Below are 56,642 nucleotides of genomic sequence, written 5' to 3'. Positions count from 1 at the left end.
ACATCCGGCGGATGGCCGGGGTGTTGCGACCGCGCAGCAGGTGCCAGGCCGCCGAGGCGCCGACGAAGAACGCCGTGGCCACGAACGCGGCAATGGACATGTGCACCAGGCGATACGGGAACGAGGGGTTGAAGATGACTGCGAACCAGTCGACCGGGATCACCCGGCCGTCGATGATCGCATGGCCCTGGGGGGTCTGCATCCAGCTGTTGGACGCAAGAATCCAGAACGTGGAAATCAGCGTGCCGATTGCCACCATTATCGTCGAGAAGAAGTGCAGGCCACGGCCCACGCGGTTCCAGCCGAACAGCATGACACCCAGGAAGCCCGCTTCCAGGAAGAACGCAGTGAGCACTTCGTAGGTCAGTAACGGCCCGGTGACGGCACCGGCGAAGTCGGAGAAGCGGCTCCAGTTGGTGCCGAATTGGTAGGCCATCACCAGACCGGACACGACGCCCATGCCGAAGTTGACTGCGAATATCTTCGACCAGAAGTGATACAGATCGCGGTAGGTGTCGTCACGGGTTTTCAGCCACATGCCTTCGAGCACAGCCAGGTAGCTGGCCAGACCGATGGTGATGGCGGGAAACAGAATGTGGAACGAGACCGTAAACGCAAACTGCATTCGGGCGAGATCGATTGCCTCTAAACCGAACATGGGGCTTCCTCTATCAGGTGAACCGGCGCAGGCGGGCGGCCCATGCCAGCGGCCCCTGCGAGGGGAGCGCGGTCTGATGACTTCGTTCTAGTGGAGTCCACGTCGCAGGGATTGTGGCCGTTTGGCCGCCATGCCGCGCCAGACGAGGCGTTGACATGGATGAAGACACCTTCAAAGAGTAGCCTTGTTTGCAGCCTTGGCCTGTGTGGTTTAGTGCCGCACGACCAGATGTCGCACCCGGTTTACTTTCCTCTGGTATGGGGTTTGGAAAGGCTATCTGTACGGCTTTGGTGGATCTGATACCTAGGCGCAAGGTAGTCGTACGGCATCATTGCACTGGGGTTCGTTGCATTGTCCGAACAGTTTCCCGCTCGGATGCAATCAAGCGACGCGATGGCAGCCTTAACCCATGCTCCGATGGCAGTCCGAAATGGTCTCGGCCCAGTGCAAGCGTTTCACCCTGCCATTGTTCGAACAGTTCAAACAGGGGCATACGGATATGTCCCCGTGCGGGATCTGCCACCAAAGCACTACCATTGCTTATACCTTTGAGCACGACAAAATGATTCAGCGTTTTTTGCCTGAGCAGGATGATCACCGGACCTTTCAGCAAGGCCAATGCCTGACGAGGCAACATCACACCTTCGGCCAGATAGCCTAAACGCTGGGCGGTGGTTTTGAGGTCAAGCAAGGAAAATCCTTGAGTGGTTCGCTCCATAGCCTTCTCATTGGTAAGCCTGGCAACCATGTCGGCGAGTACGTCCTGCTCACTCAGGGTCTCGCCGAAATACAAGTTGAGCAGAATGGTCAATGACGCAGCACCACAGGAGTAATCCAGCGTTTGGCGATCGATGTTAGCCATGCGCAATGCGACAAAGGATCTGGGAGCCTGGAATGGCGAAGCGTTCGCCATGATGGTCAACCCAAACATGAACGCCAGGCCAACCGCTAGATGACGCATCAATTGAACTGGCGCTTGAGGTTCAATGACATGGAAGCCGGCCCTGCATCGTCATTTAGCCCAAGCATGATTTGAGGAGAGACCACCCAATCGTCACGAAGCCGGTAGGACAGGTTGAAGGCAAGGTCCGCCGGATCGATATCAGTACCTTTGATGATTTGTCTATCTGCCTTCAAGTTGGCGCTGTAGCTATATGAGAATCTCGCCCCTATGGACAGCTTCTCATTCAGTGCAAAACCTGCACCCAAGTAACTCCGCAACGCCCAGCCCGGCTTCACGGCATAGCCGTCTATGGTGCTCTTAAAGAAGTGCTGATAGCTGAGACCGCCAAACAAAATGGCAGGGTCTGTGCTGCGCACCCACGCAATGCCTGGCGCTACGTTCCAGTGTCCCGAGCCGTTGTTCAACGGGTCCTTCCATCTGTTGGCTGCGTCGTTGTAGCGTTTTCGGCCGGTGGGGGCGCCGATGTCGAACGTGAACGAGAGAGCTGGATGTGCGGAGGTTTCGTCCAGCCACTGATACTGGACTCCAAAGCCTATGTCCGCGAGGTCCCACGCGCCGGTGGTACTTACATACTCATTGGAAGAGACATCTTCGACGCTCGTATAAGTGAAGGGCACTGCAAGATGCCCTTCCAACCGGTCGAAAAGCCCTGCGCGAAGCGTAGGTTCGAACTGGATGACGCGTGCACTGTAGGAGGATTTCTGGAAATAGCCAACGTCAAACAGATTGTGTTGCCGGCGGCTTTGCTTGTAAACAAGCCCCATATCGAACTCATACTCACCCGGCCCGAGCAATACCGTAGAGCCCACCAGGAAATCCAGCGGCGGTTGTTCGGTACGTTCGCCGTATTCGGCGGGAACATCCTCGGCTTCGGGATTCCGCTCTTCGACGAAGCTGCGAGTCAGTGCTTGTATTTCGGTCATCCTGACCTCGACCTCACCGAAGGTCGTGGATGTGAGCAAGGTCAACGTTGCGCCATTACTCATCAAGCGCCCCGAGGCTAGTTCGCCATTCTTGAATCGCACTTCATAATCATGGTCGGTTTGCAATGACGCAATGTCCGGACCCGGAATATTCAACCCCGTGCCGTAGGAAGCGCTGAAAACGCAGACGTCGCCCTCATAGCTGATCAACCTGCCTGAGAGGCTGTCGCCATTCTTCAGGTGGACAGTATCAGCCATTGCAACAGGAGCGGTAGATAACAGAATGCTGACACTCGCGGCAAAGTGCGTGAGTGAAGACGGGATAGACATTGGCGTCCTTGCGGTTATCGAAAAAAGTAGGCGCAGCACGTATCAAGGCTGCGCTTATGGGTCACCAGCGGAATGTGGAGATGGGCCGTGACCATTGACTGGCGCGGAAGCCATAGTTGCGCGGCGCCTTGGTCTCGCGATCCAGAGCCTGGTAGTGATGCTCGATTTCGCGGGCATTGGCACGATTCCAGGCGTTCATACGGCTAGTTGAATCGGCCAGCCAGACATCGCCTGCAACAAGCTCCAGCGTCCCGCCATCTCGATACCACTTATATTCATGCGGGCTATAAGCGAATCCTTGATATTGATAGGCTCGATAATCAGACTGACTACCGCGCTTTTTCCATGTGACCTGATGAGTTTTGATACCTTGGGTGACACTGGGTCGGGCGTATCCAGTGATGCGGGCCGTACCTTTTATTAGCGCCATTTGTCCATCGTCAAGTGTGCGCACTTCCATACCCGCGCCGCGCAGTGCTTCAACCATGGGAACCGCAGCATAACTGCCCACTGACGCCGCGACCAACATTACGCCTATCGAAAGGGCTTTCCATTGCATGGACAAATTTCTGTACTCCTTTATTAAAAAATCGGGACTTATACGTCAGGCGATTCAATGTCCGTCATGTAAAAGCCTATTTCAGCGATAAGTGCCACAAGTCGGGCGTCCGAACGGATTGCCTCGTTCATCTCTCGATGCAGGGTAGCTTCAATGCCCGGCGTGGTATTCATGATCACGTAATGTTCCAAATCATCGACCCCCCACAAACCATGACCCTCCGATACCGTTTGCTGTACGGCCTGCAGGCGCTCGCGGAACTCTTGCATCTGACCGTCTGAAACGTTGTGGGTCAGACGGGTTTCGATAGTTTGTGAACCCACGACTTCAACAATGGAATTGGCAAAGCCAATCATCCAACTCGGCACTTGGCATATCGCCAACTCTGCGCGACTCACCCCGCACTCACTCAATTCCCGCCCCTGCGCCCGCACTCGCTCGATTTCCCGTTCTTTGTCAGCCAGACTCACGGCAGCTGGAGAAAGCGTTACGTTATCGTGCCGAGAAGGTGGCGTTTCCGATGATAGGTTCAGTATCTGCTTGAAACTTTCCGTTGTGTCCGATGCTGGCTTTGACTCTTTAACCAACGGATTTACAACTCGAGTAAAATCGACTTTCGATACATTCATCGGTTGCCTCCTGGCAAGTAATGTCCGTTGCGCATCTTGCAGAAATTGAGCGTTAACAATGATGCGCCTGACTGCAGCGCGACGGTACTGTAGTCGACTTAACCCTACCGACGTCAAGGCGCGCCATAATCTGGAAAGTTAAAAAACATTGCAAGATAGCAGCCCGACCAAAGACTATTCGCAACAAGCTGTAAGAACATTCTGAAAAAAACCGCGTCGATACATACTTAGCGCGCAAAATCCGCTGGAGAGATAGTGAAATATTCCTTCTTCCTGCGGGTTTGCTCAGATAGCTGATGCCCATGATTATGGGTAGGCGGGCGACGGAGCCTGCACTGATCAACGCGGATACGCAGTCGCGATCGAAAGATTCTTCTGGTTTGCGTACTTGGCTTGCACCTGCAAGAACACTCCCCAAAAAACCTAAACGGCTCTTGAGGAGTGCACTGTCCTACCAAGACACCAGATGCGTTACATCACCTTGTCCAGCGTGATCGGAAACTCGCGAACACGCTTGCCGGTAGCGTGGTAGATGGCGTTGGCCACTGCAGCGGCAACCCCGACGATACCGATTTCGCCGACGCCTTTGGAACCCAGGGCGTTGACGATGTCGTCGGGCTCGTCGACGAAGATCACCTCGATATCGTTGATGTCCGCGTTCACTGGAATGTGATACTCGGCCAGGCTGTGGTTCATGAACCGGCCCAGGTTATGGTCGGTCTGGGTTTCTTCCTGCAGCGCCATGCCCAGGCCCCAGACCACGCCACCGAGAATCTGGCTGCGGGCCATCTTCGGATTGACCACGCGCCCAGCGGCCACGGCGCTGACCACACGGGTCACGCGGATGGTGCCCAGGTCTTCGTCGACCTCCACTTCAACGAACACCGCCGAATGGGTGGCCGTGGCATAGCCTTCGCGCTTCTTGTCCGGCTTGGCGTCGACCTGCGCTTCGAAAGTGTCCGAGCCGTCGATGCTGGCCAGGTTTGCCAGCGACAAATGGTGGCCAGGGCAACGCAGTTCGCCGCCCTCGACGAACACCTGCGCAGGATCGGCGTCGGCAAACGCCGGCTGCACCTGGCTGGCGGCATGGATGAGCTTGGCCTTGAGCGCTTCGCAGGCCTGCTGCACGGCCGTACCCACCGAAGACACGGTGAACGAGCCGCCCTGCAGCGGCGCCGTAGGCAGCGACGAGTCGCCCAGCTTGAACTCCACGTCCTGCGCGGCGACGCCGGCCGCCGCAGCGGCAATCTGGGTCATCACGGTATAGGTACCAGTGCCGATGTCAGTGGTCGCACTGCTCACCACCAGCTTGCCTTGCTTGTCCAGCCTGGCCTTGGCGCTGGCCGGCATCTGCATGGCTTCCCAGACCCCACCGGCCATGCCCATGCCTACCAGTTGGTTATCGCGGCGCATGCTGCGCGGCTCGACCTTGCGCTGGCTCCAGCCGAAGCGTTCGGCACCCTGCTGATAGCAGGCCTTGAGCTCTTTGCTGGAATACGGCTTGCCTTCGTTCTGGTTGGTGTCGGAGAAGTTGACCAGGCGCAGCTGGACCGGGTCGATCCTGGCCGCCACTGCCAGCTCGTCCATCGCGCACTCCAGGCCGATCATGCCCAGGGCTGCACCCGGTGCCCGCATGTCCAGCGGCGTGAACACGTCCAACGGCACCAGGTTGTAGGTCAACTTGACGTTGTCACAGTGGTAGAGCATGCCGCTCCATTCCACGACGTGCTCCGAGAAGTCTTCGAAGCGTGAGGTCTGCCCGGTCGCAGTGTGACCGACCGCCTGCAGCTTGCCGTCGGCGCTACAGGCCAGCTGCAGTTGCTGCACGGTGCGTGGGCGGTAACCGAAGGTGAACATCTGCTGGCGGGTCAGGGTCACGCGCACCGAACGCTTGAGGTGCAGGGCCGCCATGACGGCCAAGGGCAGCTGATACTGCGGACGCAGGCCGGAACCAAAGGCGCCGCCGACGAAGGCGGCCATGACGCGGATCTTTTTCTTGTCCAGGCCGAACACGTTGGACAGGTAGGTCTGACAGTTCTGCGTGCTCTGGGTCTTGTCGTGGATGACCAGGCTGCCATCGGCCTGGTAGAGCGCGGTGCTGGCGTGCGGCTCCATCGGGTTGTGGTGCTCGACCGGTGTGTCGTAGGTCGCGTCGACGGTGATCGGCGCAGCTGCGAATTGCCCGGCGAAATCGCCACGTGGCTCGGGCAGCTCGGCGGGTGCCGGCTTGGCGGCGGACAGCTGGGCGCGCAGGTCGGTCTGGTGGGATTCCTGGGCGTACTTGATGTGCACCAGCGAGCCTGCATGGCGGGCAAGCTCCAGGTTTTCAGCGACGACCAGGGCCAGTGGCTGGCCGCTGTACAACACATTGTCGTTGTACAGCGGGCGAAACGGCGAGCCATCGGCGGAGTCGTCGTCTTCGTATTTTTCGTCGTAGCTGGCCAGCTTCGGCCGGTTGCTGTGGTCGATCACGGCCACCACACCGGGCAGCGCCAGCGCCCTGGAAGCGTCGATGGAAACCACGCGGCCGTTGGCGATGGTGCTGGAGACAACGCTGCCGAACAGCAGGCCGTCTTCCGGGAACTCGCCGGCATAGCGCGCTTGACCCGTTACTTTGAGCAGACCGTCGACGCGGTCCATGGGTTGGCCGAGTGTGCTCATGGCTGCATCTCCCCTTTTGCGGCATCGCTCAGGGCACGGACTATCGCGCGGCGGGCCAGCTTGATCTTGAAGGTGTTGTGTTGCAGGCCGCGAGCGTCCTGCAGCAACAGGTCGGCGGCTTTGCCGAAGGTTTCGGCAGTGGCGGGCTGGCCGATCAGCAGGCGTTCCACCGCCTCATCGCGCCATGGCTTGTGAGCCACCCCGCCCAGCGCCAGGCGGGCGTCGCGGATGGTCTCGCCGTCGAGTTCCAAAGCGGCCGCAACCGAAACCAGTGCGAAGGCATAGGACGCCCGATCGCGAATCTTCAGGTACTGGCTGTGGGCGGTGAAGCCGGCGGCAGGCAGTTCCACTGCGGTGATCAGCTCATCATCGGCCAATTGGTTGTCGCGCTCGGGGGCGTCGGCAGGCAGGCGATGAAAGTCGGCGAACTCGATGGTGCGTGCGCCGTTCGGGCCTTGCACATGAACCACGGCAGCCAGGGCCGCCAAGGCCACACACATATCCGAAGGATGGGTGGCCACGCATTGCTCGCTGGCGCCAAGAATGGCGTGAATGCGATTCAGGCCGTCCTTGGCCGGGCAGCCGGTGCCAGGCTCGCGCTTGTTGCACGGCATCTTCGAATCATAGAAGTAGTAGCAACGCGTGCGTTGCAGCAGGTTGCCACCGGTGCTGGCCATGTTGCGCAGCTGCGGCGATGCGCCCGCCAGAATCGCCTGGCTGAGCAATGGGTAACGCTGTTCGATCAACGGATGCCAGGCCAGGTCGGCATTGCTCACCATTGCGCCGATGCGCACGCCGCCGTCGGCGGTCTCCTCGACTTCGCGCAGAGGCAGACCGGTGATGTCGATGAGCTGCTCGGGCTGCAGGACGTTTTCTTTCATCAGGTCGAGCAGGTTGGTGCCGCCGGCGATGAAGCGCGAGTGCGGGCCGGCCAGGCGTACGGCTTCATCGACGCCTGCAGGCTTGGCGTAGGTAAACGGATTCATGAGCGCTCACCCCCCTGCACTTCGACCACTTCTTCGATGGCCGCGCGAATGTTGCTGTAGGCACCGCAGCGGCACAGGTTGCCGCTCATCAATTCCTTGATGTCGGCGCTGGATTCGGCGCGACCTTCGTTGATCAGGCCGACGGCGGAGCAGATCTGCCCCGGCGTGCAGTAACCGCACTGGAAAGCGTCGTGCTTGATGAACGCCGCCTGGACCGGATGCAGTTGGTCACCCTGCGCCAGCCCTTCGATGGTGGTCAATTCGGCGCCATCGCACATCACGGCCAGGGTCAGGCAGGCATTGACGCGTTTGCCATTGAGCAGCACGGTGCAGGCACCGCACTGGCCGTGGTCGCAGCCTTTCTTGCTGCCGACCAGGTCGAGTTGTTCGCGCAACAGGTCCAGCAGCGTGGTCCAGGGCAGCACGTCGAGTTGACGTGATTGGCCATTGAGTTGCAGGGAAATGCTGTGGCTGGCGTACGGCTGCGCACCAGCGCTTGTAGAAAGCGTGTTCATCGGGTCGACCTCACGGTAATTCAGCTTGCTGCGCGACATTTTTCTTGTCGCGTCGTTTGCAGGTACGACTTTGAGCGGTCGCCATTCGTTCAGACGAGCTGATGAGTGTTTCCATGCGGTGCTGCTGGTATGATGCGCGGCTTTTTTTACCGCCCGGATGTGCTTTGCTATCAGGGTCGACACTACAACACTCGACAACAACGGCAACGGCGCAAAAAGCGCCACAGGGAGCAGGCATGCTGGAAAGGCTGTTTCAACTCAAGGCGCACAACACCAACGTGCGCACGGAAATACTCGCCGGGGTGACGACCTTCCTGGCGATGGCCTACATCCTGTTCGTCAACCCCAGCATCCTGGGTGAAACCGGCATGGACAAGGGCGCGGTCTTCGTCGCGACCTGCCTGGCTGCCGCCATCGGCTCGACGATCATGGGCCTGATCGCCAACTACCCGATCGCCCTGGCGCCCGGCATGGGCCTGAACGCCTTCTTCACCTACACCGTGGTCCTGCACATGGGCCACACCTGGCAAGTGGCGCTGGGTGCGGTGTTCATCTCGGCCGTGTGCTTTTTCCTGCTGTCGATCTTTCGCATCCGCGAATGGATCGTCAACAGCATTCCCCTGCCGCTGCGCTCGGCCATCGCCGCCGGCATTGGCCTGTTCCTGGCGCTGATCGCCCTGCAGGGCGCTGGCATCGTGGTCGGCAATCCGGCCACGGTGGTGGGCATGGGCGACCTGACCAAGCCTGGCGCGGTGCTGGCGATCCTCGGCTTCTTCCTGATCGTCGCCCTGGAGGCGCGCAAGGTTCGCGGGGCGGTGCTGATCGGCATTCTGGTGGTGACCACCGCCTCTATTCTGCTGGGCTTCAGCCCGTTCAACGGGCTGGTGTCGATGCCGCCTTCGCTGGCGCCGACGTTCATGCAGCTGGACATCGCCGGGGCCCTGGACATCGGCCTGCTGAGCGTGATCTTCGCCTTCCTTTTCGTGGACCTGTTCGACAACTCCGGGACCTTGATCGGCGTCGCCAAGCGCGCCGGCCTGATGGGCAAGGACGGCCACATGCCGAAGATGGGCCGCGCGTTGATCGCCGACAGCACGGCGGCCATGGCCGGCTCGCTGCTGGGCACCTCCACCACGACCAGCTACATCGAGTCGGCCGCAGGTGTGAGTGCCGGTGGCCGCACCGGGCTGACCGCCATCGTGGTTGCGGTGCTGTTTTTGCTGGCGCTGTTCTTCGCTCCGCTGGCCGGCAGCGTACCGGCCTATGCAACGGCACCGGCGCTGTTCTTCGTGGCGGTATTGATGGCCTCGGGGCTGGCTGAGATCGACTGGGACGACATCACCGAAGCCGCACCGGTGGTGGTCACCGCTTTGGCCATGCCACTGACCTATTCGATCGCCAACGGCATCGCCTTCGGCTTCATCGCCTGGACCTTGATCAAGCTGCTGGCGGGCCGTACCCGCGACTTGAATTCGGCCCTGGTGATCCTTTCCATTCTGTTCGTTGTGAAACTGGGCTGGTATCCATGAGTGCTGTTCTCGACCCCTCCTCCTACACCCAGCAACTGGATGAAAAAGTGGCGCGCCTGCGCGCGCTGCTGGCGCCATTCGACGCCCCGGAACCGGCTGTCTTCGATTCGCCGCGCGAGCACTACCGGCTGCGTGCGGAATTTCGCCTGTGGCGCGAGGATGGCCAGCGGCACTATGCGATGTTCGCTCCCGGCGAGAAGCATGTACCGATCCTGATCGACAGCTTCCCGATTGCCAGCATCCGCATCAACGAGCTGATGCCGCGCCTCAAAGCTGCCTGGCAGAACGATGCAGCGCTGAGCTACAAGCTGTTCCAGGTGGAGTTCCTGACCACCCTGGACGGCGACGCCATGGTCACCCTGTGTTACCACCGCCCGCTGGACGAGCACTGGCAGCGCGCGGCCGAGCAGTTGGCGAGCGATCTGGGCGTGAGCCTCATCGGTCGTTCCAAGGGCAAGCGTGTGGTCATCGGCCGCGACTATGCAGTCGAGGCGCTCGAAGTCGCTGGTCGTACCTTCCGCTATCGCCAGCCCGAGGGCGCGTTCACCCAGCCCAACGGCACGGTCAACCAGAAGATGCTCAACTGGGCGTACGAGGCGTTGGGCCCGCGTGACGATGATCTGCTGGAGCTGTATTGCGGCAACGGCAATTTCACCCTGCCGCTGGCCACACGAGTACGCAAGGTCCTGGCCACGGAGATCAGCAAGACGTCGGTTGCCGCTGCCCTGCACAACCTCGACGACAACGGGGTCGATAACGTGACGCTGGTGCGTCTGTCGGCCGAAGAGCTGACCGAGGCGCTGAACGAGGTGCGGCCGTTCCGCCGCTTGCAGGGCATCGATCTCAAGGCCTATGACTTCGGCAGCGTATTCGTCGACCCACCACGGGCCGGCATGGATGCGGACACCTGCGAGCTGACCCGGCGCTTCGACAACATCCTGTACATCTCCTGCAATCCGGAAACCCTGGCGGCCAACATCCAGCAGCTGCATGACACCCACAAAGTGGCCAAGTGCGCGCTGTTCGACCAGTTTCCGTATACCCACCACATGGAATCGGGGGTCCTGTTGGTGCGCCGTTGAGGCGCGCCGTGCGCCATCGGCGAAAACCATTTGACGTAAGTAACTAGTTCGTACAATTTATCTCCATTAAACAAACAATAACAATGGAGTCACCCGATGAGCGGCAATAACGTCCTGGCAGGCCTGATCGGCGCCGGTATCCAGCAGTCCCGTACCCCGGCCATGCACGAGCGCGAAGGCGCCGCGCAAGGCTTGGGTTATGTCTACCGATTGATCGATCTGGATGCGCTGAAGCTCGACAACGGCGCCCTCGAAGAACTGCTCACTGCCGCTCAGCGCATGAGCTTTACCGGTTTGAACATCACCTTCCCTGCCAAGCAGGCGATCATTCCCCTGCTCGATGAGCTGTCGCCGGAAGCGGCCGGGATCGGCGCGGTGAATACCGTGGTGCTCAAGGATGGCAAACGGGTGGGCCACAACACCGACTGCCTGGGTTTCGCCGAAGGTTTTCGCCGCGGCATGCAGGGTGCCAAGCGCGACCGCGTGGTGCAGATGGGCGCCGGTGGCGCCGGTGCGGCGGTGGCCCATGCGTTGCTACTCGAGGGTGTGGGGCAACTGAGCATTTTCGATGTCGAGCCGGCACGGGCGCAGGCTTTGGCGGACAACCTCAATCAGCATTTCCCGGGGCAGCCGGCGCGGGTGGGCAGTGACCTGCTGGCGGCCTTGTCCGAGGCCGACGGCCTGGTCAATACCACGCCGATGGGCATGGCCAAGCTGCCGGGAATGCCTGTGCCCAAGGCGGCCTTGCACCCGGGGCTGTGGGTGGCCGAAATCGTCTATTTTCCGCTCGAGACCGAACTGCTGCGTGAAGCTCGCGCGCTGGGTTGCCGTACGCTGGACGGTGGCACCATGGCGGTGTTCCAGGCAGTGAAGGCCTTCGAGCTGTTCAGCGGCCGGCAAGCCGATGCCGAACGCATGATGGCGCATTTCGCCGAAATGAACGGATAAGCCAGGACCCCGATCACGACCCGTGTCGGCGGCCAAGGTGGTGGGTCAGGCACAACGCGGCTTGCGCCGCTGCTGCAGGGGATCGCGGTGTCTGTAGCAGCGGCGCGAGCCGCGTCGGCGGTGGGTGCGGTGTGTCAGGCGCAACGCGGTGCGGCCGGACGCGGCTTGCGCCGCTGCTACAGGGGAGCGTGGTCTGTAGCAGCGGCGCGAGCCGCGTCGGCGGCCAAGGTGGTGTGTCAGGCGGAATGCGGCTACGGGGCCTGGATGAAGCGCAGGAGCGATTCGCAGAGCATTTCGCGGTGGTGCAGCTTCAACGTGGCTTCGTTGAAATCGACCTGGAACAACTCGCCGAAGGTGTGCTTGTTGGACACTCGGTAGAAGCAGAACGAGCTGATCAGCAAATGCACGTCCATGGCATCCAGGCCCGGACGAAACACGCCCTGCTCGGTACCGCGCCGCAGCAGGTCGGCCAACGCCAGCAGCACGGTCTTGTTCAACTCGCGAATGCTCGTGGACTTCTTGACGTACTCGCCCTTATGCATGTTTTCGTTGCACACGATACGCACGAAATCCTCGTTGCGATCATGGTGATCGAAGCTGAACTCCACCAACCGCCGGATGCCTTCCACCGGCGTCAGCTCGTCCAGATGCAGCTTGGCTTCGGTACCGCGAATATCGCCGTAGAGCTTTTCCAGCACCTCCAGATACAGCTGCTCCTTGCTGCTGAAATAGTAATAGATCATGCGCTTGGAGGTGTGCGTACGCTCGGCGATGGCATCCACGCGCGCGCCCGCCAGGCCCTGCTCGACGAATTCGGTGATAGCGGCCTGCAGGATGTTCTCGCGGGTCTTCTCGGGGTTGTTCTTGCGGGGCTTGCGAGGAACGTCGGTCGATTGCGCGTCCGCCTCTGAGATCGTAGTCATGCTGGGCTCACGGCCGTCGTTGGTCAGGGGCCATTATGCGGCGCGCCGCGCGCCCATGGAAAGCCCGCAGCACACCTGCGCTGCGGGCAGGCCTTCACAGCTTGGCGTGACGGATGCCACCGGCGCGCGCCTTGGCCATGGCCGACAGCCGCACGGCGACGTTGGCCGCGCCATAGCCGGCATAACCACCACGACGCTGCAGCACCTCGAAGAAGAAACGCTCCTCGAACGGCTCCGTGTACACGTGGAACAGCTCGCCACCGTTGGCGTCACGGTCGTACAGCACGTTGTAGTACGCCAGCTCGCTGAGGAATTCGTCGTCGAAATCGAACCGCGCGCCCAGATCGTCGTAATAGTTGAGCGGGATGTCCAGCAGTGCCACCCCCGCCTCCTTGGCCTTGCTCACGGCCGCGAATATGTCGTCGCAATCGAAGGCGATGTGATGCACGCCCGAGCCGCGATAAGTCGACAGCGCATGGGAGATCGCCGTGTTGCGGTTCTCCGAGATGTTCAGCGGCAGGCGGATCGAGCTGCACTGGCTGCGCACCGCACGGCTTTTCACCAGGCCGTAGGGGTCGGGCAGCACCACCTCGTCGTCGGCCTTGAAGTCCAGCACGGTCTTGTAGAACAGCACCCAGCTGTCGAGGGTGTCCGGCGGTATGGCCATGGCCATGTGGTCGATGGACTTGAGCATGCCGGGTGTCGCCGCGGGTGCACTGAGGCTGAAATCGGACTCGTAGATGGTCGGCCCGTCGCTGGCGTCGTCCACCAGGTAGATCAGGCTGCCATCCAGGGCCCGCACGGCGGCCAGCTGGCGCTCGTTGGGGCCGACCAGACCGCGGAAAGGCTGGGCCTTGTAGGCCACGGCGCGCTCCAGCGCCTTGGCGCTGTCCTTGACCCGCAACGCCGTGGCACACAGTGAGGGGCCGTGGGATTCGAAGAAGTTGTGGGCGAAGGAGTACGGTTCGGCGTTGAGGATCAGGTTGATATCGCCTTGGCGCAGCAGGCTGACGTTCTTGGAACGGTGTTGACCGGCCTTGGCGAAGCCCAGTTGCTGCAGCCAGTGGCTGAGCTTGGCGCCCAGGCTTTCGTCCACGGCGAACTCGAGAAACTCGATGCCCTGGTATTCATCCGCAGCCGGGGGCGCGAAGAGAATATCCAGGTTGGGCACCGGCGTAGCCTCCTGTTCCAGCAGCTTGCGGGTCTTTTCCTCGAGGTACAGCAGCGAGCGCAAACCGTCGGCCGCGTTGGCCCGAGGCGGTGCGGCACGGAAACCGTCGTTGAAGATTTCCAGGGACAACGGCCCGGTGTAGCCGGTCTTGATGATCGGCGCGAGAAAGCCCGGCAGGTCGAACTCGCCCTGCCCGGGGAAGCAGCGGAAATGTCGGCTCCACTCCAGCACGTCCATGGCCAGAATGGGCGCATCGGCCATCTGCACGAAGAAGATCTTGTCACCGGGAATGTCGGCGATCGCTCGCGGATCGCCCTTGAGCGACAGCGTGTGAAAGCTGTCGAGCAACACGCCCAGTGCCTTGTGGTCGGCCTGGCGAACGATGTCCCAGACCTGCTGGTAGGTGTTGACGTGGCGGCCCCAGGCCAGGGCTTCGTAGCCGATGCGCAGGCCACGCTTGTCGGCGCGTTCGGCCAATTGGCGCAGGTCGTCGACGAGAATCTGCTGTTCGCCTAGGGAGTCGGCAGCGGTATTGCTGCATACCAGCACCAGGTCGGTACCCAGTTCCTGCATCAAGTCGAACTTGTGCTCGGCGCGGTCGAAGTTGCGCGCCATGCGCGAACGGTTGCCACCTTCGAAGTCACGGAACGGCTGGAACAGGGTGATGGCGATGCCCAGGTCGGCGCACATCTGCCGAACTTCCCGGGGGCTGCCGTCGTAGTACAGCAGGTCGTTTTCGAAGATTTCCACACCATCGAAACCGGCGGCGGCAATGGCTTCGAGTTTTTCCGGCAGGGTACCGCTCAGGGACACAGTGGCGATCGAACGCTGCATGGCACGCTCCAATGACTGCTCGAGGGCTTACGGGGAGGCCTCGAAACGAGCCTTTTTCTGCAGTTCTGCCGTGCCCTTGCAAGCAGGCAAAACCGTGATGAAAGAAGTGGTTGTATCAGCCTGCTACTCTACCCGAGCACGTACCAACCAGTTAGTTTTGCGTGCGATTATCGACCAATTACCGCATGGGTCGATTGATTCGCCGGGGCCGTGTGCCCACCATCGTTCCCGACAGTGAAGCTGGTCGATGCACATTTTGCCAATCGACCGAGCGCGGACCGTCAGCACCGCCGGTCAACACCCCATAAGAATTTCAAGAACCCAGGTAATCGCTCATGCACACCCCTATCTGCTCCTGCGCCGTGTCCGTACCCGCCCCCGGTTGCGTCGAAGACTACCAGGACGCACCTGTCTGACCCCACCGAGCGCACCCCTGACGGCGACGTCTCTGATACCGTGCACGCCGCTGTATCGGACTGCGCCGCGCTCAGTCGAAGTTCGGCGGTGGCTCCTGCCCACCGCGCCTGTACGGAAGGCCCCAACCATGACACAACCCCACAGCTCCGCCCTGCCCCGCGCCCAACAGGCGCCCGATGCCAAAGTCGGTTTCCGGGACATGGTCAAAGCCGGCGCCGCGGTCGGCAAGACTCGCTGGGGCATGCTCGCCCTGGTGTTCTTCGCGACCACCCTGAACTACATCGACCGCGCCGCGCTGGGCGTGATGCAGCCGATCCTGGCCAAGGAAATGAACTGGACGGCGATGGACTACGCCAACATCAATTTCTGGTTTCAGGTGGGCTACGCCATCGGCTTCCTGCTGCAGGGCCGGTTGATCGACAGGATCGGCGTCAAGCGCGTGTTCTTCTGCGCGGTGCTGCTCTGGAGCCTGGCCACCGGCGCCCATGGCCTGGCGACTTCGGCGGTGGGCTTCATGGTCTGCCGGTTCGTTCTCGGGCTCACCGAGGCGGCCAACTATCCGGCCTGCGTGAAGACCACCCGGCTGTGGTTCCCGGCCAGGGAGCGCGCGGTGGCCACGGGCATCTTCAATGCCGGCACCAACGTGGGCGCCCTGCTGACGCCGATGATGCTGCCGCTGATCCTCAGCGTCTGGGGCTGGCAGGCGGCGTTTCTCACCATCGCCCTGCTGGGTCTGGCCTGGGCGGTGTTCTGGGGCCTGAAGTACTTCGACCCGGACCAGCACCCCCGGGTCAAGGCCAGCGAACTGGAATACATCCAGGATCAGGAAGCGCCCGAACAAGCGGGCGTGCCGTTCTGGAAGATCATGACCATGCGCGGCACCTGGGCCTTCGCCGGGGCGTTCATGATGACGGCCCCGGTGTTCTGGTTCTACCTGTACTGGCTGCCGCCGTTCCTCAATCAGCAATACCAGTTGGGCATCAACGTCACCCAGATGGGCATTCCGCTGATCATCATCTACCTGAGTGCCGACGTCGGCAGCGTGGGCGGCGGCGTGCTGTCGTCGTTCCTGATCGGCCGCGGCATGCAGCCGGTGAAAGCGCGGCTCTTGTCGATGCTGGTGTTTGCTCTAGCGATCATCAGCGTGGTGTTCGCCGCTGGCGCGGCCAACCTGTGGGTGGCGGTGGCGGCGATTTCGCTGGCCATTGCCGCGCACCAGGCGTGGACGGCCAACATCTGGAGCGTGGTGATGGACTACACGCCCAAGCACATGATGAGCACGGTGTTCGGCTTCGGCGGCATGTGCGCGGCGGTGGGCGGGATGTTCATGACCCAGGTGGTGGGCTACATCCTGACGGTGACCAACAACAACTACACGGTGTTGTTCACGATCATTCCGGCGATGTATTTCATTGCCCTGGTGTGGCTGTACCTGATGGCACCGCGCAAGGTGCCGCAGGGGGGTTGAGCCAGGCGCGGATTTGCGGTGGAGCTCTTCGCGGGCAGAGCCCGCTCCCACAGAGGCCGGTGACCCCACCCTAGATCCCAGCCAATAACACCTGGGTTTTCTCGAGGGCCGTCCGCGCTCTTTCATAAGCGCTCACACCCTGTTCCAGCAAGCGCGCCGTGGGTATCTCCAGGCTCAATGGCACATCGTCAGGCAGTGCCCGCAGCAGGCCGACCAGGTCGCAATCTCCGTCTCCGGGAAAACGTCGTTCCTGGCGCGCCTGGCGCAGTATCTCCGCCATGTCATCGGGACGCGGGCCCGCCACGTCGCACAGCTGGGCATAACGCAAGCGGTGCGCTGGCAGGCTGCGCAGGTCTTCGAGTCGCGAGTTGGAGCGGTCGAAATGAAAGGCATCGACCAGGATGCAGGCATTGTCGCGACCGGCCTTGTCGAGCATGACCATCGCGCTGGCCAGGTCCGGGCAGTCGGTCCAAGGCATGAATTCCAGGTGCGGATGGATGCCATAGGGCCGCGCCAGGTCGCACAGCTGGGCCAAGTTGTCGCTGGCTCTTTGCACGTCTGGATCATTACCCGCCACCAGCAATTCGCTCGCGCCGAACTCGGCGCCCAAGGCCAGGTGAGCTTCGAACTCCGCCACGCGGGTAAACGGCTTGAGCCGCAGGATTTCGATGTCCAGCACCTTGATGCCGGTGTCACGCAACCGTGCGGCAGTCTGGCGTTGCAATGCCTTGTCGCGCAGCAAAGGATAATGGTGCTCTTCGGCGGTAGCCGGCTCGGTACGCAGGCCGACGTGGCTGTATCCGGCGCGGGCAGCGACTTCGACCATCTCGGGGGGCGACAGCTCGAGCACCGTCAATGCGGCCAGGGACAGGATGCGGTGAGTCATGGGCGGCTCCTTGGGGCGTGAAAGGGATGACGGTGGCCAGGGCACGAGGATGTCAGCCAAGCAACCGAGCTAGCCCAAGGCGCGTGGCGCACAGGCGCATCCGCTACGCATCGCTTCGCCGATGGCGTCGACCAACGCCAGGGTGCGCGCGGCATCCGCTGCGCTCACCAGTGGCTCGGCGCGCCCATGCGCGACCTCGACGAAATGCTCCAGCTGCACGCGCAGCGCCTCTGCGGAATCAAAGGTTTCCTGCACCTGCAGCAACGGCTCATGCCAACCCGCACCCGGTTCAGCGTAATGCCAGCGCCTGAGTTGCGGCACGCTCAGCGCACCGGCAGTGCCAGCCAGCAGGTAGCACGGCTGATCGGCCTGGCGTGGATAGACCGGGTTCTCGCCCGAGCCGAGCTCCCAGCTCCAGGGCGCAGCCACACCGTCGGACCCGGTCAAGGTGCCCAGCGCGCCGTTTTCGAACTGCAGCAACACCGCCAGACTGTCGTGGTTGCCGAAGCCGCGAATGCCATTGCTGCCGAAGGCCTGCACCTGGCGGACTTCGCCGCACAGGTAGCGCAGCAGATCGAGGTCATGAATCAGGTTGGTCAGCAGCATTCCGGCCCCTGGTTCGCGGCGCCAGGCAATGTCGAAATAACTGTCGGGTTTCTGCAGCTGCCACAACGCCGTCACCGTGGTCAGGCGGCCGAGCACGCCGCTTTGCACGACTTGCCGGGCCCGGCTGATCATCGGGTTGTGCCGCCGGTGATGACCGACCAGGACCGGTACGCCGCTGGCGGCGCTGGCAGCCACCAGCGCGGCCACTTCGTCCAGATCGACCCCCACCGGTTTTTCCAGCAGCACGGGCACACCGGCTGCCAGGCAATCGAGTGCCGTGCGCACATGCTGAGCATTCGGGTTGGCAACGATGACAGCTGCAGGCGCTACCTGCGCCAGCATCTGTCGATGATCGGTGAAATGCGGCACCGCACATTGCGCGGCAAAGGCCTCAGCGTGAGGGCCGGGGTCGGCGATGGCGCAAAGTTGTGCTGAGTCTATTTCTCGCAGGTGCTGGTAATGCTGTCGGCCCATGGTGCCGGCACCGATCAGGGCAATTCGCAGAGGGACGGTCACGATGAAATCCTTTGTTTTTATTCTCTGCGCTTATTTAGAACCGAGTTCCGGAATATTTCAAGTCATGGATAACGGATTGGCGAGGAATCGGTGGACCAAGACCACACCGCTGGTTCCAGCGCTCAGCTGAACAGCTCCGACGCCAGGCTGACCTGAGACAGCTCCTGTACCGCAGCCAACAGCCCATTGGCCAATTCGTGCATGCGTGTCTCGGACAGTCGCGCGCTGGGCCCGGCCACACTCAGTACGCCCACCACATGGCCGTCCCGCGGATGCCGTATCACCGCCGCCAGCGCCGAGGTGCCCAATGCCGAACTCTCGACGACCCAGGCATAGCCGGCCTCGCGGGCCAGGCGCAGACGTTCCAGCAGATCGGCATTGGAACGCGGCGCATTGGGCCCGAAGTCTTCACCAGCGGTAATCCCCTGCTGCTCCACCAACGCCAGTGCCTTGGCATCACTGAGCGAAGCCAGCCAGGCATGCCCTGAAGCGGTATAGAACAAAGGCGCATCACGCCCCATTTCCGGGTCGTAGCGCAGGCCGGAACGAGCGCCCTGGGATTTGGCGATCCACGTCTGACGGTCGCCCTCGACCACGCCCAGCCGGACCAGCTCACCGGTTGCCTGGGCCAGGCGATCGAGAATCGGCTGGACGATATCGGCGCCACTGCCGGACAGGTATTGAAAACCCAGCGCCACCAACTTGGTCGACAAGTGATAGCGCAGGGTTTCCGCGCTCTGCCGTACATAGCCCAGTCGGGCCAACTCGGTGAGCATGCGGTGAGCCGCGCTTTTGGGCATTCCCAGCTGTTCGGCAAGGGCTTGCAAGGCTTGGCCGCGTGGTTCGTTGGCAAGGCTTTCAAGCACGCTGAACGCCCGTTCGATCTGACTGCCGGCCATGGTGAGGCTCTCGTGAAGTTGGAACGCGATGAAAAATTCCGCTGATTCTACACTTGGCGATTCGGGCGGCAATCCATAGAATGTGGAACTCGATTCCATAAAATTACAATTCATCGGACGTGTATATCTCGGAGATTCATCCAATGCAGGGGCCTGACAGCGAAACGAAGAGCGTGGACTGCGACGTGCTGGTCATCGGCTCCGGCGCTGCTGGCCTGGCCACCGCAGTGACCGCCGCCTACCACGGGCTGCGTGTGATCGTGGTCGAAAAGGACAGCACCTTTGGCGGCGCAACTGCCTGGTCCGGCGGCTGGATGTGGGTACCACGCAATCCGCTGGCGCGCCGCGCCGGCATTGACGAAGATCCGGCGTTGCCGCGCACCTACCTGCAACATGAGTTGGGTGAGCACTTCGATCCGGCACGCATCGATGCCTTTCTCGAGGCGGCCCCGCACATGGTGGCGTTTTTCGAGAAACACACCAGCCTGCAGTTCGCCGATGGCAATGCCATCGCCGATATCCACGGCGATACACCGGGTGCCGGCACCGGTGGCCGTTCGGTGATCGCGGCCCCCTATGACGCACGCCAGCTCGACAAGAAGCTGCTCAAGCGACTGCGCAGAACGATGCGCGAAACCTCCTTCCTAGGCATGCCGATCATGGCCGGCGCCGACCTGACCGCCTTTCTGACCCTGACCCGCTCGTGGCGCTCGCTGCTGCACGTGAGCCGGCGCGTGGCTCGACATATGCTGGACCTGGCCCGACACGGCCGCGCCATGCAGCTGTGCAACGGGGTGGCACTGGTCGCTCGCCTGGCCAAATCGGCCGATGACCTGGGCGTGCTGCTGTGGGAGTCCGCGCCTGTCCGGCGCCTGTCGAAGGAAGGCTCACGCGTCTGCGGCGCCGTGATCGAGACTGCCGAGGGCGAAGTGGTGATCAAGGCGCGCAAGGCCGTGATGCTGGCCACCGGTGGCTTCGCTCATGATATCGACCGACGCCGGGCACTGTTCCCGCGAACGCCCAGCGGCCACGAACACCTGGCTCTGCCGCCGCTGGGCGTAAACGGCGATGGCCTGCGCCTGGGCGAGACCGCCGGTGGCGAGGTGGCCACCGGATTGGCCTCGGCCGCAGCCTGGTGCCCGGTGTCCCGAGTGCCCTACGCCGACGGCAGCATCGGCCACTTCCCGCACATCATCGAGCGCGCGAAGCCGGGCATCATTGCCGTGCTGGCCAACGGCAAGCGTTTCGTCAACGAAGCCGACGGCTACTATGACTACGTGAAAGCCATGATAGCCCATGCCCCCGGCGAGGAAGTTGCCTCATGGCTGATCTGCAGTCACACCTTCCAGCGCCGCTACGGGCTGGGCATCTCACGGCCGTTTCCGCTACCGCTCAAGCCGCACATCGACAGCGGCTATCTCAAGGTAGGCGACACGCTGGAGGCGCTGGCCGCTCTATGCGGCATCGACCCGAACGGGCTGCGATCTACCGTAGACCACTTCAACGAGCACGCGCACCTAGGCCGAGATCCGCAGTTCGGCCGCGGCGGCAGCGCCTACAATCGCAAGCAGGGCGATGCCCTGCACCGGCCCAACCCGTGCGTGGCGCCGATCGAACAGGGGCCTTTCTATGCGGTCAAGGTTGAAGCGGGCAGCTTCGGCACCTTCGCCGGGCTCAAGACCAACGCACAGGCGCAGGTGCTCGACAAGCAAGGCCTGCCGATTGCCGGGCTGTACGCCGCGGGCAGCGACATGGCCAGCATCATGGGCGGCCACTACCCGGCCGGGGGCATCAACCTGGGCCCTGCCGCCACCTTCGGCTATATCGCCGCCCGGCACATGGCCGGGGCCACCCATCACGAATGACCGCCAGCGGAACAGGAGACCGACATGCAACTCATCACCAACGCGCAGCACCTGAAGATGCCGAAACTGGGCCTTGGCACGTGGCCAATGCTCGGCGACGAATGCACCACAGCCGTGATTCAAGCCCTGGACCTGGGTTACCGCCATATCGACACGGCTGCTGGCTACAACAACGAGGCCGCGGTGGGCCGTGCCTTGACCGAGTCCGGCGTGCCACGCGGCGACATTCATGTCACCAGCAAGGTCTGGTGGGACAAGCTGGCGCCCGACGCCATGCGCGAATCGTTCCAGAACACCCTGAACGCCCTGCAAAGCGACTACATCGACCTGTTCCTGATCCACTGGCCTGGCCAGGAGGGCTGGGATGTGAAAGCGGCCATCGACACCCTGGTGTCGTTCAAGCAGGACGGCCGTGCGCTGAACATCGGCGTGGCGAACTTTCCCCTGCCGCTGCTGCGCCATGTCATGGAGGATTTGAACGCACCGTTGGCGGCGATCCAGGTTGAATACCATGTGACCCTGGGCCAGAACGCCCTGCTCGACTACGCCCGCAAACATGACATGGCGCTGACCGCCTACAGCCCGTTGGTGCGCAACCAGGTGTCGCAGATTCCCGAGCTGCAGGCGATTGCCGAAAAGCATGGCGTGCTACCGACTCAGGTGGCACTCAAGTGGCTGCTGGATCAGGACAATGTCGCCGCGATCCCGAAAGCGGCCAGCAAGGCCAACCAGCAAAGCAACCTGGATGCGTTGAAGGTGCAGTTGGACGATGAAGATCGTCGGATCATTGCGGCGTTGCCCAAGGATCAGCGGTTGGTCAGCCCGGATTTTGCGCCGAAGTGGGATTGAGGCAGGGCTTTGAATCGCGGTGCTCCCATTCGCGGGCAGAGCCCGCTCCCACAGATTGCCCAGTGGTCACATGGGAGACCTGTGGGAGCGGGCTCTGCCCGCGAATCAAGGCACCGCAATATCTGATCAGAAATCGAAAAACACCGTCTCCCCTTCCCCTTGGATACGCATGTCGAAGCGGTAGGCCAGCTTGCCGTCCACCTCGCAGCGCGTTGCAATCAGGGTTTCCCGACGCGCGGGTTGTTCGATCAGATTCAACACCGGATCCTTGCCATTGGCCTCGGCCTCATCGCTGAAATACAGCCGCGTGTGCAGGTGAATGTTCACCCCGCGGGCGAACAGACTGATGTTGATGTGCGGCGCCATGGGTACGCCCGCGGCGTTGTTCACCACGCCCGGCTTGATCGTCTGCACGGTCCATTCGCCGGCATCGAACGTGGTGGCGGTACGGCCAAAGCTGTTGAAGGGTTGTTCCTGGTCGAAATCGATGTGGTAGTGGCCCTGATCATCGGCCTGCCACAGTTCCAGGAACGAGTCGCGCACCAGATGGCCATTGCCGTCGTAGACATTGCCCAGCAGCAGGATGTGCTCACCCGGCGCTTCGGGCTTGGCCATCTGGTTCCAGATTTCATGCTCGCGCGGCTCGATGCCGGCGGCCGCCAGGGCCAGGCCGATGTGAACGTAGGGGCCAGCCGTTTGTGACGGGGTTTCTTTAAGCAGTTCGATAGGCATGTCGATTCCCCTCAACGGTTTTCGAAGTGAGTCTTGCGCTGACCGCGCAGCACGATGTCGAAACGGTAGGCCAGGCAATCCATGGGATTGGCGTTGGCCATGTCCAGCCTGGCGATCAGGCTCTGCACCGCCTCGGGGTCGTTGATCGACTTGACGATGGGGCACATCGGGATCAACGGGTCGCCTTCGAAATACAGCTGGGTGATCAACTTGGTGGCGATCGACGGGCCGCTCACCGAGAAATGCACGTGGGCCGGGCGCCAGTCGTTCGGCCCGTTGCGCCATGGGTACGGGCCCGGCTTGATGGTACGGAAACTGTAGTAGCCCTCGCTGTCGGTCAACGTGCGGCCGACACCGCCGAAGTTGGGGTCCAGGGGCGCCAGGTAGCGGTCGTTCTTGTGCCGGTAGCGGCCACCGGCGTTGGCCTGCCACATTTCCACCAGGGTGTTGGCCACAGGCTGACCGAACTGGTCGCAGACGCGCCCGGCCAGAATGATCCGCTCACCGATCGGCAAGCCACCATGGTTGTAGTTGAGCAGCAGGTCGTTGTCGAACTCGCCGAACTTGAGGTGGGCGAAATTGGGGCCGGTGCTTTCACTGGCCGACTGCGGAATGCTCACCAAGGCCTGGCGCGGCGAGCGCATGGTCGAGGTCTTGTAGTCCGGCGTCAGCGCCTTGGGGTGCCAGTTGCGATCACGGATGATGAAGCGACTGCTGTCTTGGGAAGACATGCCGTTCTCCTGTTATTCGATTTATAGAGGACCTGTTTTCAGGCTTCGTACTAGTCTCAAGGAAATGGCCGACAACGAATATTGAAAAACACGGTCACAGGCATACCCGAATGGTTATGCATGAATCGAGTGAGGATTTGCCATGTTATGGAAGAAAGGCCGACGCAGCGATAACGTCGTGGATGCCCGCGGTGATGGTGGCGGCAGTGGCGGCGGCGGGATGCGCATGGGCGGCAAGGGCTTGAGCCTGACCGCCGTGGTGCTGATCGTCGGCTTCGGCCTGCTGACCGGGCAGGACCCCATGCAGATCCTCGGTGAACTGACCGGCCAGGGTCAGCAGGCCGCGCCGGTCGACACCAGCCAGCGCAAGGCGCCACCGGCCAACGACGAGCAGGCCGAATTCGTCAGCACGGTACTGGGCGATACCGAGGACACCTGGAAGCAGATCTTCCAGCAAGGCGGCCAGACCTACAAGGAACCCAAGCTGGTGCTGTTCAGCGGCCAGGTGCAGTCGGCCTGTGGCCACGCGACGGCAGCCAGCGGACCGTTCTATTGCCCGGCCGACCAGCAGGTGTATCTGGACATGGCGTTCTTCCGCGAAATGTCCCAGCGTTTCGGCGCCGCCGGTGATTTCGCCCAGGCCTACGTGATCGCTCACGAGGTGGGTCACCACGTGCAGACCTTGCTGGGTGTGTCGGATCAGGTGCAGAAAGCGCGTCAGGGTGGCCAGCGCATGGAAGGTGCCAATGGCTTGCTGGTGCGTCAGGAACTGCAGGCCGATTGCTTCGCCGGGGTCTGGGCGTTCAATGGGCAGAAGCGCTTGAACTGGCTGGAGCCGGGTGACATCGAAGAAGCCTTGAACGCCGCCAATGCCATCGGCGACGATCGTCTGCAGCAGCAGGGCCAGGGCCGTGTAGTGCCCGATTCGTTCACTCACGGCACTTCGGCACAGCGCGTACGCTGGTTCAAGGCCGGCTTCGCCCAAGGCCAGATTGCCCAGTGCGATACGTTTGCGGCCAAGAGCCTCTGAATGGTTTGCCCACCACCACCTGCCCAGCAGGTGGTGGCGGGTTCAGATCAGTTCGCGCAGGTGTTTGCAGTCCAGCGCATGCCAGTCCGCCAGCTCCGGCCAGAGGTTTTCTGGCTGATTCACCAGCACCGTGGCGGTGCCCGCCGCCCGACCTGCCAGCAGGTCCATTCGATGATCCCCCACCATGACCATCTCCGGCTGGCGTACGCCCCAGGCGTCGGCCAGGTGCAATAGCCCGGCCGGGTCGGGCTTGTGCACAGCTTCGTCGCGGCCCAGCACATCGTCGGCCTGAAAGCAGTCGGCGATGCCGATCGCCTGCAGGCTGATGTGTGCCAGTTCGCGCGCGTTGCGCGTGAGGATGCCCAGGCGATGGCCACGCTCGGCCAGTTCGCGGACCAGTTCCACCGCGCCCGGTGCTGCCGTCGACGCTACGGCCAATGCACGCTCGTGTTCCAGCAACCAGGCATGCTTGGCATGTGATTCTTCGGCCGGCAAGGTGGCCAGGTGGTCAAGGATGTCGGCCTCCTGCGGAATTTCCAGATGACGGCGGATGGCGGCGAAGTCGTGCACGGCCACCGTCAGCGTGCCGTCCAGGTCGAACACCCAATGGCGAACCCGCGCCAGGCTCATGACCAGTCCTGCCGATGGCGGATCAGACCTTCCTGGGCCGAAGAGGCCACCAACTGGCCGGCGCGGTTGTACACGCTGCCACGGGCGAAGCCACGTGCGTTGCCCGCCCAGGGGCTGTCCAGGGCATACAACAGCCAGTCGTCGGCGACCAGGTTGCCGTGGAACCACAGCGAGTGATCGAGGCTGGCGATCTGCATGTCACGGTGCCACACCGACTTGCCGTGAGGCAGCAGCGAGGTGGTCAACAGGTTGAAGTCCGAGGCATAGGCCATGACGTACTTGTGCAAGGCCGGGGTCTGGGCGAGTGCGCCGTCGGCGCGAAACCAGATGTATTTGATCGGGTCGGTCGGCGTGGGGTTGTACGGGTCGCGCTCGGCCACCGGGCGCATCTCGATGGGTTTGCCGCACAGCAGTTTGTCGCGCATGTGCGCAGGGATCAGATGGGCCACCTGCTGCATCAGCTCAAGCTCGGTGGGCAGGTTTTCCGGGCCGACCACCTCGGGCATCACCCTCTGGTGGGCAAAGCCTTCTTCGTCGTACTGGAACGAGGTGGTGCCGGTAAAGATCGGCTGGCCCTTCTGCACGGCGGTCACCCGGCGCGTGCTGAAACTGCCGCCGTCACGCACTCGGTCGACCATGTACACCACCGGCAGCTGGGCGTCGCCGGGGCGCAGGAAGTAGCCATGCAGCGAATGCACGTGGCGATCGGGCTCCACCGTCTGGCTGGCGGCCGACAACGACTGGCCCAGCACCTGGCCACCGAACAGCTGGCGAAAGCCCAGGTCCTGGCTGCGGCCGCGGAACAGGTTTTCTTCTATGGGTTCCAGGCTCAGCAGCTCGACCAGATCGTCCAACACATGGCTCATTCAAAACTCCTCGGCATAGGCAACACCCACATAGGCAGAACCAAATGGGCGCAATGATAGCGGACACCTGTGCTGCGAACACCTGCAGGAGCGGTCATCGGCCGCGAAAAAGACGGCGCGGTGTCGCTGATATAGCCCAGCGCGGCTTTCGCAGCCACAGCCCGCTCCCGCGGGGGCGCTAGCGGGTGTGCTGCCACTGATCCTGGGTGATGCGGTAAAGCATGTGCCGCTGCAATTCATGCCCGGGCAGGTTCGGGTGGTCGAAGTCGCCCTCGTGGTCGCGCAACATGCCGATCGATTGCATCACCTTTTCCGACGACACATTGGCCACCGCCGTGAACGCCACCACCTCATCCAGCCCCAAGCGATCGAAGGCGCAAGCCAGGCAGGTCCAGGCCGCTTCACTGGCGAAACCCAACCCCCAATGCTCATAGGCCAGACGCCAGCCAATCTCGGTAGCCGGGGCAAAAGGCGCATCGAAACCTACCTGGCCCAGCCCGGCGAAGCCGATGAACTGCCCACTGTCCTTGCGCTCCAGCGCCCACAGGCCATAGCCCAATTCGGCAAAGTGACCGCGCACACGACCGATGACCGCTGCGCTCTGCAGCCGTCCCAAGGTTTCGGGAAAATAACGCATGACCCGCGGATCGGCGCACATGTCGGCAAACGCGGGCAGATCGCTGTCACGCCACTGACGCAAGATCAGTCGCGCACTTTCAAGTTGGAGGATCCCGCTCATTGCTGATTCCTTGTCGATACCCGCCCGCCCCGACCCGATTCGGCCTGGCAAGCACCTTCCCGCTCATTTCGAACGCGAGGTGGCAAGGGAGTTTTCACGGCAAGACCAACGGCGCATGCAGGCATGTCGAGCAGCCATTTCGACCGGACGCGTTTCGCTCGGCCTGGCGGGCTAGCGCCGAGTACTGCGCTCCCAGGCGGCCAGCACCGTACGCTCCGAACGCACCAGATAGGCCTCGAGCAACTGCGTGGCCTCTTGCGCACGCCCCTCTTCCAGGCAATGCAGAATGCAACCGTTCATGTCCAGGTAGGGCATGTGCAGGAAGCGCGGATCGTCGAGCAAGCCGAAGGCCAGCCGCAATTGCGCCGATATCTGCGCATAGAACGCCTCCAGGCGCGGGCTGTCGGCCAATTCGACGACCGCCTGGTGGAACATCATGTTGGCCGTGCCCACGGCCTTCCAGTCCTTGGCCTCGCCCGCCTGCTTGCCCATGGCAACCGCTTCGCGCATGCGCACGGTGCCTGGGTGCAGCGGATAGCCTTGGGCAAGGGCCTGGCACTCGATGAAGCGGCGTACCCGGTAGATGTCGATGATCGACGCCATGTCGGGCACCGCCACGGTCACGCCGCGGTTTGGCTCGTGTTTGAGCAAGCCTTCACGGGTCAGGCCCCTGAAGGCCTCGCGCAGGGTGTTGCGCGAGATCTGCAGGGTTTCCGCCAGGGCAGCCTCGGAAAGGCGCTGGCCAGGGACCAGTTCACCTTCCACCAGCATCCGGCGAATCTCCTGGGTAATGGATTCACCCAGGGAACGAGGCGCAGAAAGTGAGAGGTCGTTCATGTACGGTCCAGGGTCGGAAAAGTCGATTCGATGTTCACCCACTGCCAGATCTCAGGCAAGGCGAATGGCACTTCTGTGCATCATTAAGTAACAGCGCTCCTTGCAAGCGTTACAAACTGGTGCACATTGTGGGTTACTTCAAAACGTATTGTTGAACAATCCAAAGCATACAGATCAACACCTTCCGCCGGATCGACAGGCTCTGGCATGTTCATTGCTCTGTCCCTGTCATCTCCCATCGCAGGAACGATGCCGTGACACAGACAGCCGCGACACAGACCGCCAAGGATTTCACCAAGGCGCGTCGCTCTTCCCTGATCGCCGCGATCTTCATGATGGCGACCTCGGCCATCGGCCCGGGCTTCATCACTCAGACCGCCACGTTCACGGCAAAAATGGGCGCGGCGTTCGCGTTCGGCATCCTGGCGTCGATTCTCATCGACTTCGTGGTCCAGTTGAACATCTGGCGCATCGTCACGCTGACCCGCATGCGGGCGGCCGACATCGCCAACAAGGCGATTCCAGGCAGCGGCTACTTGCTGGCCGTACTGGTCATCTTCGGCGGTGTGGTGTTCAACGTCGGCAACATTGCCGGTGCAGGCCTGGGCCTGAATGCACTGATGGGGCTGGATCCGAAATGGGGGGGCGCCTTGAGTGCGCTGATGGCCATCGGAATTTTCCTGTCTCGCCGTGCAGGCCTGGCCGTGGACAGAATGATTGTGGTGCTGGGCCTGGTGATGATTGGCATGACGCTGTTCGTCGCCTTCGCTTCCAACCCGCCGCTGGGTCAGGCGTTGTACCAAACCATCCTGCCGGAAACCGTGGATTTCGCCATCATCACCACCATCGTCGGTGGCACGGTGGGGGGATACATCACCTACGCCGGCGCCCATCGCCTGCTCGATCGCGGCACCACCGGGATCGAGAATCTACAGGCGGTGAACAAGGCGGCTTTGAGCGGCATCCTGGTCACCGGCCTCATGCGCTACATCCTGTTCCTCGCCATTCTTGGCGTGGTAGCCAGTGGCGTGGTCATCGACATTTCGGGTCAGGGCGCAAATCCAGCGGCGCAGGCCTTCCAGGCCACCGCAGGCGAGTTCGGCCTGCGCATCTTCGGCCTGATTCTCTGGGCGGCCGCCATTACCAGTGTGATCGGTGCGGCCTATACCTCCATCTCGTTCATCACTGTTTTTTCGCCCACTATCAGCGAAAAGGCACGCAACCGTGCCACCACCGTGTTCATTGCCGTGTCGCTGCTGATCTATGTCCTGATGGGCACGGCGCCTGCCGCGCTGCTGCTCTTCGCGGGTGGTTTCAATGGCTTGATCCTGCCCATCGGTTTGAGCATCTTCATCTACGTGGGCTGGCGCCGGTCCGACCTGATGGGCGGCTACCATTACCCTCGCTGGCTGCTGGTGCTGGGCCTGCTGACGTGCCTGCTGACCTGGTACATGGCGATCAAATCGGTCGGGCCGATCTTTGCCTTCCTCAAGGTCGTATGAGCCAGAACAATTACAAGGAATCTCTGCAATGCCAAGCATCGATATCAACAGCGACCTGGGTGAAAGCTTCGGCGCCTGGAGCATGGGCGACGACGATGCCATGCTCGACATCGTCACCAGCGCCAACGTTGCCTGCGGCTTCCACGCCGGCGATCCGGCCGGCATCCTGCGCACTCTCAAGGCTGCCGCGGCCCGGCAGGTCAGCATTGGCGCCCATGTGTCCTACCCGGACAAGGTCGGCTTCGGCCGCCGCAACATGGATGTGGCCAGCGACGAGCTGACCGCCGACGTGATCTACCAGATCGGTGCCCTGCAGGGCCTGGCCCAGGCCGCCGGCACCCGCGTCAGCTACGTGAAGCCCCATGGCGCTTTGTACAACACCATCGCCCACGACCGCCGTCAGGCGCTGGCGGTGATCGCCGCGATCCGCGCCGTCGACTCGCGCCTGGTGCTGGTGGCTCTGGCCGGCTCGAGCCTGATCGAACTGGCACGTGAGCAAGGCCTGACCTGCATTGCCGAGGCCTTCGCCGACCGCGCCTACACCCCAGAGGGCACGCTGGTTTCACGGCGCGAGCCGGGCGCGGTGCTGCACGATCCGCAACTCATCGCCCAGCGCATGCTGCGCCTGGTCGAAGACGGCACCCTGGAAGCGATCGACGGCAGCATCACGCGCATCCAGGCCGACTCGATCTGCGTGCACGGCGACAGCCCGGCCGCCGTGGCCATGGCCCGTGAGCTGCGCCGGGTAATGGAGCAGGCGAACATGCGCCTGCAAGCGTTTGCCGGAGACCGACCGTGAGCGCCCTGAAGCTCGCCGCCCGGCGCGCTGTCGACGCCGCCCGCGCAGCGCGCGCGGGCTACCGTGGTGGTCTGGTTGCACCTTCTGCCGGGATCGCGCCGGGCATGACCCAGGCCAACCTGATCGCCCTGCCCCGCGACTGGGCCTATGACTTCCTGCTGTACGCGCAGCGCAATCCGAAAGCCTGCCCCATCCTCGACGTCACCGATGCGGGCAGCCCGCACACCGTACTGGCAGAAGGCGCCGACCTGCGCACCGATCTGCCGCTGTACCGGGTCTGGCGCAACGGCCAGTTGGCCGAAGAGATCAGCGACGCCCGCCCCGCCTGGGCCGAGCACGACGACATGGTGACCTTTCTCATTGGCTGCAGCTTTACCTTCGAAACCGCGCTGCAGGAAGCCGGTATCGAAGTCCGGCACATCGCCGACGGCAGCAATGTGCCGATGTACCTGAGCAACCGTGCCTGCCGCCCGGCCGGGCGGCTGCGCGGTGACATGGTGGTGTCCATGCGCCCTATCCGCGCCGACCGCGTGGCCGAAGCCTGCACCATCACCGCCCGCTATCCCTCGGTGCATGGCGCGCCGGTGCACGTGGGCGACCCGGCGCTGCTGGGCATCGCCGACCTGGCCCATCCCGACTTCGGCGAAGCCGTGCGCATCGAACCGGGCGAAGTGCCGGTGTTCTGGGCCTGTGGCGTCACGCCCCAGGCGGCGGTCATGGCGTCGGGCGTGCCGTTCGCCATCACCCATTCGCCGGGCCATATGTTCATCACCGACGTGCCTGACAGCACGTACCACGTCTAGGAGATTGCCGTGCGTTTTCTACCGGTCAACCTGGACACCCTGCTGGTCGAGCTGAGCGACCTGGAGCAGACCCTGGCCCTGTTCGACGCCTTGAGCGCCGAGCCGCTGGCGGGGGTGGAAGAGATCATCCCGGCCGCGCGGACGCTGCTGATCCAGTTCCGCCCCAGCGCCATTACCCGCCAGGCGCTGGTCGACCACGTCGCCCGTCAGGACCTGGGCCAACGCCGGGCCGCCGAGCAGCGCCGGGTGGAAATTCCCGTGCACTACAACGGCGAAGACCTCGACGAGGTCGCCGCGCTGCTGCAGATCAGCCGCGACGAAGTGATCCGCCGCCATACCGCCGAGGACTACAGCGTGGCGTTCTGCGGCTTTGCGCCAGGCTTCGGCTACCTGACCGGCGGCGCCGGGTTCCAGGTGCCGCGCCGGCAGACGCCGCGCACGCGCATTCCGGCCGGTGCCGTGGCGCTGGCCGGCGAATTCAGTGGTATCTACCCCAAGGCCAGCCCCGGTGGCTGGCAGATCATCGGCGTCACGCCCTTGCAGATGTGGGACCTGGAGCGCACTGAACCGGCTCTGTTGCGCCCCGGCTACAAGGTACGTTTCATCGATGCCGGGCCGCTGCCTGTAGGTGGCTTGCCCGTGCCCAGCCAGCCCGCTGCGGCCCTGCCACCGAGCGGCGCGTACCTGCAGATTCTCAGCCCCGGCCTGCACAGTGTGCTGCAGGACACCGGCCGCATTGGTCAGACCGGCCAGGGCGTGTCCCGCTCCGGTGCGCTGGACCTGGGCGCGTTGCGGGCCGCCAACCGCGCCGTCGGCAACCGCTCGGACATGGCCTGCGTGGAAACCGTGCTCGGCGGCCTGCGCTTCGTCTGCCACGGCCACGCCGTGATCGCCGTCACCGGCGCGCAAACCCCGGTTACCCTGACCAGCGCCAGTGGCCTGCAATGGCCTGTGGACAACTATCGACCCATCGAACTGGTACCGGGTGACACGGTCACCTTGGGTACGCCCGGCGCCGGGCTGCGCAGCTACCTGGCGATCCGCGGCGGCTTCGACGTGGCGCCGGTGCTCGGCAGCCTGTCGACCGACACCCTGGCCCAGGTCGGCCCGCCCGCCCTGGCTGCGGGAGACCAGTTGGGGTTCACCCCGCCTACGGGCGGCACCAGCGTGTCGCTGAGCGAAGCCCCGGCGTTCGCCCTGCCCAAGACGGCCGACATCGTCACCCTGGATGTGCTGATGGGGCCGCGCAGCGACTGGTTCACCGCCGATGCCATCGAGCGCTTGAGCAGCCAGCACTGGCAGGTCACCCCGCAATCCAACCGCGTCGGCATCCGCCTGGCCGGTGAAACGCCGCTTACGCGCAGCAACCCCCAGGAGCTGCCCAGCGAAGGCACCGCCGTGGGCGCGATCCAGGTGCCGGCCAGCGGCCAGCCCGTATTGTTCCTGGCCGACCACCCGCTGACCGGCGGCTACCCGGTCATCGCCGTGGTCGCCAGCTACCACCTCGACCTGGCAGGGCAGATACCGGTCAATGCACGGATCCGCTTCAACCCGGTGGCCGCCTTCGAAGACATCCAGCCCACCGCGCCCGCCCCTTCTTCCCCTGCCGATGTGGAAAGACTTCCATGAAAAAACTCCTGATTGCCAACCGCGGCGAGATCGCCGTGCGCATCGCCCGTGCCTGCCGCGACCATGGCGTGCAATGCGTGGCGGTGTACGCCGATGCCGATATCGACGCGCTGCACGTGCGTCACGCCGATGAAGCCTACGGGCTCGATGGCCAGCGGCCCGCCGAGACCTATCTCAACATCCAGAAACTCCTGGACGTGGCCCGGCGCAGTGGCGCCGATGCCGTGCATCCGGGCTATGGCTTTCTCTCGGAACGGGCCGATTTCGCCCGCGCGGTCATCGACGCGGGGCTGATCTGGGTCGGCCCCAATCCCGAAACCATCGACGTGCTCGGCGACAAGGTAGAGGCGCGCAAGATCGCCCAGGCCGTGGGCGCGCCTCTGGTTGCCGGTACGCCGGGGCCGGTGGCAAGCGCCGACGAGGTGCTGGCCTTTGCCGAACAGCACGGCCTGCCCATCGCCATCAAGGCCGCATTCGGGGGTGGCGGACGCGGCATGAAGGTCGCCTGGCGCCTCGACGAGGTGGCTGAGCTGTTCGCCTCGGCGGTGCGCGAGGCAGAGGCCGCCTTCGGCCGTGGCGAATGCTACGTGGAACAGTTTCTCGACCGGCCCCGGCACATCGAAGCGCAGATACTGGCCGACAAGCATGGCCAGGTGGTGGTGGTGGGCACGCGCGACTGCTCCCTGCAGCGCCGCAACCAGAAGCTGGTGGAAGAAGCGCCCGCGCCGTTCATCACCGAACAGCAGCGCGAGCGTATTCATCAATCGGCCCGCGACATCTGCGTCAAGGCCGGTTATGTCGGCGCCGGCACGGTCGAATTCCTGCTCAGCCAGGATGGCACCCTGTCGTTCCTGGAGGTCAACACGCGCCTGCAGGTCGAACACCCGGTCACCGAAGAGACCACCGGCGTGGACCTGGTGATCGAGCAACTGCGCATCGCCGACGGCTTGCCGCTGTCGTTCGATGAAACCCCGGCGCCGCGCGGTCACAGTTTCGAATTTCGCATCAATGCCGAGGATCCGGGCAAGGGCTTTCTGCCCACTCCCGGCCAGATCGACGAGTTCATGCCGCCGTTCGGCCCAGGCGTGCGCCTGGACAGCGGTGTGACCAGCGGGTCGAGCGTGCCCAGCCATTTCGATTCGATGATGGCCAAGCTGATCGTCACCGGCGCCACCCGTGAGCAGGCGATTGCCCGCGCCCGGCGCGCCCTGGCCGAGTTCCGCATCGAGGGGATCGCCTCGGTGCTGCCGTTCCACCGCGCCGTGATGGATCACCCGGACTTCACCGGCAGCGACGGTTTTACCGTGCACACGCGCTGGATCGAAACCGACTTCGCCGAGACCATCAGCCTTGCGCCGCGGGCCGCACCCGTGGCCGACACGGACATTCTGCGCACCTTCGTCGAGATCGATGGCAAGCGCCACGCCCTCGGCCTGCCAAGCGCGCTGTTGCGTGGCATGAGCCTGAATGCGCCGGCCGCGGCCCCACCGCACGCAACGGCCGCTGCAGACCTGGATCCCCACGCCTTGCTCACCCCGGTGGCGGGTAACCTGCACACCTGGGTAGTGGATGACGGCGCGACGGTGTCCAGCGGCCAGGTAGTGGCAGTGGTCGAAGCGATGAAGATGGAAAGCTCGGTACTGGCCCCGTGTGCAGGCCGCGTAAGCATCGGCCAGCAGGCCGGTGACTACTTCGAGGCAGGCGCCGTGATCGGTCGTATCCAGGCCGACGACTGACCCATGGCAGCAGGCGGCACCGGGTCATGGCCCAGGTGCCGTTACCTGGAAAAAGCCCAGCCGAACGCGCTGCGCATCTGGAATAATGCCGGCCTTCGTCACCCGCACCACTCCATGGATTTTGCACAAGGCCTGCAACAATGCTTTCGATCGTCGCTTCACTCCTGCCCATTCTGCTGGCGCTGGCCGGCGGCTGGCTGCTGGCAATTTTCATCAGCCCCGAACTGCGCAAGCGGCTGGTGAAGCTGATCACCCCATTCATCTGGCTGCTGCTGTTTTCGATCGGCTACGAATTCGGCAATGTCTTGGGCGCCTTGAACTCGGCACGCGAATCGGCGCTCACCGCGCTGGTCTTCGCCCTGCTCACCACCGCCGTGCCCTGGTTGATGCTGTCGTGGGGCACCGCTGCTGCAGTGGCCCACCCAGCGTCGGCGCGTCAGGGGCTGGCGGGCATTGTCCCACCGCTCAAGGAGTGTCTGATCGCGCTGCTCGCCCTGGCGCTGGGCGTCGGTATGTATCACCTGTGGGGCGCGGCCGACGGCTCGGGTTTCGCCTGGCCTTCGACCAGCTACTTCCTCTATGTACTGATCGTGCTGGTTGGGCTGGACCTCTACGGAGTCCGGCCCGACCCGTCGTGGTATTCGCTGCGCACGCTGAAGATTCCCGCGATGGTGGTGATCGGCTCGCTGCTGGGCGGCCTGCTCGCGGCGTGGGCCACAGGCCAGCCACTGGCCATTTCCATGGCGCTGTCCAGTGGCTTTGGCTGGTTCACCCTGTCCGGCGTGCTGGTGGGCCACCATGCCGGTGAAGCCTTCGGCGCCATGGCCCTGCTGACCGATCTGTTCCGCGAGATCCTCGCCATCGGTCTGCTCTACAGCCTGGGCGCGCGGCGTCCGCTGCAATGCATCGCTGCAGGCGGTGCCACTTCCCTGGATTCGACCTTGCCGATCATCAAGCAGAAGTGTCCGCCCGAATTGCTCCCGGTGGCCCTGGTCAGCGGTTTTCTGCTGACGGTGGTCGGGCCCTTGTTGATGGTGTTCTTCCTGACCGTATGAGTTATGCACACCGGCGCAGCGGTGGATAAGTTACGCACAATCGCTGTGCAACTGCCTGTGGATAATCTGCGCATAAGCGCCTGGCGTGCCGTACAGGCGGGGGTATGGGCGAAGCGGTCATTTTTTGATCAGTGATGTCGAGCGGTTTTGCACGCGCAAGCGCGAGTTACCCACATCCGCTGTGCAACCGCATGTGGATAACCTGCGCAAAACAGGCTGCAGGCCTTGCGCTGTGGGGCTTTCAGGAAGCCGATCAAATATTGATCAACATCGCCTGTGGATACAGGAGCGGAACGAGCCGTGTAGAATTCTCGTTCTTTCCCTGTCGATCCGCTTACATGCACTCTTCTTCCCCTCGCGTCGCCGTGATCGGCGGCGGCCCGGCGGGCCTGATGGCCGCCGAAGTGCTGAGCCTTGCCGGCGTGGCCGTCGACGTCTACGACGGCATGCCCTCGGTGGGCCGCAAATTCCTCCTGGCAGGCGTCGGCGGCATGAACATCACCCATTCCGAGCCCTACCCGGCTTTCGTTTCGCGGTATGCGGAACGTGCGCAGGACGTTCGAGCATGGCTGGACCCATTCGATGGGCAACGGCTGCGCGAATGGATTCATGGCCTGGGTATCGACACCTTCGTCGGCACCTCCGGGCGGGTGTTCCCCGCCGACATGAAGGCCGCACCGTTGCTGCGGGCCTGGCTCAAGCGCCTGCGCGAGTCCGGCGTGGTTATCCACACCCGCCACCGCTGGCTGGGCTGGAACGCCGGCGGCAGCTTGCGCATCGCCAATCCACAAGGCGAGTTGGCCATACCTGCGCATGCCACGGTGTTGGCGTTGGGTGGCGCTAGCTGGGCGCGGCTGGGTTCCGACGGCGCCTGGGTGCCGTGGTTGCATGATCGCGGTGTACCGATCAAGCCGCTGCAACCCTCCAACTGCGGCTTCGAAGTGCCGGGCTGGAGCGCGCTGCTGCGGGAGAAGTTCGCCGGCGCACCGCTGAAGAACGTTGCCCTCGGGCTGGCTGGCGAGCCATCGCGCAGGGGTGAATTCGTGCTGACCGAAACGGGGGTGGAAGGCAGTTTGGTGTATGCACTGTCAGCCGGGATTCGCGAGGCGATCAACCGCACAGGCAAAGCGACCCTGCATCTGGACCTGCTGCCGGATCGTCCTGTGGATAAGGTTCGGGCCGCGTTGCACAAGCCGCGGGGGTCTAAAAGCATGGCCCGGCACCTGCAGGGGCAACTGGGCCTGGAAGGGGTGAAGGCCGGCCTTCTGCGGGAGCTGACCGATGCGCAAGCCTTTGCCGACCTCGATGCGCTGACCTTGGCGATCAAGGCCCTGCCGCTGACGCTGGTGCGCGCGCGGCCGCTGGACGAGGCCATCAGCACGGCGGGCGGTGTGGACTTGCAAGGGCTGGATCGGCACCTGATGCTCAACGCTGTGCCAGGCACCTTCTGCGCGGGTGAAATGCTGGACTGGGAAGCGCCTACCGGCGGCTATCTGCTGACAGCCTGTTTCGCCAGCGGCCGGCGCGCGGCGGATGGCGTGCTGGAGTGGCTGGCTCGGGGGTGATGTTTGCCTCTAGGGCCTCTTCGCGGGCAGAGGGCCTAGAGGCCCCCACACACCTCAAGGCTTGCGCTTGCGCGGCCCGGTATTGAACACCGGGACCTTGCGCACTGGCTTGACCACCGGCACCGCATCCACCGGTGAATCACCGCTGTCGACCCACTTGCCCAGGTTCTTCTTGCTGCCACTGACCTTGGGCTTCTTCGGCTTTTTCGGTTTCTTCACCACCTGGCCGCTGGCATCGGTGTCCGGCACGCGGTGGTCGGGCACGAAGTCAGGCTCGTCGACGCGCTTCAGCGTCTGCCGGGTGAGCGTTTCGATGGCCGACAGCAACTGCACTTCGTCGGCGCAGACCAGCGAGATAGCCTCACCGGTGGCCCCGGCGCGACCGGTGCGACCGATGCGGTGAATGTAGTCTTCGGCGACGATGGGCAGGTCGAAGTTGACCACCAACGGCAGGTCTTCGATGTCCAGGCCGCGCGCGGCAACATCGGTGGCCACCAGGATCTGCACCTCCGAGGCCTTGAAGCGATCCAGCGCGCGCTGGCGCGTGGCCTGGGGCTTGTCGCCGTGGATGCCATCAGCGTTGACACCCAGACCTTGCAGCTTCTCGACCAATGCGTCGACGCCGTTACGGGTCTTGGCGAACACCAGCACCTGTTTCCAGCGCTGCTTCTTCAACAGATGGCAGAACAGCTCGGCCTTGCGCTTCTTGTCCACCGGCACGATCCACTGCTGCACCGAGCTGGCCGCCACGTTGCGCGGGCTGACTTCGATGCTCAGCGGGTCGTTGAGCATCTGCCCGGCGAGCAAGCGAATGGCATCGGAAAAGGTCGCCGAGAACAGCAAGGTCTGACGCTTCTTCGGCAAGGCCGCATAGATGTCGCGCAGCTCCTCGGAAAAGCCCAGGTCGAGCATGCGATCCGCTTCATCCAGCACCAGGGTCTGCAGCTGGGAAAACTTCACCGCGTTCTGCCGATACAGATCGAGCAGACGCCCAGGCGTCGCCACCAGCAGGTCGACGCCCTTGCGCAGCTTCATCATCTGCGGATTGATGCTGACCCCGCCGTACACGGCATAAGTGCTCAACGGCAGGTGCTCGCCATACTCGACGATATTGGCGTGGACCTGCTCGGCCAGCTCGCGCGTGGGGCACAGCACCAACGCGCGCACCGAATTGCTTGCCACCTTGGGCCCTTCCATGGCCAGCAACTGCAGCAATGGCAGGGCGAAACCGGCGGTCTTGCCGGTGCCGGTCTGGGCCGCAGCCATCAGGTCGCGGCCGGCCAGCACTGCCGGAATGGCTTGGGTCTGCACCGGGGTCGGCGTCTGGTAGCCAAGCGTTTCAAGGGCGCGCTGCAGGGGTTCGATCAGGCCAAGGGTGGCGAATGTCATGGGTCTACCGTCAGAAGATGTTTCGCAATGGCCGGCAGTTTACCCTGTCGGCAGCGCTTTCGCCTTGCGCCATTGCGGCACCCCGATCAACACCACCGCACCGATGATCACCGCCATCGCCACGCACTCCTCGACGCCGATGTGCTCGCCGGCGAAGAGAATGCCCAGCAGCACGGCCACTGCCGGGTTGACGTAGGCATAACTGGTGGCGGCCGCCGGGCGCACGTTCTTGAGCAGGTACATATAGGCACTGAAGGCCACGATCGAACCGAAGAACACCAGGTAGGCCAGCGCGCCCCAGCCGGCGGCGGTCGGCCATTGCTGTAGGCGCTCGCCGGAAATCAGGCTGCCGAGCAGCAGCACCGCGCCGCCGATGAGCATTTCCGCCGCTGCTGCCATGGCGCCCTGGGGTAATGGCAGGCTGCGGCTCCATACCGAGCCAAAGGCCCAGGCGGCCGCTGCGAAAATCAGCAAGGCGGCGCCCAGCGGGCTGGCCTGCAGGTTGGAGCCCAGGTTGAGCAGACCGATGCCGATCAGCCCGAGGACGATGCCGGCCCACTCCAGACGAGTATTGCGCTGGCCGCGAAACAGGCCGAAGAACAGGGTGAACAGCGGCACGGTGGCCACGGCCAGCGCCGCCACGCCGGAGGACACCCCGGCGTGCTCGGCGACCGTGACCCCACCATTGCCGCAACTGAGCAGCAGGATGCCCACGCACCCGGCTGCGCGCCATTGCGGCCAGCTGGGGTTGGGCGCCCCGCGCAGGCGCAGGAAGCTGTACAGCAGGGTTCCGGCGATGAGAAAGCGCACCCCGGCCATCAGCAACGGTGGCCAGGACTCGACGCCGATACGGATGAACAGGTACGTCGAGCCCCAGACGAAGTACAGGGCCAGAAAAGCGCCGATAAGCAGCAGGGGGAAGCGGGACTTGGCAGGCATTTCAAAGGTCATCCATGGCGTGTTTTTATTCTTTCCTGATGGGAACGGCGCGGGCGGCACTCCCCTCTACCCGCGAAGAGGCCCTCCAGCCCTAGCCCATCCGATACTTCTGCAACACCTCGCGCATCTTCGCCATCGGCACTTTCTGCAGCGTGCAGAACAACCCATGGGACACCTCGGCCAGCCCGTGGCGTTCGCGCAGTTCCAGCGCCAGGTGCTGGGTCAGGTTGGCGGCCATCTCGGCGTCGGCCATGGCCCGGTGAGCCTGGCCGGTGTGTGGCAGTTTCGCCCACTGGGTCAAGGTGCCCAGCTTGTGATTCGGCGCGCCAGGGAACAGGCGCCGGGCCATCAACATCGAGCAGGCGAAACTCTGCACCCGTGCCCGGCGCAGCAGGCTCAGCTCGTGGTCCCAGAACTTCTGGTCGAAGGAAGCATTGTGCGCAAGCAACGGCGTGCTGCCGACGAACTCGGCCACTTCGGCCATGACCTCGGCGGCCGGTGGTGCCTTGCGCACCATGGCCGTGGTGATGCCGGTGAGGCTGGCAACGAAGCCAGGCACGGGCAGGCCGGCGTTCATCAGGCTCTGGTAGCGCCCGACGATTTCGCCGCGCTCGAGCATGACCACGGCAATTTCCGTGGCGCGGCAGCCCATGTTCGGCGAGATGCCAGTGGTTTCGAAGTCGATGACAGCAATGCGTTCCAAAGCGGTGAAACCTCAGTTCTTCAGCAGCAACGCGCCTTCGATTGGCACGTAGCGGGTGGCGGCGCGGATCAGTGAGTTGGCGGTCAGGCCCGGAACCCCATAGGCCACGGCCTCGACCCCGTGCTTGCCGATAATGCGGTCGAGCAGCAGGTCGAAGTCGCCGTCGCCCGAAGCAAGCACGATTTCGTCGACGTGATCGGCGGCGTCCATGATATCAATGGTGATGCCCACGTCCCAGTCGCCCTTGGCCGAGCCATCGCTGCGCTGGATATAGGGCTTGAGTTTGACCGTGAAGCCGAGGTTGCGCAGGATCTGCTGGAATTGCTGCTGCTTGCTGTCGCCACGGTCGATGGCGTAGGCATAGGCTTCGACGATCTGCCCACGCTGGCCGATGTCGGCCCACAGCGCGGCATAGTTGAAATGGCAGCCGTAGGCCTGGCGCACGGTGTAGTAAAGGTTCTGTACATCGGCGAACACCGCGATCTTCTTCACCGCACTTCCTCGTCGCGCTGGGCGCCTGAGCTTCTGGATAGCCAGTATGCCAGTGTTGGGGCAAGGATGGGGGTGACTGTGCCGGCCTCTTCGCGGGCAGAGCCCCGCTCCCACAGGATCGCACGCAACCCTGTGGGAGCGGGTCTCTGCCCGCGAAGAGGCCATGAGGTCCACCGAACAATGTAAAGGCAGGTCGACGAGCCCTCTGCCCGCGAAGAGGCCCTCGGCCTTTACACGAAGTCATCATCCTCGGACATGAAGCCGCCGTCATCGCCGCTGTCATAACCGGCATCCGCCAAACCACCCTGTTCATTCCAGCTGTCATTGCTGACCTGTTGGGCATCGCCGCTTTCGTTCCAGCCACCGCCGTCGCTGGCCTGGGCGGGCTCTTCCTTGATCACCTCGACGACCTCCTGCGGATTGTCGTGATGAAACAGACTGCTGATGCCCTGCGCCAGCATCACACCACCGGCCACACCCGCGGCCGTCTGCAGGGCGCCGCGCATGAAACCGCCACCTGCGGCCGGCGCCTGAGCACCTGGGGCGGCGTAGTTCTGCTGTGGCGGTGGCTGGTACGCCGGCGCCTGGCGGGCCGGCTCGCGCCAGCCATTGCCCTGCGGCTGCACTGCCCGCGCAGGCTGCTGTGCATCGCGAGTGCCGCCGCCGAAAATGCTCGACAGGAAACCACCACCGCCCTGCTGTGCCGGTGCTGCCGATTGGCTGCGCGCCTGTTGCAATTCGGTCTGCAGCTGCTGGTTCTGCTCGCTCAGGCGCTTGATCGCCGCTTCCTGGACCAGGATCGCCTGCGCCATGTAATAAGGCGCGGCCGGCTGGGCGGCCACATGCCCCTTGATGCGTTCGTCAGCCTGCGCATCACGCGCACTGCCATCTTTTTCGGCCTGCTGGAGGCGGGTGAACAGACCGTCGATCAAGCTTTGTTCATCAGTGTTCATGGCGACCTCGCTCGATTGCCCACAAAATGGGTACAGCCGGCGCACAGTGCGTCGGTTCTGCTTCAATGATGGGGCTGGCGCCCCGCCTTTCAATGACCGGCCGCGATTAAACTTTGTTCACCCTCCCCCGTTGCCGCCGTTCGCAGCCTGCGGGCCGGGTGTTGAAAAGCGCCACCATCGGCTAAAGTGTCGACCTGCTTTTTGACCTGTGACCCGGCCCCATGAACCCGCTGATAGTATTGCGCGACTCGTTCTATTTCTTCCGCATCAACCTGTGGGCGATTCTGCGCCTGTGCCTGCCGCTGGTGGTCTGCGAAGCCCTGGCGCGCGAACTGGTGGCACGCGCCAGTGGCCCCGACGCCACGGTCATGTACGACGTGGCCGTGGGCTTGCTGTTCTACCCGTTGTACACCGCCGCACTGATCCTGTTTCTCGACGCCCGTACCGACGGCTACGAGCCGCAGGGGCGGCACCTGCTGGGCAAGGCCTTGCACCTGTGGCCACGCTTCGCCCTGATGGCTGCCCTCAGCACACTGCTGATCATGTTCGGCATGTGGCTGTTCGTGCTGCCGGGCCTGTACCTGATGATCAAGCTGTCGTTCTCGGAATACCTGCTGGTGCTGCGCAACATCACCCCCTTGCAGGCCATGCGCGAAAGCTTCGACATGACCAAGGGCAAGTTCTGGCCGATCCTGTTCACCCTGCTGGCGATCATGATCCCGCTGTGGCTGCTCGACGGCCTGAGCGCCATGGCCTGGACCGACACCCAGCCCACGCTGGTACGGCTGCTGGTGGACAGCGTCAACAGCTTCCTGCAACTGCTGCCCAGCGTGGTGTTGTTTCGCCTGTTCATGTTGATGAGCAAGCCTGACTGACCACTGCGTTCAGGCGCTGGCCTGGGTGCCGGCCAGCTCGTGGTAACGCCGAGCGAAGTAGACCAGCACATCGGCTTCGTTTTGCTGGCGGATATCCAGTACTTCGCACACCAGAATGTCGTGGGTACCGACGCTGGTACTGCTGGTGATCTTGCAGTCGAAAGACAGCTTGGCACCTTCCAGTATCGGCGCACCGGTGACCCCCTGGCTCCAGCAGCCGCCCTCGAAGCGCTGCGCTTGGGGCGTCTTGCCGCCAAAGGCATTGGACAAGGCTTGCTGGCCATTGCCCAGGGTGTTGACGCATACCGTGCCGTTGCCTGTGAACGACTCGTACACCGATGCAGTGCGATTGATGCACACCAGCAGCGTCGGCGGCTGGTCGGTCACGCTGCACACCGCCGTGGCAGTGAAACCCGCGCGCCCATGGGGGCCGTCGGTGGTGATGACGTTCACGGCGGCGGCCAGGCCGGCCATGGCGTCACGGAAGGCTTGACGCTCGACGGGAAGCGAATGAGGCACGGTCATAGTGAAAGTCCTTGAAAGTAGTCCAGCACAGCATGATGGAAGGGTTGCGGGTCGCTGACGCTTGACGCGTGCCCGCCGTATTCGAGTACCACCAGCGTGGCATTGGGCAGCCGATCGGCCAGGTGCCGGGAACGCTGCCACGGCACCAGCATGTCGTCCCTGTTGGCGATCAGCAGCGTGGGCGTGTGAATGCCTTGCAGCCGCGATTCGATGTCGAAGGTTTCCAGCGCGTTGATCCGCCGCAGCAGGTTGTCATGGCTGGGAAAGTGGGCCAGAGCATGGGCCTCGTCTTCGGCCAGACGCGCGCCGTTGCTGGCGATCCAGTCGGCGGGATACAGAAACAACGCCTGCGCTTGTACGTAAGCCTGCGAGCCGCTGTGACGCAGCAGGTTCTTGCGTACCGCAAAACAACGGGCGCTGTGCGGATTGGGGCTGCTCCAGGCGTTGATCAGCACCAGGCTGCTCAACCGCTCCGGGCACATCGCTGCCAGTTCCAGCCCAACCAGTCCACCCAGGGCATGGCCCATGAAATGGCACTGTTCGATGTCGAGTTCATCGAGCAGTGCCAGCAGCTCTTCGGCCATGTGCGCGATGCAGTAGCCTTCGGGCAGTTGCGCAGGGCTGCGCCCGGTGCCGGCGTGATCGTAGGTCACGACCCGGAAATGCTCGCCGAGCAGCGCCAGATCACCGGCCCAGAACCCGGCCGAGCCGCCGAGACCGGAACTGAGCAGCAAAGTAGGCGCGCTGGGGTCCTGGCGACCTTGAATGGAGTGGTGCATGGAAACCTCCGGGTTGAGCGTCAGCCAACGTGAGCGATGCTGGCGATTTCGATCAGCGCGTCGGGTTTGACCAGACCGCACTGGATGCAATAGCGCGCAGGCTTCTCGCCGGCGAAGTACTCGGCGTACACCTCGTTGACCTTGGGGTAGTCGGCCCAGTCGCGGATCATGATCATGTTGAAGGTCACGTCATCCAGGGTACCGCCAGCCGTTTCCACCACACCCTTGATGGTCTCCAGCACGTGACGGGTCTGCGCTGCCGCGTCACCGACGTGCACCACGTTGTTGTCTTTGTCGAACGGCAGGGTGCCCGAGACGTACAGCACGCCATCGGCCAGCGAACCCGGAACGAACGGCGCCAGGGGCTTGCCGGTGCCTGCAGGGATAATCGATTGCTTGGTCATCTGTGCGTCCTCAGGAGGGTTGCCCGACAGGGGCGAAGGTGGTGCAGAAGTCATCGACGCTGGAGACCCAGCCGAAGAAGGTTTCGATGTTGAACAACGCGGCTTGCTGAGCGAATGCGGGGCCCGCCTGATGGGTGGCATCGGCCAGCACCACGCCGAAGTACTCCAGATGGAAGCCGTCGCGCAGGGTCGACTCGACGCACACGTTGGTGGCAATGCCGGTGAACACCAGGTTGCGGATGCCGCGCGCGCGCAGCGTGCTGTCGAAGGTGGAGTTGAAGAAGCCGCTGTAGCGGGTCTTCGCAACCACGATGTCGCCCGGCTGGGGCTTGAGCTCGTCGACCAGGGCATAGTCCCAACCGCCCTTGGCCAGCAGCTGCCCTTGCAGTTCGGGGCGCTTGCGCATGGTTTTCAGCGCATTGGACTTGTGCCAGTTGGGCGAGCCGGGCCCGCCGGCCTCGACGTAGGCCGGGTCCCAGCCGTTCTGGAAGAAAATCACCGGGATGCCAGCGGCGCGGGCTGCCGAAATGGATCGCTGAATGGCGGCGATCACCGGCCCCGTGCTCGACACATCGAAGCCGGCCAGGTCCAGGTAGCCACCCAGCGTGGCGTAGGCGTTCTGCATGTCGACCACCACCAGCGCGGTTTCGCTGGCTTTCATGCGCAGCGCTTCGGGGCGGGCGGGCAGTTCACGGGCGGGGTGCGGGTCCAGCGGCAGGGACACGCCGGAAACGTTCACGGGCGTATTCATCACACGGCCTCCAAGGTGCGCAGCACGTGGCGACGGCTGCTCATCAGCGGCTGTATCTTTTGCCCGAAGTCTTCGATGCCTTGCACGAAATCGTCGAACGTCAGCATCACGCCCTGGGTGCCCGGCACGCTGGCGACTTCGTCGAGCATGCGCGCCACATTGGCCCACGAGCCGACCAGGGTGCCCATGTTGATGTTGACCGCCGAGGTGGGGTCGGCCATCTGCCGCAGGTTGGAGCTGGCACTTTTGTCTGCCGAGCCCTTCTCGCCCAGCCAGGCAATGGCTTCCTGGTCGGCGCCGGCCTTGATGTGCTCCCAGCGCGCACGTGCTGCCTCGTCGCTGTCGGCAGCGATGATCATGAACAGCACGCAGGAGGTCACGTGGCGGCCGGTCTTCTTGTTGGCTTCGAGCAACGCCTGGGCCGTGGGCGCGAACGCGGTCGGGGTGTTCACACCTTTGCCGAAGCAGAAGTTGTAGTCGGCGTATTGCGCCGAGAAGGCCATGCCCGCCTCGCTCTGGCCGGCGCAGATGAGCTTCATGTCGGCCTGTGGGCGCGGGCTGACACGGCAGTCCTGCATGGTGAAATGTTCACCCTTGAAGTCGCTGCGCCCGGTACTCCACAGATCGCGCAGTACCTGCGCGTATTCGCCCAGGTACTGGTAGCGGGTACCGAAGAACTCGTCGCCGGGCCACAGGCCCATCTGCTCGTACTCCGGTTTCTGCCAGCCGGTCACCAGGTTGACCCCGAAGCGGCCGTTGGAAATCGAATCGATGGTCGCCGCCATGCGTGCGGTGATGGCAGGCGGGATGGTCAGCGTGGCGACCGTGGCGAACAACTGGATCTTGCTGGTGACGGCGGCAAGCCCGGCCATCAGCGTGAAGGATTCCATGTTGTGTTCCCAGAACTCGGTCTTGCCGCCGAAGCCGCGCAGTTTGATCATCGACAGCGCAAAGTCGAAGCCATAGTGCTCGGCCTTCTGCACGATCTGCTTGTTCAATTCGAAGGTGGGCAGGTACTGCGGCGCGTTTTCGGAAATCAGCCAGCCGTTGTTGCCAATAGGAGTGAAAACACCGATATCCATGTGGGTCCCTCTCTGAGTAATGAGCGTTACGCACCGGACAGGTTGCGCATGAAAGGGTACTTAGCAGGGATCGGGCCAGGTTTGATTAAGCTATGCTTTTCATAAACTTATGAATTAAACAGGCGTATTGGTGGACCAATTGGTCCGAAGTAGAGCACTTGGTTTGTGCGCTTTTCCGGCTGCCGGTGCAAAACGATGCACGCCGCTGCCCTGCCTGTATCGTCGGCAGACATTCGCCCGTTATCATGGCCGCCTACATCCAGCTGCAGGTTCCAGTCGCGTGAAAGAACAGCCACCCGCCAACGAGCCCCGTGCCAAGCGCGCGCGCAACGTCAAGCCCAAGCCTGTGGTCAAGGCGACCCGAGAGCCCAGCGCAGCGGCACTCAAGCGCCGGCTGCAACTGATGGAAAGCAAGCGCACCGCCATACTGGGCGCCGCACTGGATGTGTTCTCGCGCTATGGCCTGCACGGCAGCAGTCTTGATCAGGTAGCCACCCGGGCCGACGTGTCCAAGACCAATCTGCTGTACTACTTTTCCAGCAAGGACGACCTTTACCTGAGCGTGCTCAGGCAGTTGCTGGAGGTCTGGCTGAGCCCCCTGCAGTACTTCACTGCCGACAAGAACCCGGTAGAGGCCATCGGTGCCTATATAAAAGCCAAGCTCGAACTGTCCCGGGATCACGCAGCGGAATCGCGCCTGTTCTGCATGGAGATCATGCAGGGCGCCCCGCTGATGCTCAGTGAACTGCAGCAGCCCTTGCGCGAAACCGTCGACACCAAGGTTGCGGTGATCGAGCACTGGATCGCGACGGGCCAACTGGCGCCGGTCAACCCGCACCACTTCATCTTTTCGCTGTGGGCAACCACCCAGCACTACGCCGACTTCCGCACCCAGGTGGAGGCCGTGACCGGCAAGACCCTGCACGATCCGGTGTTCTTCGAAGAGGTCCTGGTGGGGTTGCGCGGGTTGATACTCGATGGCGTGCGACCCAGGGCGAACTGAGCGCCCCGTAATCGTGCCGGGCGCACAAACCAAGTGCTCTACTTCGGACCAAATGATCTGAATTAAGCCAGAGCAATAACTCAACTCACTGTTACCAAAGCGCTTTTCTGATATGGCACGGATGCTGCTTTCGAGCTTCGGGCGGCCAAGGGCAGATTTCTGGCCCTGGCAGCGCCCTGCTGCCCCACGCTCATATTTCAGGAAGGCGCCTCATGCTCAAGACACTGCTGCCAGGAATGCTGCTCGCCGCTTCGGCCTACGGGACAGGGAGTGCGGCATACGCCGAGGGCCTTACCCTCAAGGGCCCGGCCAAGATCGCCATGGTCTACATCAGCCCACGCAACGACGGTGGCTGGACCCAGGCTTTCGACGAAGCTCGCCTCAAGCTGGAAAAAAGCCTGGATCAGAAAATCCAGTACGTCGAAAGCGTCCCTGAAAACGCTGCGGCCGTCACCCCGGTGGTCGACCGGCTGATCGCGCGCGGCGCCAACATCATCATCGGCACCGCATTCGGCTACTCCGACACCTTCCTGGCGCTGGCGAAGAAATACCCCGAGGTAGCCTTCCTCAACGGTTCGGGTACCACCAACGCCGCCAATCTCGAATCCTTCTACGGCCGCACCTACGAAAGCCAGTACCTGTGCGGCATGGCGGCTGGGGCGGCGTCGAAGTCAGGCAAGCTGGGCTTCGTTGCTGCCAACCCCTTCGGCCAGGTCAACTGGACCATCAACGCGTACGAACTGGGCGCTCAGCAAATCAATCCCGCCGCCACGGTCACCGTCATCTACACCGGTGCGTGGAACGACCCGGTGAAGGAGCGCGCCGCGACCATGGCGCTGATCGACAACGGCATCGACGTGATCGGCCAGCATGTCGACAGCCCTACTCCGCAGATCGTGGCACAAGAGCGCGGTATTCATGGCACCGGTCATCATCGGGATCTGAGCGAGTTCGCGCCCAAAGCCACGGTGTGCTCGTCGATGTGGGTGTGGGATCGCTTCCTTACGCCTGAAATCAAGAAAATCATGGCGGGCAACTGGGTACCCGAGGCCAACGGCGCGTTGCTGTCGATGCAGCAGGGCGGCACCGATATCAGCCTGACCAAGGACGCCGCGATCAGCCCCGAGAATCGGGCGAAGATCGAAGCGGCCCGGGCAGAACTGCTGGCAGGCACAAAAACCCTCTACAAAGGCCCCATGGCCGACCGCGATGGCCAACAGCGGCTTGCTCCCGACCAGGTCATGAGCGATCCGGACCTGTGGAAAATGGACTGGTTCGTCGAAGGCGTGAAGACGCAGAAATGAGCCAGGCCAACGCGCTTCAACTCACCGGTATCAGCAAGTCGTTCGACGGTTTCAAGGCGCTGAGCGAAGCCGACTTCAGCGCACGCTGGGGCGAGGTGCATGCCCTGCTCGGCGAGAACGGCGCCGGCAAGTCGTCCCTGATGAACATTGCCGCAGGCCTGTACGCACCGGAAACCGGCAGCGTGCTGATCGACGATAACAGCGTGCGGCTCAACAGCCCGAAGGATGCCAGCCGGCACCGCATCGGCATGGTTCACCAGCACTTCAAACTGGTGCGCCCCTTCACCGTGGCGCAGAACATCCTGCTGGCCCTGCCCGAGCAACCGGGTGAAGGCAGCTATCGCAAGCGGCTTGCAGCGCTGGAACAGACCATCGCCAGCAAGGCCGAGGAACTGGGCTTCGTCCTCGATCCGCGCCAGGTGGTGGAAACCCTGTCGGTGGCCGAGCAGCAGCGCGTGGAAATTCTCAAGGTGCTGCTGGCGGGCGCGCGGATCCTGATTCTCGATGAGCCGACCGCCGTGCTTACCGACCAGGAAGCCGAGCGTTTGTTGAGCACCGTGCAGTCCTTTGCCCGCCAGGGCGCCGCCGTAGTGCTGGTCACTCACAAAATGGCCGATGTCAAACGCTATGCCGACCGGGTCACGGTCATGCGTGGCGGCCGCACGATAAAGACCCTGGACCCGCAGGGCGTCAGCATCGAAGAACTGGTGCGCCTGACGGTGGGCGAGTCGGCGCCCCGCGGCGCGGTGTTGCCGGCAACGCCTGGCGAGCCGTTGCTGCGGGTCAGGAACCTCACCAGCGTGGCCGGCACCGGCGCGCTGCGGGGTGTCGACATGACGCTCTGCGCCGGGCAGATCTACGGCATTGCCGGCGTCGGTGGCAACGGCCAGGGCGAATTGGCCAATGCCCTGATGGGCCTTGAACAGCCCACCGAAGGGGATATCCATCTGCAGCCCTTCGGCGACCTGCGCAACGCCAGCGCGGCACAGCGCCGGGCCCTGCGCATCGCCGCCATCCCTGCCGATCGATACGGCGCCGCGCTGGCCGGCTCGCTCTCGGTAGCGGAAAACTTCGCCATCGGCCAATTGCACGATGGGCGCTACGGCTCCTTCCTGCGCTTGCGCGGCCAACGCCTGCTGGAAGATGCCGCCCAGGCCGTGGCCGATTTCGATGTGCAGGGTGTGCGCTCGCTGCAGCAGAAAGCGGCGCTGCTGTCGGGCGGCAACGCCCAGAAGCTGGTGATCGCACGCGAGTTCAGCCGTGATCCGCGGCTGATCCTGGTGCATAGCCCCAGCCGTGGCCTGGACGTGCGCGCGAGCCAGGCGGTGCACGCACGCCTGCGCGCCGCGCGTGACGCCGGGGCCGCCGTGCTGGTGATCAGCGAAGACCTTGACGAGGTCATGGCCTTGGCCGATCGCATCGGTGTGATGAATGGCGGCCGCATCGTCGCCGAATTCGACTGCCCGGCAGACCGCCAGGCCATTGGCAAAGCGATGGTAAGCCATGACTGAACTCTCCCAACCGCTGGCCAAGGTGCCACGCCAACCCTTGCTCGGCAGACGCTACACTCTGGAGCTGCGCCAGCAGATGGGCTGGAGCGGCCAAGCCCTGGTGATCGGCCTCGCGGTGATCGTCGGCCTGGCTTTGAGCACAGCCATTCTGGTGGCAGCGGGCGTGCCGGCCGATCAACTGCTGGAAGAGTTCGTCGGGCAGACGCTGCTCGATGCCGGCAACTTCAAGGCCGTGCTGTTCCAGGCGGCGCCGATGATCCTGGTCGGCATGGCTGGCTGCCTGGCGTTCCGCGCCAGGTTCTGGAACCTGGGCCTGGAAGGCCAGATGATCTGGGGTGGCATCGGCGCGGCGGCCGTCTCGATCTTCCAGATCGGCCCCGAAGCATTGCGCCTGCCGTTGATGATGGCTTCTGCCATCGCCTGCGCGATGCTCTGGACCCTGGCTCCGGTTCTGCTGAAGTTGCGCCTGAAAGTCAACGAAGTGATTTCGACCCTGATGCTCAACTACATCGCCGCCAACTTTCTGCTGCACCTGCTCTACGGCAGTTGGAAAGACCCGCGGGACAACTTCCCCTACTCACCGGCCTTCCAGCCGTTCGAACGCCTGCCGGACCTGTTCGCCGGCTACAACGTGGCGATCGTCATCGCCCTGGTCATCATGGCCCTGGCCGTGTGGTTCATCAGCGTATCGCGCGCCGGACTGTACCTGCGCTTCGTCGATGCCAACCCCAAGGTCGCCAGTGCGGTCGGCGTCCCCGTACGGCGGATGATCCTCGGCACCGTGTTGCTCTCCGGCGCTCTGGCCGGGGTGGCAGGCTTCATCGTCAGCGCGGGCCAGGAAGGTCGGCTGACCCAGTCGTTCTACCAGGGCTACGGCTTCTCCGGAATCCTCATTGCGTTCCTGGCCCGCAACAACCCGTTCGCGGCCGCCGTGGTCGCGCTTCTGGTGGCGATGCTGTTCGTCGCCGGGCGCAACCTGCAGGTGTTCTACCAGGTGCCCTTTTCGATGGTGCAGCTGATTCAGGCCATCCTGGTGATCTGCGTGGCCTCGTCGGACTTCTTCATACGCCACCGTTTGCGGCGCATCCAGGCAGGAGAACAGTGATGGATCTGGTGACTTACTGGCTGGGCAGCGTTCCGGAATTTGCCGTGCCCTTCGCCCTCGCGGCGCTGGGCTTGATCATCATCGAGCGCGCAGGCGTGCTGGCCCTGGGTGCCGAAGGCATGATGCTGGTCGGCGCCCTGGCAGGCATCGGCATGCAGTTGACGCTCGGCCTGCCGGGGCTGTCGATGCTCGCCGCCATGCTTGCCGCCAGTGCGGTCTCGCTGCTGTTCGCGCTGATGGTGCTGGTGCTGCGCATCAACCAGGTGATCGCCGGCCTGGCCCTGGTGTTTTTCTGCCAGGGCTTGACCGGGCTGCTCGGCACCCTGCTGGGCTGGACTAATCGCCCGGTCAGCGGTTTGCAGGCCGTGGAGCTCTGGCCATTGAGCGAGCTACCGGTGGTCGGCGGCCTGTTCAGGCAGAACCCGATGGTGTTCCTCACCGTGCTGATCTTTGTCGCGGTGGTCTGGTTTCTGAATCGAACGCGCACAGGGCTGAAGCTGCGGGCCGTTGGCGAAAACCCCCAGGCTGCCGATGCCGCGGGCCTGCCAGTGCTGCGCTATCGACTGGCCGCGATTCTGGCCGGCAGTGCGCTGATGGGGTTGGCCGGTGGGTTCATCGCCGTGCTCAGTACCAAGATGTGGATCGCCGACATGACCGGCGGTCGTGGCTGGATCGCCATTGCGCTGGTGATCTTCGCCCGCTGGTCGCCCTGGCGCGCCTTCGCCGGTGCTCTGCTGTTCGGCAGCATCGAGGCATTGATTCCGCAACTGGCCGCCGCCGGGGTGCAACTGCCGCAATATTTCATGCTGATGACGCCCTATGCCGTGACCCTGGCGGTCATGGTCTGGGTTGCCGCCAGCAAGCGTGCGGGCGCCGGCCAGCCCGGCGCGCTGGGTGAGCCCTATGTTCGCGAAGAGCGACGTTGACCGATTTTCACCTGTCGAGGTTTCAACATGAGCGGTACTGTTTTCATCACCGGCGCGACGTCCGGTTTCGGCCGGGCAACGGCCCGTCGTTTTGCCCGGGCGGGTTGGTCGCTGATTCTCACCGGGCGGCGCCTGGAGCGCCTGCATGCCCTGCAGGACGAACTGGGTGCGCGCGTGCCGGTGCATGTCGCCGCCATGGATGTGCGCGATGCCGCGGCCGTCGCCGCAGTGGTCACCGGCTTGCCCGAGGCTTTCCAGCGCGTGACGGCGCTGATCAACAACGCCGGCCTGGCCCTGGCGCCCGTGCCGGCGCAGCAGGCCAGCCTCGACGACTGGCACACCATGATCGACACCAACGTCACCGGCCTGGTCAATGTCACCCATGCGGTCCTGCCGGCGCTGTTGGAAACCGGCGCCGGCGCCAGCATCATCAACATTGGCTCGATCGCCGGTGCATGCCCCTATCCCGGCAGTCACGTGTATGGCGCGAGCAAGGCCTTCGTCAAACAGTTTTCCTATAACCTGCGCTGCGATTTGCTCAGCACGGGCGTACGCGTCACCGACGTGGCCCCCGGCATCGCCGAAACCGAATTCACCCTGGTGCGCACCCAGGGCGACGAGAAGGCTGCAGGCCAGGTGTATCAAGGCACGACCCCACTGACGGCGGACGATATCGCCGAGCAGATTTTCCACGTCGCCACACTGCCCGCCCACATCAATATCAACCGCCTGGAAATGGTCCCCGTGCGCCAGGCCTGGGGACCCTTCGCGATTGACCGCGATTGAACAAGAAGCGTCGTACAACCGGTTTCGGTTTTCAAGACGCCATTGCGCTACACCCCTGCGCGTTGTGCAGGTTCAGCTATCGAACTGCGTGGTCTGCCCACCAATACGGCGCCCGGTCCTGGACATGTGTCCAACCAATACCGGTGCGCTCTGAATAAAACATTGATTGATGGGTAAAACATGAAAAACGCTTGGGGAGCATCACTGTGCATGTTGGGTCTGCTGGGAGCAGGCAGCGTTCATGCGCAAGGACCACTGTTGTGGCATGGCGAAAGTGTGTCGTATTTGTATGGCAAGAATTACAACGTCGATCCGGCCATCCAGCAAACCATTACACTGGAACATGCCAGCGCATGGACGTGGGGCGATCTGTTCGCCTTCGTCGACAACAGTTGGTACAACGGCGCCCGGTCCGGCAACGGCAATTACAGTTTGTATGGCGAGTTCAGCCCGCGCTTCAGCGCCGGCAAGCTGCTGGGGCAGGACCTGTCGTTCGGGCCGGTGAAAGACATACTGCTGGCCACCACCTACGAGTTCGGCGATGACGACGTAGACGCTTACCTGATAGGTCCGGGCTTCGATCTGGCCATTCCCGGCTTCGACTATTTCCAGTTGAACTTCTACTACCGCAAACCCGATGGCAACCGCGTCCCTTCAGGCGCCTGGCAGATCACTCCGGCCTGGTCCTACACCCTGCCGCTGGGCAACTCGAACCTGTTGATCGATGGCTTCATCGACTGGGTGGTGAACAACAAGAGCGGCCATGGCAACAACCAGTCCGACTACCACGCCAACCTGCATTTCAACCCGCAGATCAAGTATGACTTGGGTAAAAGCCTGGGCTATGAAGCTAAGCACTTGTACGTCGGCGTCGAATATGACTATTGGTCCGACAAGTACGGCATCAAGGATGACGGCTCTTTCACTACCGACCAAGACACCGCGAGTTTGTTGGTGAAGTACCAGTTCTAGCTCTGTCGGGGCTGCCCATGCCGAGGTGTTTATTGCGGCCACTGCTCCAGCAAGATCGCGACGAACTTCTCGGCGGCGGGCGACAGCGAGCTGCCCCGTCGCGTGACCAGGCCCAGGGTTCGGTCCACGACCGGCTCGATCAGCGGTACGCTCACCAGGGTGGGATGCTCCCCAACCGGCATGGCCAGGCTGGGCATCACCGAAATACCCAGCCCGGCCTCGACCAGCCCCAGTGACGTGGACAGGTGCTGCACCTCGTAGAACCACTTCAAGCGCCAGGGCAAGCCTGCCAGGGCGTTGTCGAGCAGCATGCGATTGCCGCTCAGCCTTCCCACCCCGATCAGTTGATGGCCGGCCAGCTCGGTCCACTTCACCGACTTGCGGCTCGCAAGTTCATGGTCGCGCCGGCAAGCCAGCACGAACGGCTCCTTGACCAGGGCATGGAACTCGATGTCCGGATGCTGGCCGCTCATCATGTTGATACCGAAATCCGCTTCACCGCGCAACACCGCTTCCAGACCCTCGTTGGCACTCAGGTCGAGAAGCCTGATGCGAATCTGCGGGTATTGCTGATTGTAGATACGGATGACCGAAGGCAGGAAATAGAACGCCGCGGTAGGAATGCACGCCAGGGTCACCTGACCCACCTGCCGTTCCGCCAGCTCCTTGATATTGAGAATGGAGTCTTCGAAGTCGTCGAGCAGGCGTCTCGCCTTGGGCAGGAAATCGCGACCGACGCTGGTCAGGCTGACTCGGCGAGTGGTCCGGTCGAGCAGTGATGTGCCCAGACCTTCTTCAAGCTTCTTGATACGCCGGGTCAGTGCCGGCTGAGAAATGTGCAGCTGATCCGCCGCCTCGTGAAAGCTGCCCACTTCGGCGATTTTCACGAATGATCGTATGTCGACCAGCTCATATTGCATGAATTTCGCTCTCCCCTGCCGGAACGCTCCAGCCGCTTGTTTATTTCGTTTGATGGAATAATCGCTACGATCTTTGCATTGGATCTACCAAAACAAGCTGTGTAAATCTTCACTCCAATACATCAATGACGTCCATTGATTACCAGAGTCGTGACTTATGCAACTGATTCCTTGCGTACTGATGCGTGGCGGGACCTCCAAAGGGCCAGTGTTTCTGGCGTCCGATTTACCGGTCAGATCCGACGAGCGCGACGAGATGCTGCTGGACGCGATGGGCTCGGGGCATGAGCTCGAGATCGATGGCATTGGTGGCGGCAGCCCGCAGACCAGCAAGGTGGCCATCGTGTCGCGCTCCGATCACCCGGACGCAGACGTGGACTACCTGTTCGTCCAGGTGATGGTTTCGCAACGACGCGTGGACACCGCGCCCAACTGCGGCAACATGCTCTGCGCAGTCGGCCCGTTCGCTATCGACCAAGGCCTGGTCCAGGCGCAGTCGGGCGTGACCCAGGTACGCATTCGCAACCTCAATACCGGTACGTTCGTCTGCGCCGATGTGTGCACGCCCGACGGCAAGGTCACCTACGAAGGCGATACCGCGATCGACGGTGTACCCGGTACGGCCGCCCCGGTGGGGCTGACCTTTCTCGATGCCGCCGGCAGCAAGACCGGCAAGCTGTTTCCCACCGGTGCCACGGTGGACTGGCTGGGCGACGTGCCCGTCACCTGTATCGACATGGCCATGCCGATGATGCTGGTCGAAGCGGCTCAGTTGGGCAAGACCGGCAGCGAAAGCCCGGCTGAACTCGACGCCGACAAGGACTTCCTGCACAAACTGGAAACCCTTCGCCTGCGCGCCGGGCAACTGATGGGGCTGGGTGACGTCACCGACAAAGTCATTCCCAAGCCTGTTCTGGTTGCCCCGGCCCAGGCCGGCGGTACGCTGCAGGTGCGCTACTTCATGCCGCACAATTGCCACACGGCACTGGCCATTACCGGTTCGATCGGCTTGGCGACCGCCTGTGTCACCGACGGCACGGTGCTGGAACGCATGCTCGGCCAGCGCCATGAGAAGCGTTTGACCACCGTGAAGCTCGAACACCCCAGTGGCGCCATCGAAGTCGGCCTGTCCTACGTCGGGCACAATGCCAGCATCGTCCGGGCGTCGGTGGTCAGAACCGCGCGCAGGCTGTTCTCAGGCAGTGTCCATGTTCCCAATGCTCACCGGCTGGCCGGTTGAGGCAATACCCGCTTCACCCTGATCGACCTGCTTCTGCATCAGCGCAACTCCTCAAATAACTACAAGAGATAACTCATATGCTGGCGCTGTTAGGCTTAGCCATGGTGATCGTGTTCACCTACCTGATCATGTCCAAACGCTTGTCGCCCATCGTTGCACTGACCGTGGTGCCGATCGTGTTCGCCGTCATTGGCGGGTTCGGCGGATCCACCGGCAAGATGATCCTCGATGGCCTGAAAGTGGTCGCGCCGTCTGCCGCGCTGCTGCTGTTCGCCATCCTGTTCTTCGGCCTGATGATCGACTCCGGCCTGTTCGACCCGCTGATTCGCAAGATCCTCAAGAAGGTCAATGGCGACCCGGTGAAGATCGCCATCGGTACCGCGCTGTTGTCGCTGACCGTTGCACTGGATGGCGATGGCACCACCACCTACATGATCACCTGCGCGGCCATGTTGCCCCTGTACAAGCGCATCGGCATGAACCCGATGGTCCTGGCCACCGTGGCGATGCTGGCGCTGGGCATCATGAGCGGCATGTCGCCCTGGGGTGGCCCTGCCACCCGAGCCATCGCCGTGCTGGGCATCGACGCGAGCGAGTATTTCATTCCGTTGCTGCCGACCATGGCCGGGGGCGCCGCCTGGGTGGTGTTCACGGCGTACCTGCTGGGCAGGGCCGAGCGCAAGCGCATCGGCAGCGTGCAGCTGCGAAGCGGCGGCGGCGAGTGCTATATCGAGGCGATCCTTGGCGATCAACCGTACAAGCGGCCCAAGCTGGTCTGGATCAACCTGTTGCTGGTGATCGGCGTCATGGTGGCGCTGGTCATGGGCCTGGCTCACTCGGCGGTACTGTTTCTGATCGGCTTCGTGCTGGCACTGATGATCAACTACCCGCAACTCGACATCCAGAAAGAACGCATCCTCGCCCATTCCGGCAACGCCATGACGGTGGTGCTGCTGGTCTTCGCGGCGGGCGTATTCGCGGGCATCTTCAGCGGCACCAAGATGGTCGACGCCCTGGCACAGTCGCTGGTCGACATGATTCCGCCGTCCTGGGGTCACCTGTTTCCGCTGGTGGTTGCGGTCACCAGCATGCCGTTGACCTTCGTGCTGTC

The 56,642-nt window shown here is 63.2% G+C and carries 54 protein-coding genes (2 of these 54 running past the window's edge); 24 read left to right on the top strand and 30 right to left on the bottom strand.

All coding sequences use genetic code 11. The features are described 5' to 3' along the window. From H7993_RS17830 to H7993_RS17795, 8 genes are all read right to left on the bottom strand, one after another. Window positions 1-658, bottom strand: partial view of a cytochrome ubiquinol oxidase subunit I gene (locus H7993_RS17830; protein ID WP_122475379.1) — the start only. The gene continues 779 nt to the left of window position 1, outside the view; the window shows 658 of its 1,437 coding nt (coding positions 1-658); it begins with the start codon at window positions 656-658; its stop codon lies off the left edge, out of view. Between the two features lie 328 nt (window positions 659-986). Then, complete coding sequence (locus H7993_RS17825; RefSeq protein WP_244647087.1) at window positions 987-1,520, bottom strand: C39 family peptidase; 534 nt, start codon at window positions 1,518-1,520, stop codon at window positions 987-989. Window positions 1,521-1,618: 98 nt separating this feature from the next. Beyond that, window positions 1,619-2,875 (bottom strand): transporter, encoded by a 1,257-nt coding sequence (locus tag H7993_RS17820; RefSeq protein ID WP_185795195.1) that lies wholly within the window; start codon window positions 2,873-2,875, stop codon window positions 1,619-1,621. 61 nt (window positions 2,876-2,936) lie between these two features. Next, window positions 2,937-3,434 carry a hypothetical protein gene (locus tag H7993_RS17815; RefSeq protein WP_185795194.1) on the bottom strand — a complete coding sequence of 166 codons (498 nt, stop codon included), beginning with the start codon at window positions 3,432-3,434 and terminating at the stop codon, window positions 2,937-2,939. A gap of 38 nt (window positions 3,435-3,472) precedes the next feature. Next, on the bottom strand, window positions 3,473-4,063 hold the full coding sequence (locus H7993_RS17810; protein ID WP_122475383.1) for a hypothetical protein: 591 nt from the start codon (window positions 4,061-4,063) through the stop codon (window positions 3,473-3,475). Window positions 4,064-4,534: 471 nt separating this feature from the next. Then, the gene (locus H7993_RS17805) at window positions 4,535-6,724 is read right to left on the bottom strand and encodes a xanthine dehydrogenase family protein molybdopterin-binding subunit (protein ID WP_185795193.1); all 2,190 of its coding nucleotides are present in this window, start codon (window positions 6,722-6,724) and stop codon (window positions 4,535-4,537) included. Continuing rightward, the gene (locus H7993_RS17800) at window positions 6,721-7,710 is read right to left on the bottom strand and encodes an FAD binding domain-containing protein (protein ID WP_185795192.1); all 990 of its coding nucleotides are present in this window, start codon (window positions 7,708-7,710) and stop codon (window positions 6,721-6,723) included. Before H7993_RS17800 ends, H7993_RS17805 begins: the two co-directional genes overlap by 4 nt. Next, window positions 7,707-8,225: a (2Fe-2S)-binding protein gene (locus H7993_RS17795; protein ID WP_122475723.1), complete on the bottom strand. Its 519-nt coding sequence runs from the start codon at window positions 8,223-8,225 to the stop codon at window positions 7,707-7,709. Before H7993_RS17795 ends, H7993_RS17800 begins: the two co-directional genes overlap by 4 nt. 236 nt (window positions 8,226-8,461) lie before the next feature. Here H7993_RS17795 and H7993_RS17790 point away from each other — a divergent pair, with 236 nt between their 5' ends. From H7993_RS17790 to H7993_RS17780, 3 genes are all read left to right on the top strand, one after another. After that, window positions 8,462-9,754, top strand: a complete 1,293-nt coding sequence (locus H7993_RS17790) for an NCS2 family permease (protein ID WP_122475388.1) — start codon at window positions 8,462-8,464, stop codon at window positions 9,752-9,754. Then, complete coding sequence (trmA, locus tag H7993_RS17785) at window positions 9,751-10,836, top strand: tRNA (uridine(54)-C5)-methyltransferase TrmA (RefSeq protein WP_185795191.1); 1,086 nt, start codon at window positions 9,751-9,753, stop codon at window positions 10,834-10,836. The genes H7993_RS17790 and trmA overlap by 4 nt, the downstream gene beginning before the upstream one ends. A 96-nt stretch (window positions 10,837-10,932) precedes the next feature. After that, the gene (locus H7993_RS17780; protein ID WP_185795190.1) at window positions 10,933-11,784 is read left to right on the top strand and encodes a shikimate dehydrogenase; all 852 of its coding nucleotides are present in this window, start codon (window positions 10,933-10,935) and stop codon (window positions 11,782-11,784) included. Between the two features lie 251 nt (window positions 11,785-12,035). Here the strand turns inward: H7993_RS17780 and H7993_RS17775 are convergent, their stop codons facing one another. Then, a complete protein-coding gene (locus tag H7993_RS17775; RefSeq protein WP_122475393.1) occupies window positions 12,036-12,707 on the bottom strand; it encodes a TetR/AcrR family transcriptional regulator in 672 nt (223 codons plus the stop codon). 94 nt (window positions 12,708-12,801) lie between these two features. Then, the gene (gene quiC / locus H7993_RS17770) at window positions 12,802-14,712 is read right to left on the bottom strand and encodes a 3-dehydroshikimate dehydratase QuiC (protein ID WP_185795189.1); all 1,911 of its coding nucleotides are present in this window, start codon (window positions 14,710-14,712) and stop codon (window positions 12,802-12,804) included. Between the two features lie 544 nt (window positions 14,713-15,256). Between quiC and H7993_RS17765 the strand changes: the two genes are divergently transcribed. Further along, window positions 15,257-16,597, top strand: coding sequence for an MFS transporter (locus H7993_RS17765; RefSeq protein ID WP_185795188.1), 1,341 nt, complete (start codon window positions 15,257-15,259; stop codon window positions 16,595-16,597). A gap of 70 nt (window positions 16,598-16,667) precedes the next feature. Here the strand turns inward: H7993_RS17765 and H7993_RS17760 are convergent, their stop codons facing one another. The 3 genes from H7993_RS17760 to H7993_RS17750 all read right to left on the bottom strand — a co-directional run bounded on the left by H7993_RS17760 (window position 16,668) and on the right by H7993_RS17750 (window position 19,504). Beyond that, on the bottom strand, window positions 16,668-17,483 hold the full coding sequence (locus H7993_RS17760; RefSeq protein ID WP_185795187.1) for a sugar phosphate isomerase/epimerase family protein: 816 nt from the start codon (window positions 17,481-17,483) through the stop codon (window positions 16,668-16,670). A gap of 69 nt (window positions 17,484-17,552) precedes the next feature. Beyond that, window positions 17,553-18,605 (bottom strand): Gfo/Idh/MocA family oxidoreductase, encoded by a 1,053-nt coding sequence (locus H7993_RS17755; RefSeq protein WP_185795186.1) that lies wholly within the window; start codon window positions 18,603-18,605, stop codon window positions 17,553-17,555. Window positions 18,606-18,727: 122 nt separating this feature from the next. After that, entirely contained in the window at window positions 18,728-19,504 is a 777-nt protein-coding gene (locus H7993_RS17750; protein ID WP_185795185.1) for an IclR family transcriptional regulator, read from the bottom strand. A 143-nt stretch (window positions 19,505-19,647) separates the two neighbouring features. Here H7993_RS17750 and H7993_RS17745 point away from each other — a divergent pair, with 143 nt between their 5' ends. Further along, complete coding sequence (locus H7993_RS17745) at window positions 19,648-21,369, top strand: FAD-dependent oxidoreductase (RefSeq protein WP_185795184.1); 1,722 nt, start codon at window positions 19,648-19,650, stop codon at window positions 21,367-21,369. Window positions 21,370-21,393: 24 nt separating this feature from the next. Next, window positions 21,394-22,218, top strand: coding sequence for an aldo/keto reductase (locus H7993_RS17740; RefSeq protein ID WP_185795183.1), 825 nt, complete (start codon window positions 21,394-21,396; stop codon window positions 22,216-22,218). Window positions 22,219-22,344: 126 nt separating this feature from the next. Here the strand turns inward: H7993_RS17740 and pcaG are convergent, their stop codons facing one another. Together pcaG and pcaH are read right to left on the bottom strand one after the other, a co-directional pair. Then, the gene (gene pcaG / locus H7993_RS17735) at window positions 22,345-22,950 is read right to left on the bottom strand and encodes a protocatechuate 3,4-dioxygenase subunit alpha (protein ID WP_185795182.1); all 606 of its coding nucleotides are present in this window, start codon (window positions 22,948-22,950) and stop codon (window positions 22,345-22,347) included. A gap of 11 nt (window positions 22,951-22,961) precedes the next feature. After that, the gene (gene pcaH / locus H7993_RS17730; protein WP_185795181.1) at window positions 22,962-23,681 is read right to left on the bottom strand and encodes a protocatechuate 3,4-dioxygenase subunit beta; all 720 of its coding nucleotides are present in this window, start codon (window positions 23,679-23,681) and stop codon (window positions 22,962-22,964) included. A 142-nt stretch (window positions 23,682-23,823) separates the two neighbouring features. On the opposite strand from pcaH, the gene ypfJ reads away from it, so the two are divergent. Continuing rightward, complete coding sequence (gene ypfJ / locus H7993_RS17725) at window positions 23,824-24,711, top strand: KPN_02809 family neutral zinc metallopeptidase (protein ID WP_122475412.1); 888 nt, start codon at window positions 23,824-23,826, stop codon at window positions 24,709-24,711. 42 nt (window positions 24,712-24,753) lie between these two features. Here ypfJ and H7993_RS17720 read toward each other — a convergent pair whose 3' ends face one another. The 4 genes from H7993_RS17720 to H7993_RS17705 form a co-directional block, all read right to left on the bottom strand. Beyond that, entirely contained in the window at window positions 24,754-25,341 is a 588-nt protein-coding gene (locus H7993_RS17720; protein ID WP_122475414.1) for an HAD family hydrolase, read from the bottom strand. Next, the gene (gene tesB / locus H7993_RS17715) at window positions 25,338-26,207 is read right to left on the bottom strand and encodes an acyl-CoA thioesterase II (RefSeq protein WP_185795180.1); all 870 of its coding nucleotides are present in this window, start codon (window positions 26,205-26,207) and stop codon (window positions 25,338-25,340) included. The genes H7993_RS17720 and tesB overlap by 4 nt, the downstream gene beginning before the upstream one ends. A gap of 178 nt (window positions 26,208-26,385) precedes the next feature. Next, complete coding sequence (locus tag H7993_RS17710) at window positions 26,386-26,946, bottom strand: GNAT family N-acetyltransferase (protein WP_185795179.1); 561 nt, start codon at window positions 26,944-26,946, stop codon at window positions 26,386-26,388. Window positions 26,947-27,117: 171 nt separating this feature from the next. Continuing rightward, window positions 27,118-27,783, bottom strand: coding sequence for a GntR family transcriptional regulator (locus H7993_RS17705; protein ID WP_185795178.1), 666 nt, complete (start codon window positions 27,781-27,783; stop codon window positions 27,118-27,120). Window positions 27,784-28,037: 254 nt separating this feature from the next. On the opposite strand from H7993_RS17705, the gene H7993_RS17700 reads away from it, so the two are divergent. The 7 genes from H7993_RS17700 to H7993_RS17670 all read left to right on the top strand — a co-directional run bounded on the left by H7993_RS17700 (window position 28,038) and on the right by H7993_RS17670 (window position 36,872). Continuing rightward, complete coding sequence (locus H7993_RS17700; RefSeq protein WP_185795177.1) at window positions 28,038-29,285, top strand: NRAMP family divalent metal transporter; 1,248 nt, start codon at window positions 28,038-28,040, stop codon at window positions 29,283-29,285. A gap of 28 nt (window positions 29,286-29,313) precedes the next feature. Further along, window positions 29,314-30,084, top strand: coding sequence for a LamB/YcsF family protein (locus H7993_RS17695; protein WP_185795176.1), 771 nt, complete (start codon window positions 29,314-29,316; stop codon window positions 30,082-30,084). 5 nt (window positions 30,085-30,089) lie between these two features. Beyond that, window positions 30,090-30,887 carry a putative hydro-lyase gene (locus tag H7993_RS17690; protein ID WP_197975864.1) on the top strand — a complete coding sequence of 266 codons (798 nt, stop codon included), beginning with the start codon at window positions 30,090-30,092 and terminating at the stop codon, window positions 30,885-30,887. Between the two features lie 9 nt (window positions 30,888-30,896). Continuing rightward, window positions 30,897-32,516 (top strand): 5-oxoprolinase/urea amidolyase family protein, encoded by a 1,620-nt coding sequence (locus H7993_RS17685; protein ID WP_185795175.1) that lies wholly within the window; start codon window positions 30,897-30,899, stop codon window positions 32,514-32,516. Then, window positions 32,513-34,252 carry an acetyl/propionyl/methylcrotonyl-CoA carboxylase subunit alpha gene (locus H7993_RS17680; RefSeq protein ID WP_185795174.1) on the top strand — a complete coding sequence of 580 codons (1,740 nt, stop codon included), beginning with the start codon at window positions 32,513-32,515 and terminating at the stop codon, window positions 34,250-34,252. Before H7993_RS17685 ends, H7993_RS17680 begins: the two co-directional genes overlap by 4 nt. 140 nt (window positions 34,253-34,392) lie before the next feature. Further along, window positions 34,393-35,307, top strand: coding sequence for a LysO family transporter (locus H7993_RS17675; protein WP_185795173.1), 915 nt, complete (start codon window positions 34,393-34,395; stop codon window positions 35,305-35,307). A 338-nt stretch (window positions 35,308-35,645) separates the two neighbouring features. Next, window positions 35,646-36,872 (top strand): TIGR03862 family flavoprotein, encoded by a 1,227-nt coding sequence (locus H7993_RS17670; RefSeq protein ID WP_185795172.1) that lies wholly within the window; start codon window positions 35,646-35,648, stop codon window positions 36,870-36,872. Window positions 36,873-36,926: 54 nt separating this feature from the next. Here the strand turns inward: H7993_RS17670 and rhlE1 are convergent, their stop codons facing one another. From rhlE1 to H7993_RS17645, 5 genes are all read right to left on the bottom strand, one after another. Next, on the bottom strand, window positions 36,927-38,261 hold the full coding sequence (gene rhlE1, locus H7993_RS17665) for an RNA helicase RhlE1 (protein WP_185795171.1): 1,335 nt from the start codon (window positions 38,259-38,261) through the stop codon (window positions 36,927-36,929). Between the two features lie 39 nt (window positions 38,262-38,300). After that, the gene (yedA, locus tag H7993_RS17660) at window positions 38,301-39,200 is read right to left on the bottom strand and encodes a drug/metabolite exporter YedA (RefSeq protein ID WP_185795170.1); all 900 of its coding nucleotides are present in this window, start codon (window positions 39,198-39,200) and stop codon (window positions 38,301-38,303) included. Window positions 39,201-39,291: 91 nt separating this feature from the next. Further along, the gene (locus H7993_RS17655; protein WP_185795169.1) at window positions 39,292-39,903 is read right to left on the bottom strand and encodes a 3'-5' exonuclease; all 612 of its coding nucleotides are present in this window, start codon (window positions 39,901-39,903) and stop codon (window positions 39,292-39,294) included. A 12-nt stretch (window positions 39,904-39,915) separates the two neighbouring features. Then, window positions 39,916-40,395, bottom strand: coding sequence for a LabA-like NYN domain-containing protein (locus H7993_RS17650; RefSeq protein WP_043192734.1), 480 nt, complete (start codon window positions 40,393-40,395; stop codon window positions 39,916-39,918). A 230-nt stretch (window positions 40,396-40,625) separates the two neighbouring features. Next, the gene (locus tag H7993_RS17645) at window positions 40,626-41,348 is read right to left on the bottom strand and encodes a DUF2076 domain-containing protein (protein ID WP_185795168.1); all 723 of its coding nucleotides are present in this window, start codon (window positions 41,346-41,348) and stop codon (window positions 40,626-40,628) included. Between the two features lie 221 nt (window positions 41,349-41,569). On the opposite strand from H7993_RS17645, the gene H7993_RS17640 reads away from it, so the two are divergent. Next, on the top strand, window positions 41,570-42,223 hold the full coding sequence (locus H7993_RS17640; RefSeq protein WP_122475444.1) for a YciC family protein: 654 nt from the start codon (window positions 41,570-41,572) through the stop codon (window positions 42,221-42,223). Between the two features lie 9 nt (window positions 42,224-42,232). On the opposite strand, the gene rutF is transcribed toward H7993_RS17640, so the two are convergent. Genes rutF through rutA form a run of 5 tightly spaced genes read right to left on the bottom strand, consistent with a single transcriptional unit; the run spans window position 42,233 to window position 45,764 of the window. Then, window positions 42,233-42,748, bottom strand: coding sequence for an NADH-dependent FMN reductase RutF (rutF, locus tag H7993_RS17635; protein WP_122795430.1), 516 nt, complete (start codon window positions 42,746-42,748; stop codon window positions 42,233-42,235). Next, window positions 42,745-43,527, bottom strand: coding sequence for a pyrimidine utilization protein D (rutD, locus tag H7993_RS17630; protein WP_185795167.1), 783 nt, complete (start codon window positions 43,525-43,527; stop codon window positions 42,745-42,747). The genes rutF and rutD overlap by 4 nt, the downstream gene beginning before the upstream one ends. 20 nt (window positions 43,528-43,547) lie before the next feature. Further along, entirely contained in the window at window positions 43,548-43,931 is a 384-nt protein-coding gene (gene rutC, locus H7993_RS17625; RefSeq protein WP_122475450.1) for a pyrimidine utilization protein C, read from the bottom strand. A 10-nt stretch (window positions 43,932-43,941) separates the two neighbouring features. Continuing rightward, a complete protein-coding gene (gene rutB / locus H7993_RS17620) occupies window positions 43,942-44,682 on the bottom strand; it encodes a pyrimidine utilization protein B (RefSeq protein WP_185795166.1) in 741 nt (246 codons plus the stop codon). Beyond that, a complete protein-coding gene (gene rutA, locus H7993_RS17615; protein ID WP_185795165.1) occupies window positions 44,682-45,764 on the bottom strand; it encodes a pyrimidine utilization protein A in 1,083 nt (360 codons plus the stop codon). The genes rutB and rutA overlap by 1 nt, the downstream gene beginning before the upstream one ends. A 280-nt stretch (window positions 45,765-46,044) precedes the next feature. On the opposite strand from rutA, the gene rutR reads away from it, so the two are divergent. The 7 genes from rutR to H7993_RS17580 all read left to right on the top strand — a co-directional run bounded on the left by rutR (window position 46,045) and on the right by H7993_RS17580 (window position 53,371). Beyond that, on the top strand, window positions 46,045-46,767 hold the full coding sequence (gene rutR / locus H7993_RS17610; RefSeq protein WP_122795434.1) for an HTH-type transcriptional regulator RutR: 723 nt from the start codon (window positions 46,045-46,047) through the stop codon (window positions 46,765-46,767). Window positions 46,768-46,979: 212 nt separating this feature from the next. After that, entirely contained in the window at window positions 46,980-48,071 is a 1,092-nt protein-coding gene (locus H7993_RS17605; RefSeq protein WP_185795164.1) for a BMP family ABC transporter substrate-binding protein, read from the top strand. Beyond that, window positions 48,068-49,582, top strand: coding sequence for an ABC transporter ATP-binding protein (locus H7993_RS17600; RefSeq protein WP_185795163.1), 1,515 nt, complete (start codon window positions 48,068-48,070; stop codon window positions 49,580-49,582). Before H7993_RS17605 ends, H7993_RS17600 begins: the two co-directional genes overlap by 4 nt. Then, window positions 49,575-50,687 carry an ABC transporter permease gene (locus tag H7993_RS17595; RefSeq protein ID WP_185795162.1) on the top strand — a complete coding sequence of 371 codons (1,113 nt, stop codon included), beginning with the start codon at window positions 49,575-49,577 and terminating at the stop codon, window positions 50,685-50,687. Before H7993_RS17600 ends, H7993_RS17595 begins: the two co-directional genes overlap by 8 nt. Continuing rightward, on the top strand, window positions 50,687-51,613 hold the full coding sequence (locus H7993_RS17590; RefSeq protein WP_185795161.1) for an ABC transporter permease: 927 nt from the start codon (window positions 50,687-50,689) through the stop codon (window positions 51,611-51,613). Before H7993_RS17595 ends, H7993_RS17590 begins: the two co-directional genes overlap by 1 nt. A 27-nt stretch (window positions 51,614-51,640) precedes the next feature. Continuing rightward, window positions 51,641-52,399, top strand: coding sequence for an SDR family NAD(P)-dependent oxidoreductase (locus H7993_RS17585; RefSeq protein WP_122475465.1), 759 nt, complete (start codon window positions 51,641-51,643; stop codon window positions 52,397-52,399). Window positions 52,400-52,579: 180 nt separating this feature from the next. After that, window positions 52,580-53,371, top strand: coding sequence for an outer membrane protein OmpK (locus tag H7993_RS17580; RefSeq protein ID WP_185795160.1), 792 nt, complete (start codon window positions 52,580-52,582; stop codon window positions 53,369-53,371). 29 nt (window positions 53,372-53,400) lie between these two features. Here the strand turns inward: H7993_RS17580 and H7993_RS17575 are convergent, their stop codons facing one another. Further along, a complete protein-coding gene (locus tag H7993_RS17575; RefSeq protein WP_185795159.1) occupies window positions 53,401-54,291 on the bottom strand; it encodes a LysR family transcriptional regulator in 891 nt (296 codons plus the stop codon). Between the two features lie 157 nt (window positions 54,292-54,448). On the opposite strand from H7993_RS17575, the gene H7993_RS17570 reads away from it, so the two are divergent. Further along, complete coding sequence (locus tag H7993_RS17570; protein ID WP_185795158.1) at window positions 54,449-55,531, top strand: 4-oxalomesaconate tautomerase; 1,083 nt, start codon at window positions 54,449-54,451, stop codon at window positions 55,529-55,531. Between the two features lie 77 nt (window positions 55,532-55,608). Then, window positions 55,609-56,642: the 5' portion of a CitMHS family transporter gene (locus H7993_RS17565; protein WP_185795157.1), read on the top strand. 271 nt of this gene lie beyond the right edge of the window; 1,034 of the gene's 1,305 nt are visible here — the first part of the coding sequence; its start codon is at window positions 55,609-55,611; its stop codon lies beyond the right edge, outside the window.

This window comes from Pseudomonas baltica, from assembly GCF_014235765.1.
Taxonomy (GTDB): Bacteria; Pseudomonadota; Gammaproteobacteria; order Pseudomonadales; family Pseudomonadaceae; genus Aquipseudomonas; species Aquipseudomonas baltica.
The sequence above is the reverse complement of the archived record's forward strand: the minus strand, read 5'-3'. Positions and strand labels throughout refer to the sequence as shown.

Bases quoted from the DNA above. Each gene is read 5' to 3' on its own strand.
- H7993_RS17825 (WP_244647087.1), bottom strand. From the start codon at position 1,520: ATGGCTAACATCGATCGCCAAACGCTGGATTACTCCTGTGGTGCTGCG.
- H7993_RS17820 (WP_185795195.1), bottom strand. From the start codon at position 2,875: ATGTCTATCCCGTCTTCACTCACGCACTTTGCCGCGAGTGTCAGCATT.
- H7993_RS17815 (WP_185795194.1), bottom strand. From the start codon at position 3,434: ATGCAATGGAAAGCCCTTTCGATAGGCGTAATGTTGGTCGCGGCGTCA.
- H7993_RS17810 (WP_122475383.1), bottom strand. From the start codon at position 4,063: ATGAATGTATCGAAAGTCGATTTTACTCGAGTTGTAAATCCGTTGGTT.
- H7993_RS17805 (WP_185795193.1), bottom strand. From the start codon at position 6,724: ATGAGCACACTCGGCCAACCCATGGACCGCGTCGACGGTCTGCTCAAA.
- H7993_RS17800 (WP_185795192.1), bottom strand. From the start codon at position 7,710: ATGAATCCGTTTACCTACGCCAAGCCTGCAGGCGTCGATGAAGCCGTA.
- H7993_RS17795 (WP_122475723.1), bottom strand. From the start codon at position 8,225: ATGAACACGCTTTCTACAAGCGCTGGTGCGCAGCCGTACGCCAGCCAC.
- H7993_RS17790 (WP_122475388.1), top strand. From the start codon at position 8,462: ATGCTGGAAAGGCTGTTTCAACTCAAGGCGCACAACACCAACGTGCGC.
- trmA (WP_185795191.1), top strand. From the start codon at position 9,751: ATGAGTGCTGTTCTCGACCCCTCCTCCTACACCCAGCAACTGGATGAA.
- H7993_RS17780 (WP_185795190.1), top strand. From the start codon at position 10,933: ATGAGCGGCAATAACGTCCTGGCAGGCCTGATCGGCGCCGGTATCCAG.
- H7993_RS17775 (WP_122475393.1), bottom strand. From the start codon at position 12,707: ATGACTACGATCTCAGAGGCGGACGCGCAATCGACCGACGTTCCTCGC.
- quiC (WP_185795189.1), bottom strand. From the start codon at position 14,712: ATGCAGCGTTCGATCGCCACTGTGTCCCTGAGCGGTACCCTGCCGGAA.
- H7993_RS17765 (WP_185795188.1), top strand. From the start codon at position 15,257: ATGACACAACCCCACAGCTCCGCCCTGCCCCGCGCCCAACAGGCGCCC.
- H7993_RS17760 (WP_185795187.1), bottom strand. From the start codon at position 17,483: ATGACTCACCGCATCCTGTCCCTGGCCGCATTGACGGTGCTCGAGCTG.
- H7993_RS17750 (WP_185795185.1), bottom strand. From the start codon at position 19,504: ATGGCCGGCAGTCAGATCGAACGGGCGTTCAGCGTGCTTGAAAGCCTT.
- H7993_RS17745 (WP_185795184.1), top strand. From the start codon at position 19,648: ATGCAGGGGCCTGACAGCGAAACGAAGAGCGTGGACTGCGACGTGCTG.
- H7993_RS17740 (WP_185795183.1), top strand. From the start codon at position 21,394: ATGCAACTCATCACCAACGCGCAGCACCTGAAGATGCCGAAACTGGGC.
- pcaG (WP_185795182.1), bottom strand. From the start codon at position 22,950: ATGCCTATCGAACTGCTTAAAGAAACCCCGTCACAAACGGCTGGCCCC.
- pcaH (WP_185795181.1), bottom strand. From the start codon at position 23,681: ATGTCTTCCCAAGACAGCAGTCGCTTCATCATCCGTGATCGCAACTGG.
- ypfJ (WP_122475412.1), top strand. From the start codon at position 23,824: ATGTTATGGAAGAAAGGCCGACGCAGCGATAACGTCGTGGATGCCCGC.
- H7993_RS17720 (WP_122475414.1), bottom strand. From the start codon at position 25,341: ATGAGCCTGGCGCGGGTTCGCCATTGGGTGTTCGACCTGGACGGCACG.
- tesB (WP_185795180.1), bottom strand. From the start codon at position 26,207: ATGAGCCATGTGTTGGACGATCTGGTCGAGCTGCTGAGCCTGGAACCC.
- H7993_RS17710 (WP_185795179.1), bottom strand. From the start codon at position 26,946: ATGAGCGGGATCCTCCAACTTGAAAGTGCGCGACTGATCTTGCGTCAG.
- H7993_RS17705 (WP_185795178.1), bottom strand. From the start codon at position 27,783: ATGAACGACCTCTCACTTTCTGCGCCTCGTTCCCTGGGTGAATCCATT.
- H7993_RS17695 (WP_185795176.1), top strand. From the start codon at position 29,314: ATGCCAAGCATCGATATCAACAGCGACCTGGGTGAAAGCTTCGGCGCC.
- H7993_RS17680 (WP_185795174.1), top strand. From the start codon at position 32,513: ATGAAAAAACTCCTGATTGCCAACCGCGGCGAGATCGCCGTGCGCATC.
- H7993_RS17675 (WP_185795173.1), top strand. From the start codon at position 34,393: ATGCTTTCGATCGTCGCTTCACTCCTGCCCATTCTGCTGGCGCTGGCC.
- H7993_RS17670 (WP_185795172.1), top strand. From the start codon at position 35,646: ATGCACTCTTCTTCCCCTCGCGTCGCCGTGATCGGCGGCGGCCCGGCG.
- rhlE1 (WP_185795171.1), bottom strand. From the start codon at position 38,261: ATGACATTCGCCACCCTTGGCCTGATCGAACCCCTGCAGCGCGCCCTT.
- yedA (WP_185795170.1), bottom strand. From the start codon at position 39,200: ATGCCTGCCAAGTCCCGCTTCCCCCTGCTGCTTATCGGCGCTTTTCTG.
- H7993_RS17645 (WP_185795168.1), bottom strand. From the start codon at position 41,348: ATGAACACTGATGAACAAAGCTTGATCGACGGTCTGTTCACCCGCCTC.
- H7993_RS17640 (WP_122475444.1), top strand. From the start codon at position 41,570: ATGAACCCGCTGATAGTATTGCGCGACTCGTTCTATTTCTTCCGCATC.
- rutF (WP_122795430.1), bottom strand. From the start codon at position 42,748: ATGACCGTGCCTCATTCGCTTCCCGTCGAGCGTCAAGCCTTCCGTGAC.
- rutD (WP_185795167.1), bottom strand. From the start codon at position 43,527: ATGCACCACTCCATTCAAGGTCGCCAGGACCCCAGCGCGCCTACTTTG.
- rutC (WP_122475450.1), bottom strand. From the start codon at position 43,931: ATGACCAAGCAATCGATTATCCCTGCAGGCACCGGCAAGCCCCTGGCG.
- rutB (WP_185795166.1), bottom strand. From the start codon at position 44,682: ATGAATACGCCCGTGAACGTTTCCGGCGTGTCCCTGCCGCTGGACCCG.
- rutA (WP_185795165.1), bottom strand. From the start codon at position 45,764: ATGGATATCGGTGTTTTCACTCCTATTGGCAACAACGGCTGGCTGATT.
- H7993_RS17605 (WP_185795164.1), top strand. From the start codon at position 46,980: ATGCTCAAGACACTGCTGCCAGGAATGCTGCTCGCCGCTTCGGCCTAC.
- H7993_RS17600 (WP_185795163.1), top strand. From the start codon at position 48,068: ATGAGCCAGGCCAACGCGCTTCAACTCACCGGTATCAGCAAGTCGTTC.
- H7993_RS17595 (WP_185795162.1), top strand. From the start codon at position 49,575: ATGACTGAACTCTCCCAACCGCTGGCCAAGGTGCCACGCCAACCCTTG.
- H7993_RS17590 (WP_185795161.1), top strand. From the start codon at position 50,687: ATGGATCTGGTGACTTACTGGCTGGGCAGCGTTCCGGAATTTGCCGTG.
- H7993_RS17585 (WP_122475465.1), top strand. From the start codon at position 51,641: ATGAGCGGTACTGTTTTCATCACCGGCGCGACGTCCGGTTTCGGCCGG.
- H7993_RS17580 (WP_185795160.1), top strand. From the start codon at position 52,580: ATGAAAAACGCTTGGGGAGCATCACTGTGCATGTTGGGTCTGCTGGGA.
- H7993_RS17575 (WP_185795159.1), bottom strand. From the start codon at position 54,291: ATGCAATATGAGCTGGTCGACATACGATCATTCGTGAAAATCGCCGAA.
- H7993_RS17570 (WP_185795158.1), top strand. From the start codon at position 54,449: ATGCAACTGATTCCTTGCGTACTGATGCGTGGCGGGACCTCCAAAGGG.